41 protein-coding genes are annotated in these 46,804 nt (G+C 72.6%); 13 read left to right on the top strand and 28 right to left on the bottom strand.

All coding sequences use genetic code 11. The features are described from left to right. Positions 1-140 precede the first annotated feature (140 nt). From ACIO9K_RS36675 to ACIO9K_RS36665, 3 genes are all read right to left on the bottom strand, one after another. A complete protein-coding gene (locus ACIO9K_RS36675; protein ID WP_363584459.1) occupies positions 141-944 on the bottom strand; it encodes a DUF3710 domain-containing protein in 804 nt (267 codons plus the stop codon). A 69-nt stretch (positions 945-1,013) separates the two neighbouring features. Continuing rightward, positions 1,014-1,481: a dUTP diphosphatase gene (gene dut / locus ACIO9K_RS36670; protein WP_363584461.1), complete on the bottom strand. Its 468-nt coding sequence runs from the start codon at positions 1,479-1,481 to the stop codon at positions 1,014-1,016. Next, positions 1,478-2,056 carry a PaaI family thioesterase gene (locus tag ACIO9K_RS36665; RefSeq protein WP_400336215.1) on the bottom strand — a complete coding sequence of 193 codons (579 nt, stop codon included), beginning with the start codon at positions 2,054-2,056 and terminating at the stop codon, positions 1,478-1,480. The genes dut and ACIO9K_RS36665 overlap by 4 nt, the downstream gene beginning before the upstream one ends. A 135-nt stretch (positions 2,057-2,191) precedes the next feature. Here ACIO9K_RS36665 and ACIO9K_RS36660 point away from each other — a divergent pair, with 135 nt between their 5' ends. After that, positions 2,192-2,641 carry a DUF3093 domain-containing protein gene (locus ACIO9K_RS36660; RefSeq protein ID WP_350880051.1) on the top strand — a complete coding sequence of 150 codons (450 nt, stop codon included), beginning with the start codon at positions 2,192-2,194 and terminating at the stop codon, positions 2,639-2,641. 294 nt (positions 2,642-2,935) lie between these two features. Here ACIO9K_RS36660 and ACIO9K_RS36655 read toward each other — a convergent pair whose 3' ends face one another. From ACIO9K_RS36655 to ACIO9K_RS36640, 4 genes are all read right to left on the bottom strand, one after another. Then, the gene (locus ACIO9K_RS36655) at positions 2,936-3,235 is read right to left on the bottom strand and encodes a DUF4193 domain-containing protein (protein ID WP_030057692.1); all 300 of its coding nucleotides are present in this window, start codon (positions 3,233-3,235) and stop codon (positions 2,936-2,938) included. A 473-nt stretch (positions 3,236-3,708) separates the two neighbouring features. Then, positions 3,709-4,692, bottom strand: a complete 984-nt coding sequence (locus tag ACIO9K_RS36650; RefSeq protein ID WP_363630308.1) for an acyl-ACP desaturase — start codon at positions 4,690-4,692, stop codon at positions 3,709-3,711. A 239-nt stretch (positions 4,693-4,931) separates the two neighbouring features. Beyond that, positions 4,932-6,215 carry a HAMP domain-containing sensor histidine kinase gene (locus ACIO9K_RS36645; protein ID WP_363630309.1) on the bottom strand — a complete coding sequence of 428 codons (1,284 nt, stop codon included), beginning with the start codon at positions 6,213-6,215 and terminating at the stop codon, positions 4,932-4,934. A gap of 123 nt (positions 6,216-6,338) precedes the next feature. Beyond that, positions 6,339-6,992 carry a response regulator transcription factor gene (locus tag ACIO9K_RS36640; RefSeq protein ID WP_188296105.1) on the bottom strand — a complete coding sequence of 218 codons (654 nt, stop codon included), beginning with the start codon at positions 6,990-6,992 and terminating at the stop codon, positions 6,339-6,341. A 442-nt stretch (positions 6,993-7,434) separates the two neighbouring features. Between ACIO9K_RS36640 and ACIO9K_RS36635 the strand changes: the two genes are divergently transcribed. Continuing rightward, entirely contained in the window at positions 7,435-7,620 is a 186-nt protein-coding gene (locus tag ACIO9K_RS36635) for a hypothetical protein (RefSeq protein ID WP_030057688.1), read from the top strand. A gap of 141 nt (positions 7,621-7,761) precedes the next feature. On the opposite strand, the gene ACIO9K_RS36630 is transcribed toward ACIO9K_RS36635, so the two are convergent. Both ACIO9K_RS36630 and ACIO9K_RS36625 read right to left on the bottom strand, forming a co-directional pair. Beyond that, the gene (locus ACIO9K_RS36630) at positions 7,762-8,580 is read right to left on the bottom strand and encodes an inositol monophosphatase family protein (RefSeq protein ID WP_363623268.1); all 819 of its coding nucleotides are present in this window, start codon (positions 8,578-8,580) and stop codon (positions 7,762-7,764) included. A 32-nt stretch (positions 8,581-8,612) separates the two neighbouring features. After that, a complete protein-coding gene (locus ACIO9K_RS36625) occupies positions 8,613-9,770 on the bottom strand; it encodes a ferrochelatase (protein WP_363584469.1) in 1,158 nt (385 codons plus the stop codon). A gap of 127 nt (positions 9,771-9,897) precedes the next feature. Here ACIO9K_RS36625 and ACIO9K_RS36620 point away from each other — a divergent pair, with 127 nt between their 5' ends. Together ACIO9K_RS36620 and ACIO9K_RS36615 are read left to right on the top strand one after the other, a co-directional pair. Then, complete coding sequence (locus ACIO9K_RS36620) at positions 9,898-11,166, top strand: MFS transporter (protein ID WP_363584471.1); 1,269 nt, start codon at positions 9,898-9,900, stop codon at positions 11,164-11,166. A gap of 104 nt (positions 11,167-11,270) precedes the next feature. Next, positions 11,271-12,593, top strand: a complete 1,323-nt coding sequence (locus tag ACIO9K_RS36615; protein WP_400336201.1) for a D-arabinono-1,4-lactone oxidase — start codon at positions 11,271-11,273, stop codon at positions 12,591-12,593. Here ACIO9K_RS36615 and ACIO9K_RS36610 read toward each other — a convergent pair whose 3' ends face one another. Beyond that, the gene (locus tag ACIO9K_RS36610; protein ID WP_400336199.1) at positions 12,594-13,478 is read right to left on the bottom strand and encodes a hypothetical protein; all 885 of its coding nucleotides are present in this window, start codon (positions 13,476-13,478) and stop codon (positions 12,594-12,596) included. It lies immediately after the preceding gene. A 517-nt stretch (positions 13,479-13,995) separates the two neighbouring features. Here ACIO9K_RS36610 and sepH point away from each other — a divergent pair. Beyond that, complete coding sequence (gene sepH, locus ACIO9K_RS36605; RefSeq protein WP_400336197.1) at positions 13,996-15,072, top strand: septation protein SepH; 1,077 nt, start codon at positions 13,996-13,998, stop codon at positions 15,070-15,072. A 90-nt stretch (positions 15,073-15,162) separates the two neighbouring features. Here the strand turns inward: sepH and ACIO9K_RS36600 are convergent, their stop codons facing one another. Continuing rightward, positions 15,163-16,038: a sulfurtransferase gene (locus ACIO9K_RS36600; protein ID WP_400336195.1), complete on the bottom strand. Its 876-nt coding sequence runs from the start codon at positions 16,036-16,038 to the stop codon at positions 15,163-15,165. A 182-nt stretch (positions 16,039-16,220) separates the two neighbouring features. On the opposite strand from ACIO9K_RS36600, the gene ACIO9K_RS36595 reads away from it, so the two are divergent. Continuing rightward, positions 16,221-16,961, top strand: coding sequence for a VOC family protein (locus ACIO9K_RS36595; protein WP_363623256.1), 741 nt, complete (start codon positions 16,221-16,223; stop codon positions 16,959-16,961). Between the two features lie 18 nt (positions 16,962-16,979). Here the strand turns inward: ACIO9K_RS36595 and ACIO9K_RS36590 are convergent, their stop codons facing one another. The 4 genes from ACIO9K_RS36590 to ACIO9K_RS36575 all read right to left on the bottom strand — a co-directional run bounded on the left by ACIO9K_RS36590 (position 16,980) and on the right by ACIO9K_RS36575 (position 22,435). Beyond that, entirely contained in the window at positions 16,980-17,633 is a 654-nt protein-coding gene (locus ACIO9K_RS36590; RefSeq protein ID WP_063349376.1) for a thymidine kinase, read from the bottom strand. A gap of 61 nt (positions 17,634-17,694) precedes the next feature. Beyond that, entirely contained in the window at positions 17,695-18,882 is a 1,188-nt protein-coding gene (locus ACIO9K_RS36585) for a nucleotide pyrophosphatase/phosphodiesterase family protein (RefSeq protein ID WP_363623254.1), read from the bottom strand. A 35-nt stretch (positions 18,883-18,917) separates the two neighbouring features. Continuing rightward, positions 18,918-19,517, bottom strand: coding sequence for a DUF5998 family protein (locus ACIO9K_RS36580; protein ID WP_063349374.1), 600 nt, complete (start codon positions 19,515-19,517; stop codon positions 18,918-18,920). 92 nt (positions 19,518-19,609) lie between these two features. Further along, complete coding sequence (locus ACIO9K_RS36575) at positions 19,610-22,435, bottom strand: GNAT family N-acetyltransferase (RefSeq protein ID WP_400336213.1); 2,826 nt, start codon at positions 22,433-22,435, stop codon at positions 19,610-19,612. Between the two features lie 233 nt (positions 22,436-22,668). Here ACIO9K_RS36575 and ACIO9K_RS36570 point away from each other — a divergent pair, with 233 nt between their 5' ends. After that, positions 22,669-22,950, top strand: a complete 282-nt coding sequence (locus ACIO9K_RS36570) for an HPr family phosphocarrier protein (RefSeq protein WP_360258304.1) — start codon at positions 22,669-22,671, stop codon at positions 22,948-22,950. A gap of 141 nt (positions 22,951-23,091) precedes the next feature. Then, positions 23,092-23,904 carry an LAGLIDADG family homing endonuclease gene (locus tag ACIO9K_RS36565; RefSeq protein ID WP_400336191.1) on the top strand — a complete coding sequence of 271 codons (813 nt, stop codon included), beginning with the start codon at positions 23,092-23,094 and terminating at the stop codon, positions 23,902-23,904. Between the two features lie 38 nt (positions 23,905-23,942). Here ACIO9K_RS36565 and ACIO9K_RS36560 read toward each other — a convergent pair whose 3' ends face one another. The 3 genes from ACIO9K_RS36560 to ACIO9K_RS36550 all read right to left on the bottom strand — a co-directional run bounded on the left by ACIO9K_RS36560 (position 23,943) and on the right by ACIO9K_RS36550 (position 28,198). Next, the gene (locus ACIO9K_RS36560; protein ID WP_400336189.1) at positions 23,943-25,136 is read right to left on the bottom strand and encodes an RtcB family protein; all 1,194 of its coding nucleotides are present in this window, start codon (positions 25,134-25,136) and stop codon (positions 23,943-23,945) included. Positions 25,137-25,451: 315 nt separating this feature from the next. Further along, complete coding sequence (locus ACIO9K_RS36555; RefSeq protein WP_400336211.1) at positions 25,452-26,816, bottom strand: M16 family metallopeptidase; 1,365 nt, start codon at positions 26,814-26,816, stop codon at positions 25,452-25,454. Between the two features lie 20 nt (positions 26,817-26,836). Then, on the bottom strand, positions 26,837-28,198 hold the full coding sequence (locus tag ACIO9K_RS36550; RefSeq protein WP_400336188.1) for a M16 family metallopeptidase: 1,362 nt from the start codon (positions 28,196-28,198) through the stop codon (positions 26,837-26,839). 250 nt (positions 28,199-28,448) lie between these two features. Between ACIO9K_RS36550 and ACIO9K_RS36545 the strand changes: the two genes are divergently transcribed. Beyond that, complete coding sequence (locus ACIO9K_RS36545) at positions 28,449-30,899, top strand: DNA topoisomerase (ATP-hydrolyzing) subunit A (RefSeq protein WP_400336186.1); 2,451 nt, start codon at positions 28,449-28,451, stop codon at positions 30,897-30,899. Between the two features lie 95 nt (positions 30,900-30,994). Next, complete coding sequence (locus tag ACIO9K_RS36540; RefSeq protein WP_363584493.1) at positions 30,995-31,897, top strand: sucrase ferredoxin; 903 nt, start codon at positions 30,995-30,997, stop codon at positions 31,895-31,897. Positions 31,898-32,048: 151 nt separating this feature from the next. On the opposite strand, the gene ACIO9K_RS36535 is transcribed toward ACIO9K_RS36540, so the two are convergent. From ACIO9K_RS36535 to ACIO9K_RS36525, 3 genes are all read right to left on the bottom strand, one after another. Next, the gene (locus ACIO9K_RS36535) at positions 32,049-33,125 is read right to left on the bottom strand and encodes an ABC transporter substrate-binding protein (RefSeq protein ID WP_350880086.1); all 1,077 of its coding nucleotides are present in this window, start codon (positions 33,123-33,125) and stop codon (positions 32,049-32,051) included. A 121-nt stretch (positions 33,126-33,246) separates the two neighbouring features. Further along, positions 33,247-34,122 (bottom strand): ABC transporter permease, encoded by an 876-nt coding sequence (locus ACIO9K_RS36530; protein ID WP_363584495.1) that lies wholly within the window; start codon positions 34,120-34,122, stop codon positions 33,247-33,249. After that, on the bottom strand, positions 34,112-34,936 hold the full coding sequence (locus tag ACIO9K_RS36525; RefSeq protein WP_063349366.1) for an ABC transporter ATP-binding protein: 825 nt from the start codon (positions 34,934-34,936) through the stop codon (positions 34,112-34,114). Before ACIO9K_RS36525 ends, ACIO9K_RS36530 begins: the two co-directional genes overlap by 11 nt. Positions 34,937-35,155: 219 nt before the next feature. On the opposite strand from ACIO9K_RS36525, the gene ACIO9K_RS36520 reads away from it, so the two are divergent. Together ACIO9K_RS36520 and ACIO9K_RS36515 are read left to right on the top strand one after the other, a co-directional pair. After that, on the top strand, positions 35,156-36,751 hold the full coding sequence (locus tag ACIO9K_RS36520; RefSeq protein ID WP_400336184.1) for an ATP-binding protein: 1,596 nt from the start codon (positions 35,156-35,158) through the stop codon (positions 36,749-36,751). Beyond that, the gene (locus ACIO9K_RS36515) at positions 36,751-37,440 is read left to right on the top strand and encodes a response regulator (RefSeq protein ID WP_063349364.1); all 690 of its coding nucleotides are present in this window, start codon (positions 36,751-36,753) and stop codon (positions 37,438-37,440) included. Before ACIO9K_RS36520 ends, ACIO9K_RS36515 begins: the two co-directional genes overlap by 1 nt. Positions 37,441-37,507: 67 nt before the next feature. On the opposite strand, the gene ACIO9K_RS36510 is transcribed toward ACIO9K_RS36515, so the two are convergent. The 6 genes from ACIO9K_RS36510 to ACIO9K_RS36485 form a co-directional block, all read right to left on the bottom strand. Next, positions 37,508-39,220 carry a cation acetate symporter gene (locus ACIO9K_RS36510; RefSeq protein ID WP_400336209.1) on the bottom strand — a complete coding sequence of 571 codons (1,713 nt, stop codon included), beginning with the start codon at positions 39,218-39,220 and terminating at the stop codon, positions 37,508-37,510. A 32-nt stretch (positions 39,221-39,252) separates the two neighbouring features. Next, positions 39,253-39,816, bottom strand: a complete 564-nt coding sequence (locus ACIO9K_RS36505) for a DUF485 domain-containing protein (RefSeq protein ID WP_363623248.1) — start codon at positions 39,814-39,816, stop codon at positions 39,253-39,255. Positions 39,817-39,941: 125 nt separating this feature from the next. After that, the gene (locus tag ACIO9K_RS36500; protein ID WP_363623246.1) at positions 39,942-40,637 is read right to left on the bottom strand and encodes a response regulator transcription factor; all 696 of its coding nucleotides are present in this window, start codon (positions 40,635-40,637) and stop codon (positions 39,942-39,944) included. 73 nt (positions 40,638-40,710) lie between these two features. Continuing rightward, complete coding sequence (locus ACIO9K_RS36495) at positions 40,711-41,871, bottom strand: histidine kinase (protein WP_363623244.1); 1,161 nt, start codon at positions 41,869-41,871, stop codon at positions 40,711-40,713. A gap of 54 nt (positions 41,872-41,925) precedes the next feature. Next, positions 41,926-42,411, bottom strand: coding sequence for a CcdC protein domain-containing protein (locus tag ACIO9K_RS36490; RefSeq protein ID WP_363623242.1), 486 nt, complete (start codon positions 42,409-42,411; stop codon positions 41,926-41,928). 163 nt (positions 42,412-42,574) lie between these two features. After that, the gene (locus tag ACIO9K_RS36485) at positions 42,575-44,686 is read right to left on the bottom strand and encodes a DNA topoisomerase IV subunit B (protein WP_363623240.1); all 2,112 of its coding nucleotides are present in this window, start codon (positions 44,684-44,686) and stop codon (positions 42,575-42,577) included. 537 nt (positions 44,687-45,223) lie between these two features. Here ACIO9K_RS36485 and ACIO9K_RS36480 point away from each other — a divergent pair. Continuing rightward, entirely contained in the window at positions 45,224-45,457 is a 234-nt protein-coding gene (locus tag ACIO9K_RS36480) for a hypothetical protein (RefSeq protein WP_363623238.1), read from the top strand. A gap of 193 nt (positions 45,458-45,650) precedes the next feature. On the opposite strand, the gene ACIO9K_RS36475 is transcribed toward ACIO9K_RS36480, so the two are convergent. Next, positions 45,651-46,454 carry a S1 family peptidase gene (locus ACIO9K_RS36475; RefSeq protein WP_400336207.1) on the bottom strand — a complete coding sequence of 268 codons (804 nt, stop codon included), beginning with the start codon at positions 46,452-46,454 and terminating at the stop codon, positions 45,651-45,653. Positions 46,455-46,804: the final 350 nt, after the last annotated feature.

The following is a 46,804-nucleotide window of genomic DNA, read 5'->3' as shown; positions in this document are numbered from 1 at the left end:
TTTCATTCATCGGAATTCGCTTTCCGCTTGCCCCCGCTCTCTCGCGGCGACTCCGGAACTGTACGGGGACAGGACCGCCACATGCAAATCGCCCCCGCCCGGGGTCCCGGGCAGGGGCGATCAGTGCGACGCGGACCAGGTCAGCGGACCTCGGTGATCTCCGGACCGCGGGCGAACGGGTCGAGGGCCGCGCTGCCGAAACGGTTGTCGCCCTCGCCGGCCGCCGCAGCCGTACCGCCGCCGTCGGCGACCATCTGGGCGTCCTCGGGGAGCTTCAGCACGATCGGGTCGCGGGGCGCCATCGGGCTCTCGCCCCGGACGACGACCGTCTGCTGGAAGACCTGTTCCAGGATCCCGGCCATTTCCGGCTGCACGGCGGCCTGGCCCGAGATCACACCCCGCAGGAACCAGCGCGGGCCGTCGCAACCGACGAAGCGCACCAGCTGTACGCCCTGGGTGCCGTCCGGCAGCTGCACCGGGACCTGCGCGCGGAGGTGCCAGCCGAGCGGGCCCTCCTCCTCCTCGATGAGGCCGCCCTGCGCGGTGATGCCGTTGGCGATCTCCTCCCGGACCTCCCCCCAGATGCCCTCCGACTTGGGAGCGGCGAAGGCCTGCAGCTGGATGGCGCTGTTGCCGAGGACGAGGGTCGCGGCGACGATCGCGTCACCGGCGACCTCCACCCGCAGCTCCATGCCCTCGACGCCGGGGACCAGCAGACCCCCGAGGTCCACTCGCCCCTCCTCGGGGTTCTCCAGCTCGGAGTGGTCCCACGGACCGTCCGGCCGCGGGGCCGGCGGCAGGCCGACCTTGTCGGACGGGTCCAGCTCGGTCACGTTCTCGCTCTCGGCGGAACCTTCGACGTCATCGGCCGTCTCGTCGGCGCTGATGGCGTCGTCGGCGAGCTGCTCGACAGCGTCCTCGCTCTTCTGGCGACGACGGAACACGGTCACTGTCCTTCCCGGTCCAAGACCGATGCGAATACCTGCTCGGCTTCCTGCGAGGCCGCGGGAATGCTAGACCGCGGCGTGGCCGCCGGTCGACCCGAACCCGCCCTCGGCACGTGCCGACCCAGGCAGCTCGGCCACCTCGTGGAAGCGGGCCTTCTCGACCTGCTGGATCACCAGCTGGGCGATCCGGTCCCCTCGGCGGAAGCTGACCCCCTCGCGCGGGTCCAGATTGACGACGATCACCTTGATCTCTCCACGGTACCCGGCATCGACCGTCCCCGGGGCGTTCACGAGAGCAACTCCGCAACGAGCTGCCAGCCCGGACCGGGGGTGGACGAAGGCCGCGTAGCCGTCCGGGAGGGCGATCGCGATGCCGGTGGGCAGGACGGCCCGCTCACCGGGGGCCAGCTCGGCGTCCACGGTGGTGCGCAGATCGGCTCCCGCGTCGCCGGGCTGCGCGTAGGCGGGCAGCGGCAACTCGGGGTCGGTGCGCCTGATCAGGACGTCCAGCGGCGGGCGGGGGGTGTTGCTCAAGGGTTCACCTCAAAGGCTCGTACGCGCTTCATCAGATCCGGGTCGTCGAGGACCTTCTCGATGTCCTCGGGACGACCGTGCGTGGTGAAGTGTTCCAGCTTCACCTGGATGAAGAGCGCCTGCGCACGCACCGCGACCGGTCCGTCGGGGCCGCCGATGCGCGCCTCGGCGGCGCTGTAGATCTTGCGGCCGTGGACGCCGGTGACCCAGGCGCGCAGGTGCAGCACCGAGTCGACCGGGACGGGGCAGAGGAAGTCGGTCTCCAGCCGGCCGGTGACGGCGGGGGCGTGCAGCAGCCAGTTGAGCGTGCCGAGGGTCTCGTCCATGGCGGTGGTCAGCACTCCGCCGTGGGCCAGGCCCGGACCGCCCTGGTGGACGTCCCGGACGGCGAACTCGGCGGTGACGTCGAGTCCCTCGCCGGCGACCGCGTCGATCCGCAGCCCGCCGGGGTGTTGCGGTCCGCAGCCGAAGCAGTGCTCGTAGTGGGAGCCGAGCCGGGTGCCGGGGGCGGGCGCCTCGGGGGCGCGCGGCGGCAGTACGGCGTCCGGCGGCGGGGTGGTCGGGGACGGCGGCAGCGCGGGCGCCGGCCGGTCGGCGGGGGCGGTGGGGGTGGTCGAACCGGTCACGGGGCCCCAGCCTACCCAGGGGTAGGCGCGCGGCCGGTGGGGGTGGCGTCCCGCTACCGGCGTCAGGGCGCCCACAATGGGGGCATGTACGACGAACGCCTCACGGTGCCGCGCTCCTGGTGGCTGCTCCCGGTCGCGACCGGGCTCACGCTCGCCCTGATCCTGCTGCGGGTCAGTGGTCTGGCCGCGCTGGTCGGGCTGGTGGTCGGCATCGCCGCCGGCGCGGTCGCGATCAGCAGCTACGGCTCGGTCCGGATCCGCGTGGTGCAGGGCTCGCTGGTGGCCGGGCCGGCCCGGATCCCGGTGGACGCCCTGGGCACCGCGCACCCGCTGAGCCCCGCCGAGGCGGTGGCCTGGCGCGGGCCGAAGGCCAACCCGCGCGCCTTCATGCTGCTGCGCAGCTACGTCCCGACGGCGCTGCGGATCGAGGTGACCGACCCGTCCGACCCGACGCCCTACCTCTACCTGTCGACCCGCTCGCCGATGAAGCTGGCGGAGGCGCTGGAGGAGGCCCGTCGCGGCGCCCGCACCTAGGGCCTGTCCGGCCGACCCTGCCGGGACAGCACCTGGCGGAGGGACCCGCGCACGCCCGGGGCAGCCCCGGAACGCGCACAGGCCCGAAAAAACGGAGAGGGACGGTTCCGCTGATGCGGGACCGTCCCTACGACTTTATGCCGGCCGACGTGCTCATGGCCGACCCCGTCCTCCCGGTGCCGTCCGTCAGGACGGCGACCGGACCTGCCGTCCGGCCCCGCTGCCCGGGGCCGGAAGGGGCGCTGTGCCGGCCCCGCGGAAGCCGCGGGTGCCGGGCCCTGTCCGCCGCGGTGCTCAGGCGCCGCAGTCCCGGCAGATCGGGTTGCCGTTCTTCTCGCTGTACAGCTGACTGCGGTGGTGCACCAGGAAGCAGCTCATGCAGGTGAACTCGTCGGCCTGCTTCGGCAGCACCCGGACCGCGAGCTCCTCGTTCGAGAGGTCCGCGCCCGGGAGCTCCATGCCCTCGGCCGCATCGAACTCGTCGACGTCGACAGAGCCGCCGCCCTTGTCGTTCCGCCGAGCCTTGAGTTCCTCGATGCTGTCTTCGTTGAGCTCGTCGTCGGTCTTGCGTGGGGTGTCGTAGTCCGTTGCCATTGTTCGCTCTCCCCCTCCGGGTTTGTGCGGTGTGTGCGGTATCTCCAGCGCACGTAACGCATGGGGGGTCGGTCTTGTGCCCGACCCGAGGCGGAGATTTTGCCTTACTTCAAGCCCTGTTACTCAATCGACACTCAGCCAGGGGTCCGTTGGGGTGATCCACCAGGCTGCGGGAGGCCTCACGCTGGGCCATCGCCAGCCTCCTCCAGCATCCGCTCAGCGGCCACTCACAGTGAGCACGGGCCGCACTGATGCTCGTCCGTTCCCTTGCCCACCTGGGGTGCCGGCCAATCATCCGGCCGGGTGCGGACCTGAAATCCGGTCACGGACTGCGATCGGCACCCCAGTTCGGGTGATCACTCTCCGAGGTCGGGTGAAGTCACGGAGCGACACGATGTGAGCTTGGTCACGTTCAGAATCTTCCAGGGCAAACCACGGAAAATCCACCCACTTCGGCTGCTCCGTCGAACACCCTAGTCGGTGCTCCGGCGCGCGGCCCGACGGGCCAGGATCGCGGCCTGGCGCTCCTCGAACTTGCGCGCCTGGCCGTCCAGCTCGTCCAGGAAGACGCCGAGCTCGTTCTGCGCCAGCAGGCCCTCCGGGCCGAGGCCGCCGATCTCCATCACGCGCAGGTGGCGCAGCACCGGCTGCAGCACGTCGTCGTGGTGGATGCGCAGGTTGTAGACCCCGCCGAGGGCGATCTGCGCGGCGGCCCGCTCGAAGCCGGGGATGCCGTGGCCGGGCATCCGGAAGTCGGTGACCACGTCGGCCACGGCCCGCATGGCCTGGTCGGGGGCGATCTCCAGGGCGGCCTTCAGCAGGTTCCGGTAGAAGACCATGTGGAGGTTCTCGTCGTTGGCGATCTTCGCCAGCAGTTGGTCGCAGAGCGGGTCGCCGGCGTACTTGCCGGTGTTGCGGTGCGAGATGCGGGTGGCGAGCTCCTGGAAGGCCACGTACGCGACCGACTGCAGCATGCTGTGCGCGTTGTCGGACTCGAAGCCCTCGGACATGTGGCTCATCCGGGCCCGCTCCAGCTCCACCGGGTCGACGGCCCGGGTGGCGAGCAGGAAGTCGCGAATCGCTATCCCGTGCCGGCCCTCCTCGGCGGTCCAGCGGTGCACCCAGGTGCCCCAGGCGCCCTCGCGGCCGAACATGCTGGCGATCTCGTGGTGGTAGCTGGGGAGGTTGTCCTCGGTCAGCAGGTTCACCACCAGCGACACCCGGCCGAGCGGCGTCACCTGGGACTGCTCGACGGCCCAGGCGTCGCCGCCCAGCACGCCGTCGAAGTCACGGCCCTGGCTCCACGGCACGAACTCGTGCGGCATCCACTCCTTGGCCACGGCGAGGTGGCGGTTGAGCTCCTTCTCCACGACCTCTTCGAGGGCCAGGATCAGCCGGGCGTCGGTCCAGCCGGTCGATCCGAGGGAGGCGCTGCTCTGCACAGGGGCGATGGTCACGGTCTTGCTCCTGGGGGACGGCACGCGCGGGACGGGCGCGTTGGGCGGGCACGTCTGCGACGCACTTACGGTTCCGTAGGTTACGACACCGTAAGTTGCCCGGGCGGGAAATGACAAGCCGCCCCCGCCAGGCCTTATGTCGTCTTGACGGGCCTGACGGGGGCGGCGGTGAACGGTCGCTTACGGAGCGCGGCGGCGGGGAGGGCGCGGCGGGCCCGGGAGGGGCCCGGCGGGCGGGGTCAGGGGTTGGGGATCCGGACCCGCATGGTGAGGCCGCCACCGGAGCGCGCAGTGGCCTCGATGGTGCCACCGTGGGCGCGCACCACCGAGCGGACGATGGACAGGCCGAGCCCGACCCCCTTGTCGCTGCGGGTGCGGTCGGCGCCCTTGACCCGGCGGAACGGCTCGAAGATGTGCTCCAGCTCGTAGCCGGGCACCACCGGGCCGGTGTTGGACACCACCAGCTCGCCGCCGCCGGGCACCTCGGCGGTGGCCAGCTCGACCCAGCCGCCGGGGGTGTTGTACCGGACGGCGTTCTGCAGCAGGTTGAGCGCCAGTCGCTCCAGCAGCACGCCGTTGCCCGCGACCACGGCCGGAGCGAGCTTGGAGCGCAGCTCGACCTCGCGCCGGTCCGCCTCGGCCCTGGTCTGCTCCAGGGCTCGGGTGGCCACCTCGGAGAGCTCCACCGGGCGGCGGTCGGTCAGCTCGTTCTCGCTGCGGGCGAGCAGCAGCAGGCCCTCCACCAGCTGTTCGCTGCGCTCGTTGGTGGCCAGCAGGGTCTTGCCGAGCTGCTGGAGGTCGGGCGAGGCGGCCGGGTCGGAGAGCTGGACCTCCAGCAGGGTGCGGTTGATCGCCAGCGGGGTGCGCAGTTCGTGCGAGGCGTTGGCGACGAAGCGGCGCTGGGAGTCGAAGGACCGGTCCAACCGGTCCAACATGTCGTCGAAGGTGTCGGCGAGTTCCTTGAGCTCGTCGTCCGGCCCGTCCAGCTCGATCCGCCGGTGCAGGTCGGAGGAGGCGACGTCGCGGGCGGTGCGGGTGATCCGGCCGAGCGGGCGCAGCACCCGGCCGGCCAGCGCGTAGCCGGCCGCGAAGGCGATCACGGCGAGGCAGACCAGCATCGTGAGCGACTTGCGCAGCAGGGTGTTGAGCGCCGAGTTGGAGCGCAGCAGGTAGTCGCCGGCCTGCTCCTGGTTGAACTGCGCGCTGTTCATCGGGACACCGTTGACCCGCAGGCTGCCGTCGAACTGGAACGTGCGCGGCGCCAGGTTGTTCACGGCGTCCTGGAAGAACACGTACATCAGCAGCAGCAGGACCACGCCGGCCATCAGGAACATGCCGCCGTAGAGCAGGGTGAGCCGCATCCGGATGGTCGGCCGGAAGGGCAGCCAGGCGAGCATGCCGTCGCCGGGTGCGTAGCGTCCGGACTGGGGCGCGCGCGGGGGGTGCTGGGGCTTGGGCGGTACGGCGCGCGGGCCGCCGGCAGGCGCGCCGGAGGGCCCGCCGGCCGGGGGCGGGGTGGTCATGATGGTCCTCTCGGGGCGTCCGCCGGGGCGGGCGCGGGGTGGGGGGAGCCCGACCGGGTCCGGCGAACGGATCCGGTCCGCTCGGATCCGGTCAGGTGGTCCGGCGCGTCCGGTCAGATCCGGTCAGATCCGGTAGCCGGAGCCCGGGACGGTGATGATCACCGGCGGGTCACCGAGCTTGCGGCGCAGCGTCATCACGGTGACGCGCACGACGTTGGTGAACGGGTCGGTGTGCTCGTCCCAGGCCTTCTCCAGCAGCTGCTCGGCGGAGACGACGGCGCCGCCGGCCCGCATCAGCACCTCCAGGACGGCGAACTCCTTGGGGGCGAGCTGGACGGTGCGGCCCTCGCGGATCACCTCGCGGCGGCCCGGGTCGAGCGAGATGCCGGCCCGCTCCAGCACCGGGGGCAGCGGAACGGTCGCGCGGCGGCCCAGCGCCCTTACCCGGGCGACGAGTTCGCTGAAGGCGAACGGCTTCGGAAGGTAGTCGTCCGCGCCGATCTCCAGGCCCTCGACCCGGTCGCTGATGTCGCCGGAGGCGGTCAGCATGATCACCCGGGTGGCCAGGCCCTGTTCGACCACCTTGCGGCAGACGTCGTCGCCGTGGACCAGCGGGAGGTCGCGGTCCAGGACCACGACGTCGTAGTCGTTGACCGCGATGCGCTGGAGCGCGGCCTCCCCGTCGTACACCACGTCGACGGCCATCGCCTCGCGGCGCAGGCCGGTGGCGACAGCCTCGGCGAGCAGCTGCTCGTCCTCGACGACGAGAACCCGCACGATCGTTGTCCCTTCTCCAGGCCGGCCCCGGAAGCGGACGCGCGGCTCCGACGGTGCCCCCATCCTGCCTGGTCCGCCGGTAAAGCAGCGATAAGCTGCCGCTCAGGCACGGAGCGTTGGCAGCGGGTGATGACCGTTCGTGTCGGGACCAGTCCGGTTGGACTGTGACACAGGCAACTTTCTCGGGCCGGAAGGTTTCCCCATCTCCCCGGCGGGGAGGACAGCTTCACACCCGCGATCTGGCTGTTGGCCGATCGCACCCACCCGCCGTGCGTTCATCCGCGCCGGCCCTGGGGCTGGGACGTCACCGGGAGCGGCCGAAGGCCGTCTCCGCGCTCGACCGGAGATTCACGATCTGCCGGACGGGGCGCTGCCGCTGGCCACACCTCCTCGGGGCGGAGAACGTACGACCGTGCACGTCCGACACAGTAAGGGGGCCCGTATGGACGCCTTCAAGGCCGGAATCCTGCAGCGCATAGCCAACGCCGAGCAGGATCTGCACCGCGCGATCGAGGCCGGGGACGAGTTCCTCGCCGAGGTGGAGCAGTCCGAGCTGGACGACCTCCGCCGGCTCGCCGCCGAGCACGGCGTGGACACCGTGCTGGAGCGCCACCGCACCGCCGCCTGATCCACCCGACCTTCCGACCCGACGCCGGACCTCCGGCACCAGCGGCCCTGCGGGGGTCGTGCGAAAATCCCAGGCCCTGGCATCCCCCGTATGCCAGGGCTCTTCGCTGTCCAGGACCGTCCAAGGGCCCAGGGCGTGTCCTCAGTCCGCCCAGGCGCGCAGTGCGGCCAGTCGCTCCTGCAACGGCTGGTACACGCCCGGCGCGGCGGCCACGGTCAGCTCGCCGTCCGGGCCGTGCCCGGGACGGCCGCCGACCAGGGCCCCGGCCTCGGCGGCGATCAGGCAGCCGGCCGCGCGGTCCCAGGGGGCGAGGCCGCGCTCGTAGTAGCCGTCCAGCCGCCCGGCGGCGACGTCGCACAGGTCCACCGCGGCGGCCCCGCCCCGGCGGATGTCCCGCACCTCGGGCATCAGGGACAGCAGCACCTCGGCCTGTCGGGTCCGCACCGACTGGACGTAGTTGAAGCCGGTGCCGATCAGCGCCTGGCCCCACGGCGGGGCCGGGCGGGTGGAGAGCGGCCGGCCGTCGAGCCGGGCGCCGCGCCCGAGGACGGCGTGGAACAGCTCGCCGCGGGCCGGCGCGAACACCACGCCGACGACCGCCCGGCCGTCCAGCTCGGCGGCCACGCTGACCGCCCAGGAGGGCAGCCCGTACAGGTAGTTGACCGTGCCGTCGAGCGGGTCGACGACCCAGCGCACCCCGCTGGTGCCGGGCCGCTCGGCGCCCTCCTCGCCGAGGTAGCCGTCCTCGGGGCGGCGCTCGGTGATCAGTTCCAGGACGAGTTTCTCGGAGGCGAGGTCCATCTCGGTCACCACGTCGACCGGGCTGCTCTTGGTGCCGGCCACGCCGAGGTCGGCGGGCCGGCCGTCACGCAGCAGGGCGCCGGCCTGCCGGGCCGCGTCCAGGGCGACCTCCAGCAGGTCGTCGAGGAGCCGGTCGTCGGGCAGGGCGGGAGTGGGCACGGGTCTCTCCTCCGGGAAAGCGGGACGGACGGTCAGCGCTCGGCGGCGGCCGGGCGGGGGGCTCGCGGGTTGGGGCAGCAGGCCACGGCGCACACGTCGTGGCTGGGGCCGAGCGCGCCGAGGGCGCAGCGGTTCACCGGCTCGCCGCGCTCGGCGGCGGCCCGTTCCAGGACCAGTTCGCGCACCGCGGCGGTGAACCGCGGGTCGGCGCCGACGGTGGCGGCGCGGGCCACCGGCAGGCCGAGTTCGGCGGCCTTGGCGACGGCCTCGGTGTCGAGGTCGTACTTGACCTCCATGTGGTCGGAGACGAAGCCGATCGGGACCATCACCACGGCGGGCGCGCCGTCGGCGTGCTGGGCCTCCAGGTGGTCGCAGATGTCCGGTTCCAGCCACGGCGTGTGCGGGGCGCCGCTGCGGCTCTGGAACACCAGCTCCCAGGGCCGGTCCGCGACGCCGGTGCGTTCGGCGACGGCCCCGGCGATCAGCCGGGCGACGTCCAGGTGCTGGGCGACGTACGCGCCGCCGGGGCGGCCGCGGGCCGGGTCGTCCGGGGCACCGGAGGTCTCGGCCATGGTGTCCGGGATGGAGTGGGTGGTGAACGCCAGCCGGGCGCCGGCCCGGACGTCCTCGGGCAGCCGCGCCAGGGCTGCCAGGGTGGCGTCGATCATCGGCTGGACGAAGCCGGGGTGGTTGTAGAAGTGCCGCAACTTGTCGACCCGCAGCTCGGGCAGGCCCTCGGCGGCGAGGGCGGCCAGCGCGTCGGCCAGGTTCTCCCGGTACTGGCGGCAGCCCGAGAAGCCGGCGTAGGCGCTGGTGGCGAGGACGGCGACGCGGCGGTGGCCGTCGGCGGCCAGTTCGCGCAGAGTGTCCACCAGGTAGGGCGCCCAGTTCCGGTTGCCCCAGTAGACCGGCAGGTCCAGGCCGTGCTCGGCGAAGTCCTTGCGCAGCGCGGCGAGCAGTTCGCGGTTCTGCTCGTTGATCGGGCTGACCCCGCCGAACAGGAAGTAGTGCTTGCCGACCTCCTTCAGCCGCTCCTTGGGGATGCCGCGGCCCCGGGTCACGTTCTCCAGGAACGGGACGACGTCCTCGGGGGCCTCGGGCCCGCCGAAGGAGAGCAGCAGCAGGGCGTCGTACGGCTGCGGCGCTGCCGGGGCGGCGCCGGACGGTGAGGGTTTGCGCGCGTCGGACATGGCACCGATCCTGCCATTGAGGGGCCGGAGACCCCCGTCGGGGCTGCGAGGGTGTCCGGAAAATACTGTTTGCCAAGGTACGTAAGCTGTGTTGACCAGCCTCGTTCCTTACCCCCGCGGAGCTCCCGTGCTGTCCAGCTACCGCCAGATATTCGCCTCCCCCGGCAGTCTGGCCTTCTCCACCACCGGCTTCGTCTCCCGGCTGCCGATCTCCATGACCGGCATCGGCATCGTGACCATGCTCTCCCAGCTCAGAGGCTCCTACGGGGTGGCGGGCCTGGTGTCGGCGACCCTGGCGATCTCCGCCGCGCTGCTCGGCCCGCAGGTCTCCCGGCTGGTGGACCGGCACGGGCAGCGCCGAATAATCGTCCCGGCCATGGCGCTCACCATCGTCGCCGTGGTCGGCCTGCTGCTGTGCGCCCGGTTCAAGGCGCCGGACTGGACGCTCTTCGTCTTCGCGGCCGGGATGGGCGTCATGCCGAGCACCGGCGCGATGGTCCGCGCCCGCTGGGCCCACCTGTACCGCGACGACGCCCCCAAGCTGCACACCGCGTACTCCTTCGAGGCCGTCGTCGACGAGGTCTGCTTCATCGTCGGCCCGATCCTCTCGATCGGCCTGGCCACCTCCGTCTTCCCCGAGGCCGGCGTCCTGCTCGCCGGGGTCTTCCTCGCCGTCGGCGTCCTGCTGTTCGCCGGGCAGCGCGCCACCGAACCGCCGGTCCACCCGGGCGCCCGGCACGTCGGCGGCTCGGTGATCCTCAACCGCGGCCTCCAGGTGCTGATCCTCACTTTCGTCGCCACCGGCGCGATCTTCGGCTCCGTCGAGGTCGTCACCGTCGCCTACTCCGAGACCCAGGGGCACAAGTCCATCGCCAGCGTGATCCTCGCGCTGTGGGCGCTCGGCTCCTGCCTGGCCGGCGTGGTCTTCGGCACCCTCAAGCTCACCGGCTCGATGGCCGGCCGCTTCTTCGCCGGTGTCCTGTTCATGGCGCTCAGCATGGCGCCACTGCTGCTGGTCGCCGAGTCGGTGCACGGAGTCGGCGGCCTGATCGCGGTCGGCGGCGCGCTGCTGATCGCGGGCATCGCCATCTCCCCCACCCTGATCACCGCGATGGCCCTGGTCGAACGGCTCGTCCCGGCCGCCCAGCTGACCGAGGGCATGACCTGGACGACCACCGGGCTCGCCCTCGGCGTCGCCGTCGGCTCCTCCGCCGGCGGCTGGGTGGTGGACGCCGCCGGCTCCGCCGCGGGCTACTGGGTGCCGCTGACCGCCGGGGTCTTCGGCGTGGTCACCGCGCTCGCCGGGCTCGGCCGCCTGCGCGCCGGGCTCGCCTCCGAGCAGACCGCCGACGAGCCCGCCGAAGCAGCCGAACAGACCGTAGACCTCGAACGGTGAACTGACTAATCTCTCCCTACCCGCGGGCCTACCCGTGGGTAGGGCGGCCCCCACCGCCCCGGACCGCGCCGACCCCGGTCGGCCACGGAGCAGGAGGCGGCGCCATGCCCCAGGCCAGTACCGCGACCCCCACCCGGTGGACCAACTGGGCCGGGAACCAGAGCGCCCGGCCCACCCGGGCCGCCACCCCCGGCACCGCGGAGGAACTGGCCAAGGAGATCCTGCGCGCCGCCGAACAGGGCCGCACCGTCAAGGCCGTCGGCTCCGGCCACTCCTTCACCTCGATCGCCTCCGCCGGCGACGGCGTCCTGCTCCGCCCGCACGCGCTCACCGCCGTCCGCGAGATCGACCGTGAGGCCGGCACCATCACCGTCGAGTCCGGCCTCCCGCTCGCCCGGCTCAACCGGATCCTCGCCGCCGAGGGCCTCTCCCTCACCAACATGGGCGACATCGAGGTGCAGACCGTGGCCGGCGCCACCAGCACCGGCACCCACGGCACCGGCCGCGACTCCGGCTCGCTCGCCGCCCAGATCCGCGCCCTGGAGATCGTCCTCGCCGACGGCAGCGTCCGGCGCTGCTCCCCCACCGAGCACCCCCGGCTCTTCCAGGGCGCCCGGCTCGGCCTCGGCGCCCTCGGCGTGATCACCGCGCTGACCTTCGCCGTCGAACCGGCCTTCCTGCTCACCGCGCACGAACAGCCGATGGCCTTCGACGAGGTGCTGGAACGGCTGGACGACCTCACCGCGGTCAACGAGCACTTCGAGTTCTACTGGTTCCCGCACACCGACCGCTGCGCCACCAAGCGCAACAACCGCAGCCAGGGCCCGGCCGCCCCGCTGCCCCGGTTCAAGGAGTGGCTGGAGGACGACTTCCTCTCCAACACCGTCTGGGAGGGCGCCTGCCGGGTCGGCCGGCGCTTCCCCGCCAGCATCCCCGCCATCGCCTCGCTGGCCAGCCGCGCCTGGTCCGACCGCAGCTACACCGACACGGCGCACCGGGTGTTCACCAGCCCGCGCAAGGTGCGCTTCGTGGAGATGGAGTACGCGGTGCCGCGCGCGGCCGTCGCCGGAGTGCTGCGCGAGCTGAAGGCCCTGGTCGAGCGCTCCGACTGGAAGGTCGGCTTCCCGGTGGAGGTGCGCTTCGCCCCCGCCGACGACCTCTGGTTCTCCACCGCCTCCGGCCGGGACAGCGCCTACATCGCCGTCCACCTCTACCGGGGCACCGCCGACCAGGGCTACTTCACCGGCGTCGAGCAGCTGATGTGCGCCCACCAGGGCCGCCCGCACTGGGGCAAGCTGCACACCCGGGACGCCGAGTACCTGTCCGGCGCCTACCCGCACTTCGGCGACTTCACCGCCCTGCGCGACGAGGTCGACCCGCAGCGCGTGTTCGGCAACGACTACCTGCGCCGGGTCCTCGGCGCCTGATCACGGGGTGGCGCCCTGGGTCGGCGCCGCGGGCTGCGGCGGGGCCACGGAGGCGGGGGCGTTGCTCGGCACCGGCGGCTGCGGGCTCGCCCCGCCGGAGGTGCCGGAGGGCTTCCCGCCGTCCGCGGTCGGTGACGAACCGGCCGACGGCGTCATGCTCGGGCCCGCCGAGGGCGAGGCCGTACCTCCGCCGTGCTCACCGGCCCCACCGCTCGGGCCCGCGCTCGGGCCGGTGCTCGGCTCCCGGCTCGGCCGCGTCGTCGGCGGGGCCGAGGCACCGCCGGACGGCGAGGGCTCCGAGCCTCGCCCGCCGCCGGTGGAGGGCCGCTCCGTCGGCGGCGTCTCCCGCGGGGTGGAGGACTTCGGGCTCACCGCGCCGCCGAAGGAGGTGCCGTTGCCCGACTCGCCCTTCACCGTCGCCGACACCGGCTGCCCGGTGGCCAGTTCGAACGCCAGGATCGGCGTCATCGCCACCACGAACACCAGCCCCGACACCGCCGCGTAGGTCTTCCAGGTCCACCGCCGACGCGCCCGGACCACCTGCGGCTCGTTCCACTCCGAGGAGATCGCCGACGGCGCCGGCTCCACCGGACGCTCCGGCACCTGGCGCAGCCCGTTCGCGGCGTGGCCGGGCCCCCGCTCCACCACCGCCTCGCGCAGCTGCTCGCCGGTGCGCCGGAAGACGTGCTGGAACACCGCGCCGCCGGTGGTGGCCCCGACACTGACCACCGCCGCACCCAGGATCGTTCCGTACACGCCGAGTTCGGAGGCGAGCAGCGCCCCCACCACCGTGGCCAGCGCACTCGCAGCGACCTGAGCCACGCTCAGATCGATCCGCTTGCGCTCCTTCTTGCCGCCCTCCTCGGCGGGGCTCCGCTCCGGCATCAACATCCCTCGGTCCGTACGACTGTTCCTCGAACAAGTCACTCCATCTTGCCCAAAGAAGGACACAAGGGACGAAAATGCGGTTCTCCGGCCCCGATATATGTGAAGATGATCACCGTTCACCCGCCGGTGGTCCGCCGTTGGGGGCATGCGCTCTTGAGATTCCCGTGAATCGCGGGAGACTTGAGCGGCGAGCCGCCCCTTCGGATGCCACGAATGGAGTACTGTTCGTAAAGCCTGAGCCTTGGGTCGACTTGTCGACTGCGCCCACACCGGCAGCTTGACGAAGAGCCACGGAACAGGCACGCACGGCGACGCCCGTCCCGGACCGTCGCGAACACTCCGCGTGCGAGGACGGCCGGGGCACCCAGGCGCGACGTCGACGGATGGCGTGGCAAAAAGGCAACCGTGCCACAGCGGCGTGACCGGGCGTACGCCCGACACGCCGGGGAACTCAGCAAGGTTGTGGCCAGTCGCGAGCGGGCAGGCCACACTCAGTACGGGAGCAGCGACGCAGGTGACGTCGGCAGGCACCACCCGGGAGGTAACCGTGCCCGAACTGCGGGTTGTGGCCGTCAGCAACGACGGCACACGGCTGGTGCTCAAGGCTGCCGACAGCACGGAGTACACCCTTCCCATCGACGAGCGGCTGCGCGCCGCCATCCGTGGGGATCGTCCGCGCCTCGGCCAGATCGAGATCGAGGTCGAGAGCCATCTGCGGCCCCGGGACATCCAGGCCCGGATACGAGCCGGTGCCTCCGCCGAGGAGGTCGCCCAGGCCGCCGGCATCTCCGTCGACCGGGTCCGCCGCTTCGAGGGTCCGGTCCTCGCCGAGCGCGCCTTCATGGCCGAACGCGCCCGAAAGACCGCCATCCGCCGCAACGGCGAATCCACCGGGCCCCAGCTCGGCGAGGCCGTCGCCGAGCGGCTCGCGCTGCGCGGCGCCGAGAAGGACACCGAACGCTGGGACTCCTGGCGGCGCGACGACGGCACCTGGGAGGTCATCCTCGCCTACCGTGCCGACGACGAGGGCCGCAGCGCCTCCTGGACGTACGACCCGCCCCGGCGCCTGGTCCAGCCCAACGACGACGAGGCCCGCGCGCTGATCGGCGAGAACGTCGAGCGCGAGGAGGACTCGGTCTTCCCGTTCATCCCGCGGATCGCCCGGCTCCCCCAGGACCGGCCGCCCCGCCCGATGATCGACCGGCCCTCCGCCGACCGCATCATGTCCGCCCGCGAAGTCCGCGATTCCCGCGAGGCCACCGCCGAGTCCAGGGACTCCCTGACCAGCCTGCTCGACGTGGTCCCCGCCTTCCGCGGCGACCTCGCCGTCGGCCCCGCCCCGATCGAACCGGTGCCCGCAGAGGTCGCCGAGGAGAACGAGGAGGCTGCCGCGGCCGCCGCACCGGCGGTCGGCGCGGGCTCGGCCTACGCCGACATCCTGATGCCGCGGGCCGTCGCCCCGCACCGCGAACGACTGGTCGGCACCACCGACCGCCAGGCCGAGGCGGACGGCGTCCGGCCCGGCCGCCGGGCCACCGTGCCCAGCTGGGACGAGATCGTCTTCGGCAGCCGGCGCAAGAAGCAGGAGTAGCAGAAGCAGAGTGATACGGGGCGCCGGCTGAGCCGGCGCCCCGTATCACTTTGTGCGCGTCAGGAAATCCTGTCTCAGACCGCCCCCGGCTCAGCCTGGCTGGTCGGTCACCGCCACCGGGCGGGCCTCGTCGCTCGACCACTCGCTCCACGACCCCGGGTACAGCGTGGCCGGCAGGCCCGCCACCTCCAGCGCCAGGATCTGGTGCGCCGCCGTCACCCCCGATCCGCAGTACACCGCCGTCTCCCGCTCACCCGCGCCCAGCGCGCGGAACCGCTCCGCCAGTTCCGCGGCCGACCTGAACCGCCCGTCGGCCGCCACGTTCTCGGCCGTCGGCGCCGACACCGCACCCGGGATGTGCCCGGCGCGCGGGTCCACCGGCTCGCTCTCGCCCCGGTAGCGGTCCCCCGCCCGGGCGTCCAGCAGCAGCGCACCGCGCGCCCAGGCCGCCGCACCGTCCGCGTCCACCACGGGCAACTGCCCCGGGACCGGCTTGAAATGACCCTCCGCCGGCACCGGGACCTCCGCCGTCACCGGCAGTCCGGCCGCCGACCAGGCCGCGTACCCGCCGTCCAGCACCCGGACGTCCCGGTGCCCGGCCCAGCGCAGCAGCCACCAGGCGCGGGCCGCCGCCAGCGAGGCCGCGCCGTCGTACACCACCACCGGGCGGTCGGAGTCCACCCCCAGGCGGCGCATCGCCGCGCCGAACTCCTCCGGGTCCGGCAGCGGGTGGCGGCCGCCCCGGCCTGGGGCGCCCGGCGGGGCCGCGAGGTCCCGGTCCAGGTCGACGAAGCGGGCGCCGGGCAGGTGCCCGGCCCGGTACTCCTCGACGGCGGTCGGGCCGGACTGCGCGGCACCGACCAGCCGGTAGCGCACGTCCAACAGCACCGGCGGGAGCGCGGAGGCGAGCGCCTGCGCCAGCCCGGCCGCGGAGATCAGCGGGGAACCGTCGTTGTAGGTGGTCATGGCGGCCATTGTCGCGCAGCGCCGCCACCCCGCCGCTCTTTGTGCGGTCTTTGCCGGAATTTCCGCGCGGCCCGAGGGTTCGACGCGCGCCAGAGTGGAAGCATCACCCTCGCGCGCGAGGATTTCCGTGCGCCAACCACCCGTTGCGCCAACCACCCATGAGGGGGCCCGCATTGCCTGCGGTGGAACTCCGACTGGCCCAGGGCACCCCCTGCTGGGTCAGTCTGCTGACCGACGACCTGGCCGGCGCCCGCGCGTTCTACGCCGACCTGCTCGGCTGGACCTACACCCCGGGCCCCGGCCAGCTCGGCGCCTACGTCCGCGCCGAACTCGACGGGGCGCCGGTCGCCGGCCTCGGCGTCTCCACCGCCACCGGCTTCCCGGTGCAGTGGACCAGCTACTTCGCCGTCGACGACGCCGACCACACCGCCCAACTGGTGCGCGCCTGCGGCGGAACCGTGGCCGTCGGGCCGCTCCAGGCCGAACGCGCCGGGCGGATGGCCATCGCCGCCGACGTCTCCGGCGCCGTCTTCGGCCTCTGGCAGGGCGAGGAGCACACCGGCCGGGAGACCGGACCCGAACCCGGCGGACCGGCCTGGACCGAACTGCTCACCCCCGACACCGACGGCGCCGTCGCCTTCTACACCGCGGTACTCGACCGCCCCGTCCGGCACGCCGACGACGAGTCCACGCTACTCGTGCACGGGCGACCGGTCGCCGGCATCCGGCACCGCGCCGAACTGCGCGGCCATCCGCCCCGCTGGCGGGTCCACTTCGCCGTCCGCGACGCCGACGCCACCGCCCGGCACGCCGTCGGACTCGGCGGCCGCGTCCTGGTCGAACCGCACGACACCGCCCGCGGCCGCGCCGCCCGGCTGTCCGACCCGCAGGGCGGGCACTTCTCGGTGCTGGAACTCCGTTAGCGCGCCCGGCAGCAGGACTCAGACCTGCTGCTCGAAGGGCAGCACGTCCGGAGAGAGCACCGAGGCCCGGGCCGTCGCGGCGGTCAGCCGGCGGCGGTGGTGCCGGCGGCAGAGCACCTCGTACCCGACCTCGTCCTCGTTCACCGAGATGTCGCCGACCACCACCTGGGCGCCCTCGACCACCATCACCCCGCCCACCGTCCGGGCGTTGTGCGTCGCCCGCGCACCGCACCAGCACAGCGCCTCGACCTGGAGCACCTCCACCCGGTCCGCCAGCTCGATCAGCCGCTGGGAGCCGGGGAACAGCCGGGTGCGGAAATCCGTGGTGATCCCGAACGTGTAGGCGTCGATGTCGAGTTCGTCCACCACCCGGGCCAACTGGTCGACCTGCTCGGCGGCGAAGAACTGCGCCTCGTCGCAGATCAGGTAGTCCACCCGGCCGCCCGCCGAGAGCCGGTGCACCACGTACGCGTGGAAGTCGAAGTCGTCCGTCACCTCGACCGCGTCCGCCCGCAGGCCCAGCCGGCTGGAGATGGTCGCCGCACCGGCGCGGTCGTGGCGGGTCAGGATGAGGCCCTGCCGGCCGCGGGCGGAGTGGTTGTGGTCCATCTGCAGCGCCAGCGTCGACTTGCCGCAGTCCATCGTGCCCGAGAAGAACACCAGTTCAGCCATGGGTGGAGCAAAGGCCTTTCACATCAGGGGAGTTCGGGCACAGAAGAGTCAAGGACCCGGCTCAGCCGCGAACTTCGAGCAGCGGCACGAACTGCTCGACCGGGGTCATCGAACCGTGCAGACCGATCATCGCGGACTCGCCCGGCTCGTTGCGGGAGGCCGTGATCGCGATGTCGTCCCGCGCCGCGGCCACCACGTCGCCGATCCGCCCGTACACCCGCTCGTCCACGGCCGGACCGAACCAGCCCGCCGCGATCGCCTGGTCCCGGGTGGCCACCCACATCCGGTCACCCAGCACCTCGCTCCAGACCGCGAACACGTCGGCCGCCGCACCGGGCACCGCGTACACGTGCCGGGCCCGGCCCTCGCCGCCCAGCAGGGCCACGCCGGCGCCCAGCTCCCAGTCCTCGTCGAAGTCGATCCGGTCCTCCGGCGCGATGTCGATCATGCCGTGGTCAGCGGTCACGTACATCGCCGAACGCGGCGGCAGCCGCTCGGCCAGCCGGCGGGCCAGCCGGTCCACCGCGTCCAGGGTCATCCGCCACTCGTCCGAGTCCACCCCGAAGCGGTGGCCCGCACCGTCCAGCTCGCTGACGTACGTGTAGACCAGCGCCCGGTCGTGCTCGGCCAGCCAGGAGGCCGCCAGGTCCATCCGCTCCTCGCCCGTGGTCCGGCCCAGGAAGGTGCCGCCGGACAGCGCCACCCTGGTCAGCGGCGTCTGCGAGAACAGCGGGGAGGACACCTGCGCGGTCGCCACCCCGGCGGCGTCCGTCCGCTCGAAGACCGTCGGGTACGGCTGCCAGACGTGCGGGTCGGTGTGCGGCTGCCAGCGCAGCTGGTTCATCAGATAACCGGCGCCCGGCACCGCGACCGTGTACCCGGCCAGGCCGTGCAGCCCCGGCGGCGTGCCGGTGCCGACCGAGGCCAGCGAAGTCGCCGTGGTCGACGGGAAACCAGCGGTCAGCGGGCGGCCCGAACCACCCATCGAACTCCCGGCCAGCGAGGACAGGAACGGCGCGTACTCCGGGTGCCGCAGCAGCAGCTCCCAGCCCAGGCCGTCCACCAGGAACACCACCACCCGGTCCGCCGGAGCGATCGGCAGGGTCGCGGTGAAGCCCGGGACGCCCAGGCCCGCCGCCACCGAGGGCAACAGGTCGCAGAGCGAACCACTGCCGTACGGGGGCGCGGGAGCCGCGGCCGGGTCGAGGATCTCGAAGGCGTCGAAGCCGCCGGAGGGTGCGAAGGACATGAAACCGGATTCGTAGCAGTCGAAGGCGGCGGCGCTCAGACCCGCGGGCCGTTGCTGATCGTCGCGTCGGAGAGGGCGCGGGCGAACACCAGCGCCTGGGCCACCGTCTCCGGGCCGTCACCGGCCTCGCTCACCCGCAGTGAGAGATCGTCAGCCGTCGCCGAACCGGTGTAGCCGTGGTCAGCCTCGCAGTTCGGGTCCGAACAGCCCGCGGGCTCCAGGTCCAGCCGTTGCACCGCACCCCAGCCGATCGTCAGCACCACCTCGCGCGGCAGCGTCCCCGGCGTGTACGTCTCCGGGTTCGCGACCATCCGGCTCAGCACGACCGAGCCGATCCGGTCCAGCCGGACACTCTCCGTCGACGTCGTCGCGAACGGCACCGCCGGGCTGCCCGCGTCCCCCGACTGCTCATCGGTGTGGCTCACCACGAACCGCGTCGGAGTCAGCACCAGCACCGTCACGTGCCGACGCACCTCGTTGGCGTCGAAGGTCGTCTCCTGGTGCACCAGGTAGGAGCTGATCGGCTCCGGGCCCACCGCGGCCTCGACCGCCTCGGACACCAGGGCCGGGTAGTAACCGCTGCGCTCGATCGCCGAGCGCAGGTCCTGAGTGCTGGTGGTACCGGTCTTCGCCATAACTCCATCCTGGCATGGTCCGCCGACGAAGCGGGCGGCACGGCGCCGAGCTTCGGACAACAGCGCCCACAGGCAGGCGCAACCAAGGAAGGTTACAGGGTGCTCATCGCGCGCGGGCCCAGATCGCTGCGGACGGGCAGCGGCGCGATCCGCACCCGCGCCCCCAGGATCGCCAGCCCGTACGGGGCCACGACCACCGGTTCGAGATCCACCGAGGCGATCTCCGGCACGTCGTCCACCAACTGCGACACCCGCAGCAGCAACTCCTCCAGCGCGTCGGTGTCCACCGCCTCCGCGCCCCGCCAACCGAACAGCAGGGGCGCCGCGCGCACCTCCCGGACCAGCCCGGCCACCTCCTGGTCGGTCGCCGGGACCAACCGGTGCGCCACATCGCCCAGCAGCTCGGCGGGCGCCCCGGCCAGGCCGAACGACAGGATCGCGCCGACCGCCGGATCCACCGTGGCACCGATCACGGTGTCCACCCCGCGCGGCGCCATCCGCTGCACCACCAGCTCCGCCTGCGCCGCACCGCCCAGCAGCGCGTCCAGCTCGCGGTGCGCCCGGCGCAGCCCGGGCTCGCCGGTCAGATCCAGCCGCACGCTGCCCAGGTCCGGGCGGTGGCGCAGATGCGGGGCGGTGGCCTTCAACGCCACCGGGTAGCCGAGCGTCGCCGCGGCCCGCACGGCCGCGTCCTCGTCCGGGGCCGGCAGCGCGGGGAATACGTCGATGCCGTAGCGGGCCAGCAGCTCGCGGGCCCCGGCGTCCGGCAGGGTGATCCGGGCGCCGCCCGGCTGCGTCCGCGCGGCAATCGCCGTCCGGGTGCTCAACGCCGCCTCGACCAGCGCGCGGGCGCCCGGCTCGTCGATCCGGTCCAGCTCGGGCACCCGGGCCGTCTCCTCCGCCTCGGCCGTCCGGCGCCGCCACTGCGCGTAGTGCACCGCGTGCGCCAGCGCCCGCACCGCCCGCTCCGGCGCCGCGAACGCCGGCACGCCCCCCGGGCGCAGCCGGACCGGCAGATCAGTCAACGCCAGATGGGCGAGCACCAGCGGCTTGCCCAACTCCCTTGCCCTTCGGCTGGCTTCGAGCAGTGCGCCGGCGATCTCCGGATCGTCCGAACCCATCTCCGGATCGTCCGGGCCGGTCAGCCGGCCGCCCATGAAGGCGTGCGCGAACGTGCCGATCGGCGGGATCGCCACCGCGATCACCGCGTCCACCGCCGGATCGGCCAGCGCCACGTCCAGCGCGATCCGGAAGTTCTCGCCCGTCGCGGCCGTGGTCAGGTCCACCGGGGTGCGCGGCCGCAGGCCCGCGCTCAGGCAGGCGTCGTAGGTCAGCAGGCCCAGCGAGTCCGAGTTGCCGACCACCGCGACCCGGTCCCCCGGCGGCAGCGGCTGCAGGGCCAGCAGCTCCCCGGTGTCGTACAGCTCGGTGATCGTCTCCACCCTGATCACGCCCGCCTGCTCGAACAGCGCGTCCACCGTCGCGTCGCGCAGCCCCGTCGCGGTCGCCGGCACCGCGTGGCCCGGCGGCAGGCTGCCGGTGTGCCGGGCGCCCTTCACCACCACGACCGGCTTCACCGCGGCCAGCCGGCGCGCGATCCGGGTGAACTTGCGCGGGTTGCCGAAGGACTCCAGGTAGAGCAGCACCACCTCGGTGGCCTCGTCCTCCGCCCAGTACTGCAGGAAGTCGTTCCCGGAGACGTCCGACCGGTTGCCCACCGAGGCGAAGGAGGACACCCCCAGGCCCCTGCGGTGCGCCGACTCCAGCAGGGCCACCCCGATCGCACCGGACTGGCAGAAGATCCCGAACCCGCCCCGGCCCGGCAGCTGCGGAGCCAGCGAGGCGTTCAACGGGCGGTCCGGATCGGTGTTGATCAGGCCGAAGGCGTTCGGGCCGATCACCCGCATCCCCGCCGCCCGCGCCTGGCGCACCAGCGCGCGCTGGCGGTCCCGGCCCTCCGGACCGGTCTCCGCGTACCCGGCGGTCACCACCACCAGGCCCTGCACCCCGTGCGCACCGCACTCGGCGACCGCCGCCGGGACGGCCCCCTCCGGGACGGCGATCACCGCGAGATCCACCGGCCCCGGAATGTCCAGAACCGAACGGTGCACCGGGACGCCGTCCAGCTCGGTGCCCGGCGGGGCGTTGCGGTTCACCGCGTACACCGGGCGCGTGTCGTCGGCACTGCCCAGCAGGTCCCGCAGGATCGCCCGGCCCACCGTCTGCGGGTTGCGCGACACCCCGATCACCGCCACCGACCGCGGGGTCAGCAGCCGCTGCACCGACTTCGCCTCCGCCCGGTGTTCGCGCGCCCGCATCACCGCCAGCGAACGATCCGTCTGCTCAAGATCGAACTCCAGGTGCACCACACCGTCGGTGAAACTGCGGCGCTGCGTGTAGCCGGCATCGGTGAAGACCTTCACCATCTTCCGGTTCTCCGGCAGCACCTCCGCCTGGAACCGGCGGATCCCGCGCTCCTGAGCCACCGCCGCGATGTGCTCCAGCAGCGCCGACGCCACCCCGCGGCCCTGATGGGCGTCCTGCACCAGGAACGCCACCTCGGCGTCCGTCCCGGCCTCGGACGGACGGCCCTGCGCGTCGATCCGGTCGTAGCGGACGGTCGCGATGAAACGGTCCCGGACCACCACCGCCAGCGCCACCCGGTCCACGAAGTCGTGGTGGGTGAAACGGCGGACGTCCTTCTCCGACAACCGGGGGTAGGGGGCGAAGAAACGGAAGTACTTGGACTGGTCCGACACCTGTGCGTAGAACTCCACCAGACGCTCCGCGTCCTCCGGCGTGATCGGCCGGATGCGGGCCGTGCCGCCGTCCCGCAGCAGGATGTCGGCCTCCCAGTGCTGGGGGTAATCCGGTCCGGATTCCCGCCGGTCACCGGGGTCCTGCTCGGGCTGCGCCACTGCGGAGTCGTCCACATTCGTCAGGTTATCCGGCAGTGAGCCGAATGGCGCCGGGTGCACACTGGCTGCAGGGTGGGCAGGGCCGCCGGCCGGGCCTTATGCCCCGAAAAGAAACAATCACAAGTCCCGAACGCAGCGGCTCGCAGGGACCGCCTGCGTGCAACACTGGTCTAGACAACATGGCCGCTTCCCCGAGCACGGCCGTAACCAGCTTCACCGGAAAGGCACGTCTCATGGCTGAGCGCCGCGTCACCATCGGTTGGGCCGAGGGCCTGCACGCCCGTCCCGCCTCCGTCTTCGTCCGGGCCGTCACGGCCACCGGCGTGCCGATCACCATCGCCAAGCCCGGCGGCAACCCCGTCAACGCCGCCTCCATGCTCGGCCTGCTCGCCCTCGGCGCCCAGGGCGGCGACGAGGTCGTCCTCGCCTCCGACGCCGAGAACGCCGACGACGCCCTCGACCGCCTCGCCAAGCTCGTCCAGGAAGGCCTCGACGAGCTCCCGGCCGCGGCCTGAGCCGACTCGACCAACGGAAGCGCCCGGCAGCCATAGCGCTGCCGGGCGCTTCTGTTCGCGGAATCGATCGCATCCACACCATCGAGCGAACTGGTGAGCGATCACGCTCCTTCGACGATTGATCGCACAGATGCTCGCCGCATGACGTTCTTCGACCTCGAACGACCCGAGCACGCCTACATGTTCGCCTTCCTCCAGGCAGACGGACACCTCACCGAACAGTCCCGCAACCGTGGTCGGCTCTCCGTGGAACTCTCCGCGCGCGACGCACCCATCCTGGAGGAGTTCCAGCGGCTCTGCCCGCACAACAGCAGCATCCGGTACCGGACGCGCAGCACCAATTTCAAGACGGAGCACACCTCGGTGATGTGGACCGTCTGTGCCCGGGAGTTCCGCGAGGAGTTGCAGGGCCTCGGCCTGCCGGTGGGGCGGAAGTCCGAGATCGTCGCGCCGCCGAGCGTGCCGTTCTCCGAGCGCGACTACCTGCGCGGCCTCATCGACGCCGACGGCTCGGTCGGCCTCACGTCCAAGGATCTGCCCTTCGTCAGCCTGGCCACCAAGAGCGACGCAACGGCCGTCTTCACCGCCACCTATGCAGAACGCCTCTGCGGAGCCCGACGCAAGCTCAACCGCAACAAGCGCGACAACATCTACAACATCCTCTTCCTCGCGGAAGCTGCTGTGGCCTTGACTACCGATCTCTACTACCCGGGCAGTCTGGCACTACCCCGCAAGCAGGCCGGTGCCGATCGAGTCAGCGCGTGGGTTCGCCCACCGACCATGGGGTTCGCTCCCCCTCGGCGCGGTTGGACTCCAGAGGAGGACGAAGTGATCCTCACCGCACCAAACATGGAAGCGGCCTCCGAGTACCTGGGCCGAACGCTCAAGAGCTGCAAGGTCCGTCACTGGCGACTTGCCGGCCCGAAACGTCCGAGAGTCTTTCCGCAGCGGTGAGGACGGCCCCTGGCGATGCCGGGGGCCATCTCGTCCGACTACCCCTTGACGCAGACGACCTGCTTGAGGTGGGCGACCACCTCGACGAGGTCCTTCTGCTGCTCGATGACCTTTTCGATGGACTTGTAGGCGCCCGGGATCTCGTCCACGACACCGCTGTCCTTGCGGCACTCCACACCCTTGGTCTGCTCCACCAGGTCCTGCGTGGAGAACCGCTTCTTCGCGGCGCTACGGCTCATCTTGCGGCCGGCGCCGTGCGAGGCCGAGTTGAACGCCGCCTCGTTGCCGAGACCGCGGACGATGTAGGAGCCGGTGCCCATGGACCCCGGGATGATCCCGTAGTCGCCCGTGCCGGCCCTGATCGCGCCCTTGCGGGTCACGAGCAGGTCGACACCGTCGTACGTCTCCTCCGCCACGTAGTTGTGGTGGCAGCTGATGACCTCGTCGAAGGCGACCTTCGCCTTGGTGAACTCGCGACGGACAACGTCCTGGAACAGCGCCATCATCACCGCGCGATTGTTCTTGGCGTACTCCTGGGCCCAGAAGAGGTCCTGCCGGTAAGCAGCCATCTGCGGGGTCTCCGCGATGAAGACCGCGAGGTCCCGGTCGATCAGGCCCTGGTTGTGAGGAAGAGACCGTGCCACCTCCATGTGGTGCTCGGCTAGTTCCTTGCCGATATTGCGCGATCCGGAATGCAACATCAACCAAACAAAACCGGTCCCATCTAGGCACACTTCCGAAAAGTGGTTGCCGCGCCCGAGCGTTCCTATCTGCTGCATGGCCCGCTCACGCCGCCAATGCACCGCCGGAGCGACCCTCTCAAAGCGCTGCCAGAAGTCGTCCCAGCCCGCCGTCCGGAGGCCGTGCAGCTTGGTCGGGTCGACGGGGTCGGTGTGGAGGCCGCGGCCGACCGGGATGGCCTGCTCGATCTTGGAGCGGAGGCGGGACAGGTCATCGGGGAGGTCCTCGGCGGTGAGGGAGGTCTTCACCGCGCTCATTCCGCAGCCGATGTCGACACCGACCGCCGCCGGGCAGACGGCGCCCTTCATGGCGATGACGGAGCCGACGGTCGCGCCCTTGCCCAGGTGGACGTCGGGCATCACGGCGAGGCCGTGCAGCCAGGGCAGGGAGCTGATGTTGCGCAGCTGCTGCAGGGCCTGGCCCTCGACGGTGGCCGGGTCGGTCCACATCCGGATCGGGACCCGGATTCCGGGCACCTCGGTGTACGTCATGGTCGAACGACCTCCAGCGGTCGGGTGGTTCGGGGAAGGGGGTGCCGCGCGAAGAAGCCCGGTGCGGCTCGGGGAAGTTCGGGGGTGGGGCTCAGGCGCCCTGGGCACAGGGGGAGGACGGCCTCGGGGAGCGTCGGCGTATGGCTCGCTCGACCCGCATGGTGACCGCCTCCCTTCGTTCGCCGTCGTTCGTCGTCGTTCGTCCGTGTGTGCCGGGGATATCTATCCACGGAACGCCGCTGGCCCGCAACGGATTTAACAACGCGACGGCCCGGCGGAGCGGGTGCTCCACCGGGCCGTACGGGAAACGCCGGGTCAGCTGACGACGGTGACCTCGCCGATGCCGAGGGCCCGCACGTCGTCGGCGATGACGGCGGCGTCGCCGACCAGCACGGTGACCAGGCGGTCCGGCGGGAAGGCGGCGACGACGGCCTCGGTGGCGGCGGCGGTGGGCAGTTCGGCGAGCTGCCGGTAGACCTCGGCCTGGTAGTCGTCCGCGAGGTACTGCTCGACCTGGTCGGCCAGGGTGCCGGCGACCGAGCCCGCGGTCTCGTACTTCAGCGGTGCGACGCCGACCAGGAACTGCACGGCCTCGTCGCGCTCGGCGTCGGTGAGGCCCTCGGCGGCGAGGGTGCGCAGGATGGTCCAGGTGTCGGCGAGCGCCGGGGCGGTGGAGGCGGTGTCCACCGAGCCGCTGATGGCGAGCAGCGAGCGGCCGCTGCCGTCGGCGGCGGAGCGCAGCGGCTGGGCGAAGGAGCGGACGCCGTAGGTGTAGCCCTTCTCCTCGCGCAGGACGCGGTCGAGGCGGGAGGTGAGGGTGCCGCCGAGGCAGTAGGTGCCGAGGATCTGGGCGGCCCAGACGGGGTCGTGGCGGTCGGGGCCGATGCGGCCGATGAGGAGTTGGGTCTGGACGGAGCCGGGGCGGTCGACGATGACGACGCGGCCGCGGTCGTCGGCGGTGACGGGGGCGTGGGCGGAGGGTTCGGCGGTGTTGCCGGTCCAGGTGCCGAGGGTGCTCTCCAGGAGGGCGGGCAGGTCGGTGCCGGTGAGGTCGCCGACCACGACGACGGTGGCGGTGGCGGGGCGCACGTGGGCGTCGTAGAAGGCCTTGACGGCGGCCCGGTCGATGGCCTTGACCGTGTCGGCGGTGCCGCTGCGGGGCCGGGAGAGGCGGTCGGCGCCGTCGAAGAGCTCGGCGTAGAGGGCCTTGGCGGCGCGCCGGGCGGGGTTGGCCTGCTCGTGGACGATCTCGTCGAGGCGGTTGGCGACGAGGCGCTCGATCTCGTCCTCGGGGAGGGCGGGGGCGCGCAGGGCGTCGGCGAGCAACGAGAGGCCGCGCTGCAGGCGGGAGGCGGGGACCTCCAGGGAGACGCGGATGCAGGGGTGGTCGGCGTGGGCGTCGAGGGTGGCGCCGGCGCGTTCGAGTTCGGCAGCGTACTCCTCGGCGGTGAGGGTGTCGGTGCCTTCGCTGAGGGCGCGGGCGAGGATGGCGGCGATGCCGTCGAGGCCGTCGGGTTCGGCGGCGAGCGGGGCGTCGAGGAGGACCTCGACGGCGACGAGCTGCTGGCCGGGCCGGTGGCAGTGCAGGACGGTGATGCCGTTGCCGAGGGCGGCGCGCTCGGGGGCGGGGAAGGCCCAGGGGCCGGGGGTGCCGGGCTCGGGCTGGGGGTGGAACGTCATGGCGGGGACGTAGTCGGTGCTCATGCGGCGGCACCCTCCTCATCGGTGGCGGCGGGGGCGTCGGTGTCGTCGGCCGTGGTGGGCTCGTAGACGAGGACGGCCCGGTTGTCGGGGTGGAGCCGGGCCTTGGCGACGGCCTGGACCTCCTCGGCGGTGATGTCGAGGACCTTGGGGAGGGCGTCGTTGAGGAGCTTGGGGTCACCGAACAGGACGGCGTAGCGGCAGAGTTCGTCGGCGCGGCCGGCGACGGTGGTGAGCCGGTCGAGCCATTCGCGCTCGATCTGGGCCTGGGCCCGTTCGAGTTCCTCGGGGGTGGGGCCTTCGGCGGCGAAGCGGGCGAGTTCGTCGTCGACGGCGGCGTCGATCTGCTCGATGGTGGCGTCGCCGGAGGTCTTGACGTCGAGCCAGCCGAGACTGGGGGCGCCGGCGAGGCGGAGCAGGCCGAAGCCGGCGGCGACGGCGGTGCGGTCGCGGCGGACGAGCCGGTTGTAGAGGCGGCTGGACTCGCCGCTGCCGAGGATGGTGAGGGCGAGGTCGGCGGCGTCGGCGTCGCGGGTGCCGTCGTGCGGGAGGCGGTAGGCGGCCATCAGGGCGCGGGAGGGGACGTCCTCGCGGACGTGCTCGCGCAGTTCGCTGCCGATGGTGTCGGGGAGTTCGCCGGAGCGCGGCGGCTGCTTGCCGTCGTGGGCGGGGATGCTGCCGAAGTACTTCTCGACCCAGGCGATGGTCTGCTCGGGGTCGATGTCGCCGACGACGGTGAGAACGGCGTTGTTGGGCGCGTAGTAGGTGCGGAAGAACGCGCGGGCGTCGTCGAGGGTGGCGGCGTCGAGGTCGGCCATGGAGCCGATCGGGGTGTGGTGGTACGGGTGGCCGTCGGGGAACGAGAGCGCGGTGAGCTTCTCGAAGGCGGTGCCGTAGGGGACGTTGTCGTAGCGCTGGCGGCGCTCGTTCTTGACGACGTCGCGCTGGTTCTCCATGGACGTCTCGTCGAGGGCGGCGAGCAGCGAGCCCATGCGGTCGGCCTCCAGCCAGAGGGCGAGCTCCAGCTGGTGGGCGGGCATGGTCTCGAAGTAGTTGGTGCGCTCGAAGCTGGTGGTGCCGTTGAGCGAGCCGCCGGCGCCCTGGACGAGCTCGAAGTGCCCGTTGTTGGAGACGTTGGCGGAGCCCTGGAACATGAGGTGCTCGAAGAGGTGGGCGAGGCCGGTGCGGCCCTTGACCTCGTGGCGGGAGCCCACGTCGTACCAGAGGCAGACCGCGGCGACCGGGGTGAGGTGGTCCTCGGAGAGGACGACGCGCAGGCCGTTGGCCAGGCGGTGCTCGGTGATGGCGATGGCGGCGCCATGTCCTCCGGTGGAGGCGGATGCGGGGGCCGGGTTGGCCATGCGCTCGGGTCCTTCCCGTCGTCGATGTCGGGGTTCGTGTGGCGTCCCCCATTGTGGTGCAACGCGCGGGGGGCGTGTTCGTGTCCCGCGCAGACAGGGCGTTCGCCAGGGGCGGAAGAGGGGCGCTGGCCGGGAGTGTCGGCGCGAGGGTCCACAATGGGGGCGCCGAGCCCTGTTGACGAGGGTCGGCGGATGGACGTCAGAGACTGACCGAGACACAGCAAGCGAGACGTAAGGGAGCCCCGCCGCGATGGCCCGCCGCAGTTCGCAGACCCCGCCGCCCGGAGACTTCGAGGAGCGGATCCTCGATGTCGACGTCGTGGACGAGATGCAGGGCTCCTTCCTGGAGTACGCCTACTCGGTGATCTACTCGCGTGCGCTTCCGGACGCGCGGGACGGTCTGAAGCCGGTGCACCGCCGGATCCTGTACCAGGCCAACGAGATGGGCCTGCGGCCGGACCGCGCGCACGTGAAGTGCGCCCGTGTGGTGGGCGAGGTGATGGGCCGGCTGCACCCGCACGGTGACGCGTCGATCTACGACTCGGTCGTCCGGATGGCGCAGCCGTTCTCGATGCGGCTGCCGCTGATCGACGGGCACGGGAACTTCGGTTCGCTGGGCAACGACGACCCGCCGGCGGCGATGCGCTACACGGAGTCGCGGCTGACGGCGGCGTCGATGGCGATGGTGGAGTCGATCCACGAGGACACCGTCGACTTCGGTCCGAACTACGACGGCAGCGAGCAGGAGCCGTTGGCGCTGCCGGCGGCGTTCCCGAACCTGCTGGTGAACGGCGCGACGGGCATCGCGGTCGGCATGGCGACGAACATGCCGCCGCACAACCTGTCCGAGGTGGTGGCGGCGGCCCGGCACCTGATCAAGCACCCGACCGCGGACCTGGACACGCTGATGCGGTTCGTGCCCGGTCCGGACCTGCCGACGGGCGGGCGGATCGTGGGCCTGTCGGGGATCCGGGACGCGTACGAGTCGGGCCGCGGCACGTTCAAGATCCGGGCGACCACGACGGTGGAGGCGGTGACGGCGCGCCGCAAGGGCATCGTGGTGACCGAGCTGCCGTACAACGTCGGCCCGGAGAAGGTCATTTCGAAGATCAAGGACCTGGTCAACGCGAAGAAGCTGCAGGGCATCGCGGACGTCAAGGACCTGACCGACCGCGAGCACGGGCTGCGGCTGGTGATCGAGGTGAAGAACGGCTTCGTGCCGGAGGCGCTGCTGGAGCAGCTGTACAAGCTGACGCCGATGGAGGAGACCTTCGGCATCAACAACGTGGCGCTGGTGGACGGCCAGCCGCTGACGCTGGGACTGAAGGAGCTGCTGGAGGTCTACGTCGACCACCGGTTCACCGTGGTGCGGCGGCGCAGCGACTTCCGCCGGCGCAAGCGGGAGGAGCGGCTGCACCTGGTCGACGGCCTGCTGGTCGCGCTGCTCGACATCGACGAGGTCATCGCGATCATCCGGTCGAGTGACAACGCGGGGCAGGCGAAGGAGCGCCTGATGGAGCGCTTCTCGCTGTCGGAGACGCAGACGGCGTACATCCTGGACACTCCGCTGCGGCGGCTGACCCGGTTCGACCGGGTGGAGCTGGAGCAGGAGAAGGCGAAGCTGAACGCGGAGATCGCGGAGCTGACCGAGATCCTGGACTCGGACTCCCGGCTGCGCCGCGTGGTGTCGTCCGAACTCGGCGCGGTGGCGAAGCAGTTCGGGACGGAGCGGCGGACGGTGCTGCTGGAGGCGGGGGCGGCGCCGTCGGCGGCGCTGTCGGTGCCGCTGGAGGTGGCGGACGACCCGTGCCGGGTGCTGCTGTCGTCGACGGGCCTGCTGGCGCGGACGGCGGACGGGGAGCCGTTCGAGCTGTCGGAGAAGCGGTCGAAGCACGATGTGATCGTGTCGGCGGTGCCGGCGACGGCGCGGGCGGACGTGGGTGTGGTGACGTCGGCGGGCCGGGTGCTGCGGCTGCCGGTGATCGATCTGCCGGCGCTGCCGCCGACGCCGTCGCCGACGCTGGCCGGCGGGGCGGCGGTGGGCGAGTTCCTGCGGTTGGAGGCCGGGGAACGGGCGCTGGCGTTGACCACGCTGGACGAGTCCTCGCCGGGGCTGGCGCTGGGCACGGCGCAGGGCGTGGTGAAGCGGGTGGTGCCGGAGTGGCCGGCGAACAAGGACGAGTTCGAGGTGATCGCCCTCAAGGAGGGTGACGAGCTGGTGGGCGCGGTCGAACTGCGCACCGGCGAGGAGGACTTGGTCTTCATCGCTTCGGACGCGCAGCTGCTGCGCTACCCGGCGGGGCAGGTGCGCCCGCAGGGCCGTCCGGCGGGCGGCATGGCGGGGATCAAGCTTTCCGACGGGGCGCGGGTGCTGTCGTTCACGGCGGTGGATCCGGCGTCGGACGCGGTGGTGGTCTCGGTGGCGGGGGCGTCGGGGACGCTGAGCGGCGAGGAGCAGACGTCGTGGAAGGTGACGCCGTTCGAGCAGTACCCGCGCAAGGGCCGGGCGACGGGCGGTGTGCGCTGCCAGCGGTTCCTGCGCGGCGAGGACGGTCTGACGTTCGCCTGGGCGGGCGTGGCCCCGGCCCGGGCGGCGTCCGACAAGGGCGCGCCGGTGGACCTGCCGGAGCGCGACCCGCGCCGTGACGGTTCGGGCACGCCGGTGACGGCTCCGATCGCGGTGGTGGCCGGCCCGGCGTAGGGCGCGGGCGTGGTGGAGGAGGGGTGCCGGAGCCGTCCGGCGCCCCTCCTTCGTCGTTCCGGGGCGCGGCGGGTGCCGAGGGTAGCCTTACCCGGGTGAGCACCTGTGCGACGCTGTCGCGTGAACTGTCGGAGCCGCTGACCGCCACCGCCGCGGTGGCGACCACCTGGCTGCTGGTGGAGCAGAACGGGCCGTGGGGCGCGAAGGCGCTCGGGGAGAGCCACCTGGACCCGGCGACGGGGCGGGCGCTGGACGCGGCCGCGGCGGGCACCGGGGTGCGGGTGGCGCTGATCCGGCGGCCGGGGCGGCACGCGGACTGCCTGCCGACGGCGCGGCACGAGGTGGTCGTGGCGCACACGGTGCCGGGTCGCGGCTGGGTGCGCCGGGCGGAGGTGGCCGATCCGGCGGAGTTGCTGGAGCTGGACTTCGCGGCGCTGGGCGTCGGTGACCACGGCGGTTTCGGGGTGGAGCACGTCGGCGGCCCGTTGGCGCTGGTGTGCACCAACGGGCGGCGGGACCGCTGTTGCGCGCTGCTGGGCCGCCCGTTGGCGGCGGAGCTGGCGGCGGCCGGGCACAGCGAGGTGTGGGAGGTGACGCACCTGGGCGGGCACCGCTTCTCCCCCACGATGCTGGTGCTGCCGTACGGCTACGCGTACGGGCGGCTGACGGCGGAGGCGGCCAAGGAGGTGCTGGCGGCGACGGCGGCCGGGCACATGGTGCCGGCCTGGTCGCGGGGCTGTTCGGGCTGGGAGCGTCCGGGTCAGGCGGCCGAGCACGCGGTGCGGTTGGCGACCGGGGAGACCGGGGTGGACGCGCTGACACTGGCCCAGCGGCCGGACGGCGCGGGCCGTTGGCTGGTCTCGGTGCTGCACCAGGACGGCCGGGCCTGGGAGGTGGACGTGATCGAGGCGGTGAGCGAGCCGGCGCGTCCGGAGAGCTGCGGCAAGGCGGCGGGGACGCCGTCGCGGATGGACGTGCTCTCGGTGCGGGGTCGGTAGCGGGGCGGAAGCGCGCCGGCAGGGCCTTCAGCAGGTCGGGAGCGCGCGGGCGGCCCCGCGCCCGTGGGGGTGAGCGCGGGACCGGAGCGCGTGGGCGGCCCCGCGCCCGCTGTCCACGGAGGTGCGCGGGGCCGTCACGTCGGGTGTCGGCTCAGCCGGTGACGGCCTTGCCGACGAACTCGGTGGTGTAGGTGCGGGAGAGGTCGATGGTGCCCTCCTTGCCCTTGACGTCCGGGTGGAAGGCGGCGAGCACGGCGAGGACGGTCTTGGGGCCGTCGGCCGGCATCACGCCGTCGGTGGTGAACATCGGCAGGGTCGCCTTGATCGCGGCCGCGTACTGCTCGGCGCCGCCCTGCGCGTAGTCGGCGGGCATCTTCGCGGCGATCTCCTCGGGGCTGTGCGTGGACATCCACTTGAGGGTCTTGACGAAGGCGTTGGCGAGCTTCTGGGTGGTGTCCTTGTTCTTCTCCACCCAGTCGGTGTTCATGTAGAGCGAGGACGACGGGTAGAGGCCGCCGAGGGCCTCGCGGGAGCCCTCGGGTGTGCGCATGTCGTAGAGGATCTTGCCGAGGCCCTTGTCGAGGACGTTGGCGACGGTCGGGTCGGTGGTCATCCCGCCGTCGATGCTGCCCTGTTGGAGCGCGGCGATGAAGGTCTGGCCGGCTCCGACCGCGATCGGGCTGAACTCGCTGACGGCGGTGCCGTTCTTGACGGCGAGGTACTTGGTGAGGAAGTCGGTGGAGGAACCGATGCTGGTGACGCCGAGCTTCTTGCCCTTGAAGTCGGCGCCGGACCTGATGGCGTCGGCCTGCTTGGTGGAGACGAGTTCGACCTCGCCGGGGGCCTGGGAGAACTGCACCACGGACTCGACGATCTTGCCCTTGGCCTGGAGGTCGATGGTGTGGTCGTAGAAGCCGACGGCGCCCTGGACGTCGCCGGCGAGCAGCGCGGTGGTGGCGTTGACGCCGGCGGGCTCGCTCATCAGCTCGACGTTGACGCCCGCGTCGGCGAAGAAGCCGAGCCGCTGGGTGAGCATCGCGGGCAGGTAGATGACCTTGTCCAGGCCACCGACCATGATCTTGACCTTCGGCCCGTCGACCTGCCGGCCGGCCGGGGCGGCGGCGCCGTGGGTGGTCGTGGCGGCGTCGTTGGCGCAGGCGGAGAGCGGGAGGAGCAGGACGGCGGCGAGGGCGGCCGCGGCGGGTCTGCCGATCGGGTTCGGGCGCATGGGTGGGGGTGCCTCTCTCTGCGAGGGGGGTTCAGCGGCACAGGTGGTTCAGCGAAGCGGGGGGTTCGCGACGCAGGGGGTGGGGTTCAGCGGCGCAGGTGGTTCAGCGACGCAGAGGGGTTCAGCGGCCGTCGCCCGTGTCTGCGGGCTTCCAGCGGAACAGCTTCGTCTCGGCGAAGGTCAGCAGCCCCTCGGTGAGCAGCGCCACGACGGCGAGGATGGTCATGGCGGCGTACACGCCGGCCGCGTTGAAGGTGCCCTGGGCGGCGGCGACGAGCAGGCCGAGGCCCTTGGTGGCGCCGATGTACTCGCCGACGATGGCCCCGATCAGGGCGAAGCCGAAGCTGACGTGCAGGCTGGTGAAGATCCAGGTGGTGGCGGCGGGGATGACCACCTGGAGGGTGACCTTGCGGCCGTCGGCGCCGAGGATGCGGGCGTTGGAGACGAGGTTGCGGTCCACCTCGCGGGCGCCCTGGAAGGCGTTGAAGAACACCGGGAAGAACACCAGGACGACGGCGGAGGCGACCTTGGAGGCCGGGCCGAGGCCGAACCAGATCAGGAAGATCGGGGCGAGCACGATCCGCGGGATGGCGTTGAGCACCTTGATGTAGGGCCCGAACACGTCGGCCAGGAAGCGGACCCGGCCGAGCGCGATGCCGAGCAGCACACCGCAGATGACGCCGATCACCCAGCCGGTGAGGGCCTCGTAGAGGGTGTAGCCGATCTGTTCGCCGAGCGAGCCCTGCGCGGTGCCGTGGGTGATCCACTGCCAGATCTGGTCCCAGATCCTCGACGGCTGCGAGAAGTTGAACGGGTCGATGACGTCGGTGCGGGCGCAGACCTCCCACAGTCCGAGGAAGGCGACCAGGACCGCGACCCGGGCCCCGTAGACGGTCAACCTCCGGTTGCGGGCGGCCCGTTCGCGGGCCTCGGTACGGCTGGCGGGGGTGGCCGCCGGGGGCTTGTCGGCGACGGCCGACGCGGTCTCAAGCGGCACGACCCGCTCCTCTCTCCCGGGTGATGCGCACCTCTTCGCCGAGCGAGGCCCAGATCTCGCGGTACAGCTCGACGAACCTCGGTTCCAGCCGGACGGCCTCCACGGTGCGCGGTCGCGGCAGGTCGACGGTGAAGATCTCCTTGACGGTGGCCGGTCCGGCCGTCATGACGACGACCCGGTCGGCGAGCGCGATGGCCTCGTCCAGGTCGTGGGTGACGAAGACGACCGACGCGGCGTTCCCGGAGGACCTGGTCCCGGCCCACAGCTCCAGCAGCTGGTCGGACATCAGGGCGCGGGTCTGCACGTCCAGCGCCGAGAACGGCTCGTCCATCAGCAGGATGTCCGGGTCGTTGACGAAGGTCTGGGCGAGCGCGACGCGCTTGCGCATGCCGCCGGACAGCTGGTGCGGGTAGCGGTCCTCGAAGGCGGCGAGGCCGACGCGGCCCAGCCAGTCCCGGGCCCGTTCCCTGGCCTCGGCGGTGGGCACGCCGCGGAAGCGCGGCCCGGCCATCACGTTGGACAGGACGGTGCGCCAGGGGAATACGGCGTCCTGCTGGAAGACGAAACCGACCTTGGGGTGGATCCCGCGGACCGGCTCGCCGTCCACCCGGACCTCGCCCTCGGTGGGCTCCTCCAGGCCGCTGACCAGGGTCAGCGTGGTGGACTTGCCGCAGCCGGTGGGCCCGACGACGGCGACGAACTCGCCTTGGGCGACGGTCAGATCGAGATCACGGACGGCGGTGTGCAGGGCCCCGGACGGGGTGCGGAACCGTTTCGTCGCGCCAGTCAGCTCGATCGCCGGGGTTGTGCTCATTCGATCCTCCCGGGTCTGTGCTTGCCCCGGAAAGGTAGGAGCGGGCCGGGCCCGGGCGGGAGCCTTCTCGGCGTACTGCGGTTTCTCCGCATTGAGGGGTGTTCTGCTCCTTTTGCTTCCGCTACAACTGCGGGGACGCGGCTGACAGAAACACGCCGGAAACGTAGGGTGTCCCGACCCTGACGTACCCGCCCCCACAGCCGCCGAGAGGAGGCCCGGATGAAGCTGCCCCGCTGGCCCCGCCGGGTCTTCGCGCAACTGCTGCTGAGCCAGACCGTCGTCACCGTCGGTGTCACCACCGTGACCGTCGGCCTGTTCCTGGCCCCGGTCAGCAGCGAGCTGGACCACGACGCGATGCAGCGGGCGCTGTCGATCGCCCAGGCCACCGCCACCGACGAGGCGATCGCCCGCGCCGCCGACGCCCGGGACTCGGCGACCGCGCAGCGCAACGCCGAGCAGATCCGGCTGGCCACCGGCGCGAGCTTCGTGGTGGTCACCGACCTGGACGGGATCCGGCTCTCGCACACCGACCCGGAGCGGATCGGCCACCGGGTCAGCACCGATCCGGAGCCGGCGCTCAGCGGGCTCAGCGTCACCGCGATGCAGCAGGGCACGCTGGGCCGCACCGCGCGCGGCAAGGTGCCGCTGCGGGTCGCGGACGGCCGGATCGTCGGCGAGGTGTCGGTCGGCATCAGCGACGACTCGATCCGCCGCCGGCTGCTGAAGATGCTCACCGGGATCCTGCTGTGCGCGGGCGCGGGCCTGGCCGCGGGGACGGTCGCCACGCTGGCGCTGGCCCGGCGGCTGAAGCGCCGCACCCACAACATCGCGCTGGCCGACATCTCGGCGCTGCTGGTGGAGCGGGAGGCGATGCTGCACGGCATCCGCGAGGGCATGGTGGCGCTGGACGAGCGCGGCCGGATCCGGCTGGCCAACGACGAGGCGGTGCGGCTGCTCGGCCTGCCGGAGGACTGCACCGGGCGGCCGATCCACGCGGTGCTGCCGCCGGGCCGGCTGGCGGACGTGCTGACCGGGCGGATCACCGGCGCCGACCTGCCGGCGGTCCGGGACGACCGGGTGCTGGTGGTCAACCGGATGGGCACGGCCGAGGGCGGCGCGGTCGTGACGCTCCGCGACCGGACCGAACTGGAGTCGCTGGTCCGCGAGTTGGACACCACGCGCAGCCTGACCGAGGCACTGCGCGCCCAGGACCACGAGCACGCCAACCGGATGCACACCCTGCTGGGCCTGCTGGAGCTGGGCCGCCACGAGCAGGCGGTGGCGTTCATCTCGGAGCAGTCCGGTTCGCACGCGGTGGTCGCGGCGCGGATCGCCGAGCAGGTGCAGGATCCGCACGTCGCGGCGCTGCTGGCGGGCAAGACGGCGGTGGCGGGCGAGCGCGGGGTGCGGCTGGCGCTGGCCCCGGCGGCGCACCTGCCGGACGCGGTGGTGGACGCGCGGGCGCTGGTGACGGTGCTCGGCAATCTGATCGACAACGCGGTGGACGCGCTCGCGGCGGGTGGGGGCGGCCGGCTGGAGGTGACGCTGGCGGCGGCCGGCTCCACGCTGCTGCTCCAGGTCGCGGACAGCGGCCCGGGCGTGCCGGAGGAGCTGCGCGAGCAGGTCTTCGAGGAGGGGTGGACCAGCAAGGACGCGCCCGCGCACCGTCCGCGCGGGCTGGGGCTGGCGATGGTGCGGCGGCTGGTCGAACGGACCGGCGGCCGGATCGTGCTCGACGCGGGACCGCTCGGCGGCGCCCGGTTCACGGTCGAGCTGCCCGAGGCCCTGCTCACCCCTCAGCTCGTGGAGGCCTGATGATCGACGTACTCGTGGTGGACGACGACTTCCGGGTCGCGGACGTGCACGCCGCGTACGTGGCCAAGGTGCCGGGCTTCCGGGTGACCGGCACCGCGCACTCGGCCGGGGAGGCGCTGGCCGCGCTGGAGCGCCGCCCGGTGGACCTGCTGCTGCTCGACCACCACCTGCCGGACGAGACCGGCCTGGCGCTGGTGCGCCGGTTGCGGGAGCGGCAGGTGGCCTGCGACGTGATGATGGTGACGGCCGCCCGGGACGTGTCGACGGTGCACGCCGCGATGCAGCACGGCGCGCTGCAGTACCTGGTCAAGCCGTTCACCTTCGCCGGCCTGCGGGACAAGCTGGTCGCGTACGCGCAGCTGCGGCACGCGCTGGCCGGCCCGGCGGCCCGGGAGGCCGGCCAGGACGAGGTGGACCGGCTGTTCGCCACCCTGCGCAGCGCCGCCGCCCCGGCCGGCCCGCTGCCGAAAGGGCACTCGGCGCCCACCACCGACCTGGTGCTGGGGGTGCTGCGCCAGGCGGGCCGCCCGCTGTCCGCGCAGGAGGTCGCGGACGCCACCGGGCTCAGCCGCTCGACGGCGCAGCGCTACCTCAAGCAGCTGGAGCGGGACAGCCGGCTGCGGCTGACCCTGCGCTACGGCGACACCGGCCGCCCCGAGCACCGCTACGGCCTGGCGGTCCGGGCCTGACACCGCGCCCGGACGTGGGGGAACCCCGGCGGCCCCAGGCCCGCCGGGGTTCCCCGGGGCGCGGCGCTCAGGCCGCGCCCGCACCGGTGAGGGCGCGCACCTCCAGCTCGGCGAAGCGGTCCGCGTCGGCCGGCTCGGGCGAGGTGATCGTCCCGATCCAGCCGGCCAGGAAGCCGAGCGGGATGGAGATGATGCCGGGGTTCTCCAGCGGGAACCAGTGGAAGTCGACGCCGGGGAAGAGCGCCACCTTGGTGCCGGAGACCACCGGGGAGAAGACGACCAGCACGATCGCCGGGACCAGCCCGCCGTACACCGACCAGACCGCGCCGCGGGTGGTGAACCGCGACCAGAACAGGCTGTACAGCAGGACGGGCAGGTTGCTGGAGGCCGCCACCGCGAAGGCCAGGCCGACCAGGAAGGCGACGTTCAGCTGCTGGGCGTAGAGGCTGATCGCGATCGCGGCCGCGCCGATCCCGACGGCCGCGAACCGTGCCACCCAGACCTCCTGGCGCTCGCTGGCCTCGCCCGTCGGCTCGGCCTCCGCCGCGTCCCCCGCCTCCCCCGGCCGGGAGGCCGGGACGGCGGCACGCCGCCGGAAGGGGCGCTGGCGCGGCCGGCCGCGCCAGGCACCGGCCCAGATGTCGTGGGCGAAGGCCGCCGAGGAGGCCAGGGTGAGCCCGGCGACCACGGCGAGGATGGTGGCGAAGGCGATCGCCGAGATCAGGGCGAACAGCACCACCCCGCCGGTGCTGCCGTTGCCGCCGCCGAGCACCAGGGCGAGCAGCGGGACGGCGGTGTTCCCGGCCGAGTTGGCGTGCCGCACCTCCGCCGAGCCGACCAGCGCGGTCGCGCCCAGGCCGAGCGCGATGGCCATCAGGTAGAAGCCGCCGACCAGGCCGATCGCCCACATCGTGGAGCGGCGGGCGGCCCGCGCGGTGGGCACGGTGTAGAAGCGGGACAGGATGTGCGGCAGTCCGGCGGTGCCGAGCACCAGGGCGAGGCCCAGGCTGAAGAAGTCGAGCCGGCTGGTGAAGGTGGCGCCGTACTTGAGGCCGGGTTCGAGGTAGCGCCGCCCGGCGCCGCTGTGCTGGGCGGCCTGGCGCATCAGCTCGCCGACGTCGCCGTGGAAGCGGACCATCAGCAGCACGGTGAGCAGCACCGAGCCGGCGATCAGCAGGAAGGCCTTGACGATCTGGATCCAGGTGGTGGCCCGCATCCCGCCGATCGTGACGTAGACGATCATCAGTCCGCCGACGGCGACGATGGTCCAGGTCCGGGCCTGGGCGCTGTTGGTGCCGAGCAGCAGGGCGACCAGCGAGCCCGCGCCGACCATCTGGGCGACCAGGTAGAGCAGGGTGACGACGACGCTGGCGCCACCGGCCGCGGCCCGGACCTTGCGGCGGCGCAGCCGCAGGGCGAGCACGTCGGCGAGGGTGTACCGGCCGGCGTTGCGGACCAGTTCGGCGACCAGCATCAGCACCACCAGCCAGGCGACCAGGAAGCCGATGCTGTAGAGCACGCCGTCGTAGCCGTACAGCGCGATCAGCCCGGCGACGCCGAGGAAGGAGGCGGCGGAGAGGTAGTCGCCGGAGAGCGCGAAGCCGTTCTGGAGCGGGGTGAAGTCGCGTCCGCCGGCGTAGAAGTCCTCGGTGGCGCTGCCCCGGCGGCCGACCCAGAGGGTGATCGCCAGGGTGACCAGGACGACGACGGCGAACAGCGCGATCGCGAGGTCGTGGTGGTCGCCGGTGGGGGCGACGGGGGGCGGGGTGGCGGTCGTCATCGTGGTCGTCACCGCGGTCGTGATCGTGGTCGTCATCGCAGCTGGTCCTGGGTGTCCCAGCGCAGGCCCAGGGCGGCGCGGTCGCGCTTGGTCCGGGCGTTGCGGGCGTAGAGCCAGGTGAGCAGGAAGGTGGAGGCGAACTGCAGCAGGCCGAGCAGCCAAGCCACGTTGAGCGGGCCGGCCACCTGGCTGCGCATCAGGCCGGGGGCGGCGGCCTGCGCGGCGACGTACATCAGGAACCAGCCGAGGAAGGCTCCGCTGACCGGGAAGACGAACGACCGGTAGCTGCGGCGGATGTCCTGGAAGGCGTCGCTGCGCTGGACGGCCCGGTACACCTCGGTGCTGTCGGTGGCGGGCACCAGGGCCCGGGGGGCGGTCGCCGGTTCGACGGCGGGCTGGGCGGCGGGGGCAGCGGCGGCCCGGCCGGGCGCCCGCCCGGCCGGTACCGGCTGGACCGCGCGGGTGGGGGCCGACTGGGCCGGTACCGCCGGTTGGCCGGGCACGTCCGGCCGGTCGGCGGCGGTGGCGGCGGCCGGAGCGGCCCACCAGTCAAATCGCTGCCCCTGTCCGGGACTGCTCGTCTGCTGCTGTGGCACAACTGCTCCTGGACCGGCGGGCACTCTGACCCCAACCATGATGGTGGCCGCCGGACAGCCCCTCTGACCATTGCCGATACCTTCACTCGATGAGGTGATCGATCATCCGACAGACACTCATCCGACTACTGCTGCGTACCGGTGATCCCGTGTCGAAAGGCGTACGAGACCGCCTGCGCCCGGTCCCGTACCGCGGTCTTGGCGAACAGGTTGTTGATGTGCGTCTTCACGGTGGCCTGGCTGACGAACAGCCGCTGGGCGATCTCGGCGTTGGAGAGCCCCTCCGCGATCAGCGCCAGCACCTCCGCCTCCCGGGCGGTCAGCCCGTCCGGGAGCTCCCCCGGCCGCCCGGCCGGCTTCCCGGCCCCCGGCGCGGATCCGACCTCAGGCCCTGAAAGCCTTTCCAACAGACGGAGTTGGATCTGCGGCGAGAGCCCGGCCGCCCCCGCGCGGACGTCCGCGATCGCCCGGGCGATCTCCTCGCCGCCGGCGTCCTTGGTGAGGTAGCCGCGCGCCCCGGCCTGCAGGGCGGGGAACAGCGAGTCGTCGTCGGCGTAGGTGGTGAGCACCACGACCTCGGTCTGCGGGTGCGCGGCCCGGATCCGCCGGGTCGCCTCGACGCCGTCGACGCGCGGCATCCGCAGATCCATCAGCACCACGTCCGGGTGACACCGCTCCACCAGGGCGACGGCCTCCTCCCCGTCCGCCGCCGCGCCGACCACCTCGATGCCGGGCAGCAGCCCCAGCAGCATCACGATGCCCTCGCGCACCACCGTCTGGTCGTCCACCACCAGCACCCTGGTGACTTCCGCCTCGCTCATGCGCCCGCCCCGCTTCGCTCGGCAGTCGCTTCGCGAAATCCGCACCTGCTGATGATGAGCTCGCCGCGCTCGCTCATGCCGGCACCTGCAGCAGCACGCGCCACCCTCCGTCCTCGGGGCCCGCCAGCAGGGTGCCGCCGAGCAGTTCCGCGCGTTCGCGCATCCCCAGCAGACCGTACCCGCTGCCGCTGGCTGCCAGCTCCCCGGACGGTTCGCCGCGCGGGGGGCGGGAGTTGCGCACCTCCAGCTCCACCGCCTCCGTCAGGTAGCGCAGTTCGACGGTGCACCGGGCGCCGGGCGCGTGCTTGCGGACGTTGGTCACCGCCTCCTGCGCGGTGCGCCGCACCGCGAGGGCGGCCTCGGCGGCGAGCGGTCGGGGCGTGCCGGTGACGGCGAGCGCGGCCCGCTCCCGCCCGGTCAGCTCCACCAGGAACTCGCCGACCGGGGTGAGCTCGCCGCGCAGCGCGGACAGCGCCTGCCGGGTCTCGACCAGCCCGTCCTGGGCCATCCGCCGGGCGGCGACGACCCGCTCGCGGATCTGCCCGCGGTCGGTGCCGGCGTCCAGCATCAGCCGGGCCGCCTCCAGGTGGACGAGCTGCGCGGAGAGGCTGTGCGCGAGCACGTCGTGGATCTCCCGGGCGATCCTGGCCCGTTCGGCGAGCGCCGCGCTCTCCGCCTCGGCGGCCCGGGCGGCGCGCTCCTGGGTGAGCAGCTGGCGGGCGGTGCCGCGGGCCTCGACGTCCAGCCGCAGCAGGTAGCCGAGCAGGCCGAGCCCGCCGATGGTGGCGAAGATGCTCACCCAGCTCGCCCAGCTGGCGGCGGTGTACGAGCCCAGCGCGGTCGCCGCGGCGAGCAGGCCGGGCGCGGGCGGCAGCCGGACCACCCCCACCACGGCCAGCCCGCACCAGACGAAGTCGGCCAGCAGGTAGGCCTGCCCCCAGTTGGCCAGCCAGGCGCTGCCGAGCAGGGCGACGGCCAGGCCCAGCGAGAGCGCCAGGCGCTGTTCCCGGGTGGCGTAGAGGTAGCCGGTGGCCAGGGCGGCGACCCCGAGCAGTCCGGCCGCCACGACCACCACCGCCCAGCCCGTGTACTTGCCGCCGGAGAACGTCCCCCAGCAGACGACGACCAGCAGGACGGTGCGGCCGAGCAGGGAGAGGGCCCGCCGCGGCCATCTCCCGACCTCGCGCTCCAGCCCCTCGCGGGACGGCCAGCGGGTCCAGTACCACTCGGCCACAGATGCCTCCTCGACGTTCTCGGACAGCGGGCCCGGCAGGCCCCGGCAGGGCGGTCAGCGCGGTACGGCGGCCTGTTGCGGCAGGTCCAGGGCCCGTGCCCGCCAGTTCACCACGAAGGAGCGGGTCAGCAGCAGGACCGCCAGCCCCAGCAGCAGCGCGCTGCCCGCCTGGTGGACGTGCAGTGCCGCGCCGATGCCGTACAGGGCGAGCCGGATGGCGAGCATGCCGACCCAGGCGGCCACCGTGGCCTTGGTGCCCTTGGCCCAGACCGAACCGTCCCCGGCCCGCCACAGCCGCACGGTCCAGCCCCAGACGGAGCCCATCGCGACCACCGCCACCAGGCCGCACCCGACCAGGGTGGCGGACAGCGCGGTGTGCTGGTGGTCGATGAGCTGCGGGTCGCGCAGTGCGAGCACGCCGAGGATCAGCGGCAGCAGCCAGAAGCGGCGCTCGGTGTCCAGGCGCTGGGCTCGCATCTGGCGCTGGACCACGAGGACCATCACCGCGATGATCACGACGATGTTGACGAGGGCGGTCATCGGACTTCTCCGTCCCGACAGGAGGCTTGTACTGACCTCTCCGACGCTACGGATCCGGCGCCCCCGGTTGATCGGCGCCGGGGTGGACCACAGGTGGAACCGGCAGCACGAGGGCCCTCCACCCGTGGGTGGAGGGCCCTCGTGCCGGAAGAATCCGAAGGCCTCAGGCGTCGATGCGGGAGCGGTCCAGGGTGGCCGCCGAGTCCACGATGAACTCCTTGCGCGGGGCGACGTCGTTGCCCATCAGCAGGTCGAAGATCCGCTCGGCCTGCTCAAGGTCGCCCAGGTTGATCCGGCGCAGCGTGCGGTGGCGCGGGTCCATGGTGGTCTCGGCCAGCTGGTCGGCGTCCATCTCGCCCAGGCCCTTGTACCGCTGCACCGGCTCCTTCCAGCGCTGCCCCTTGCGCTGGAACTCCAGCAGCGTGGAGCGCAGTTCGGCGTCGGAGTAGGTGTAGTGGTACTTCTCCTGGCCGCGCTTGGGATTGGTGAGCTCGATCCGGTGCAGCGGCGGCACGGCGGCGAAGACCCGGCCCTGCTCGACCATCGGCCGCATGTAGCGGTGGAACAGCGTCAGCAGCAGGGTGCGGATGTGCGAGCCGTCGACGTCGGCGTCGGCCATGAAGATGACCCGGCCGTAGCGGGCCTGGTCGATGTCGAAGGTGCGGCCCGAACCGGCCCCTATCACCTGGATGATCGCGGCGCACTCGGTGTTCTTGAGCATGTCGCTCACCGAGGCCTTCTGCACGTTGAGGATCTTGCCGCGGATCGGTAGCAGCGCCTGGAACTCGGAGTTGCGGGCGAGCTTGGCGGTGCCGAGCGCGGAGTCGCCCTCGACGATGAAGAGCTCGCTGCGGTCGACGTCGTCACTGCGGCAGTCGGCCAGCTTGGCCGGCAGCGAGCTGGTCTCCAGCGCGGTCTTGCGGCGCTGGGCCTCCTTGTGCTGGCGGGCCGCGACCCGGGTGCGGGCGGCCGCGACGACCTTGTCCAGCACGGCCCGGGCCTGGAGCTTCTGGTCCTTCTTGGCCGAGGTGAGGAAGGCCTTGAGCTCCTTGGCGACGACGGCGGCGACGATCCGGTTGGCCGCCGAGGTGCCGAGCACCTCCTTGGTCTGGCCCTCGAACTGCGGCTCGGCGAGCCGGACGGTGACCACCGCGGTGAGGCCCTCGGTGGCGTCGTCCTTGGTGATGTCGTCCTCGGCGACGCGCAGCAGCTTGGCCGCGCGCAGCGCCTCGTTGACGGTCTTGGCCAGCGAGCGCTCGAAGCCGGTCATGTGGGTGCCGCCCTTGGGGGTGGCGATGATGTTGACGAAGGAGCGCAGGGTGGTGTCGTAACCGGCGCCCCAGCGCAGCGCGATGTCCACGCCGAGCTGCCGGGTGACCTCGGTGGGGGTCATGTGGCCGAGCTCGTCCAGGACGGGCACCGTCTCCTTGAAGGTGCCCTCTCCGCGCAGCCGCAGCACGTCGCAGACCGGCTTGTCGGGCGCCAGGAACTCGCAGAACTCGGCGATGCCGCCGTCGAAGCGGAAGACCGACTCCTCGACCTGCTCGCTCTCGGTGAGCCGCTCGTCACGCACGACGATGGTCAGGCCGGGCACGAGGAAGGCGGTCTGTCGGGCGCGGCTGTGCAGGTGCTCCAGGGAGAGCCGGGCGTCCTTGAGGAAGATCTGCCGGTCGGCCCAGTAGCGGATCCTGGTGCCGGTGCGGGCCTTGGGCACCTTGCGGGCCCTGGTCAGGCCGTTGGCGGGCTCGAAGGGCGCGTCGGGGCTGGCCTCGGTGAAGATGCCGGGGGTGCCGCGGCGGAAGCTGATCGCGTGGGTGTGTCCGCTGCGGTCGACCTCGACGTCCAGCCGGGCGGAGAGGGCGTTGACCACGGAGGCGCCGACGCCGTGCAGGCCGCCGGAGGCCGCGTAGGAGCCGCCGCCGAACTTGCCGCCGGCGTGCAGCTTGGTCATCACGACCTCGACGCCGGACAGCCCGGTCTTGGGCTCGACGTCGACCGGGATGCCGCGCCCGTTGTCGCGGACCTCGACCGAGGAGTCCGGGTGCAGCAGGACCTCGATGCGGTCGCAGTAGCCGCCCAGCGCCTCGTCGACGGAGTTGTCGATGATCTCCCAGAGGCAGTGCATCAGGCCGCGGCTGTCCGTCGAGCCGATGTACATGCCGGGGCGCTTGCGGACCGCCTCCAGGCCCTCCAGGACGAGCAGGTGCCGAGCGGTGTAGTTGGAACCGTCGTCGCCGGCCAGCAGTGCGGACGGCACGGTCGTTTCGGCACTCACGCGGCACTCTCCTCGGTGAAGTTCTGTCTCATCGGTCACATCCGGACGCATCCGGACCATCCGCCAGTGCAGCACGCCGCACCGACAGCCGTCGCCCGGTGTGCTCGCACCCCTCCGCTGGGTGCACAGCACGGCGGGCCGCTCCCGCGCAGCTTGTACGCGCTGCGCGAACAAGGACCGCTCCGGTGTCCGGACCCCGGGGCGCCATCTCCTCCCGGTACCACCGGTCCTGGCGGATCGTGGGGCCTGGCACAGGCTCCGGAACTGCCGTTATGCAGGCTACCGGGGCCCGGGGCGGGGCTTATGCTCCAACCCGGCAGAGGATTATGCTACGCGGACCTCGCACCCGGTCCCGATCGGGCGTTCGAGGGACGGGCGGATCCTGGGATTCGGTACGCATGAACCACCGGCCCCCGGGGCACGTCCTCATCAACACAGCAGAATCCTCAGAGAAGAAAAGCCACGAGCGGGAACGTTTTCGGCCTGGTTGGATGTTGACCCTGGTACGACAGCTCGTCGAGCTAGAGAAGAGGCGACGTGACTACTGTTCTGACACCTGCGAGCCCGCTCACCGCGGCTGACCGCTGCGACCGCTGCGGCGCCCAGGCCTACCTGCGCGTCGTACTCGCCAGCGGCGGAGAGCTGCTCTTCTGCGCCCACCACGGCCGGAAGTTCGAGCCCGAGCTCAAGAAGATCGCCGTGGAGATACAGGACGAGAGCGGCCGTCTCAGCGGCACCGCCAACGCCGCGGCCGCCGAAGAAGAGCGCTGATCCAAGGCGCCACACCAGCAGTCGGCGTCGAGCTGTGTATCCGGTCGCGCACTCCGCGCGACCGGTGAGCCGGGCGACAGGTCCCCTCGGGGGCCGGTCGCCCGGCTCTGCTGTTCCCGGAGGCCGGCACGCTCCGCAGCGATGTGACGTCAGAACGTGACCAGTTGGCCACCGGCAACGGCCCGGGCGGCCCTCACAGCACCGAGCGCACCGCGTCCGCGACGGACGCCACCCTGGTGTAGACGCCCGGGTGGGCCGCCTCGGCGCAACCCGTCCCCCAGGAGACCAGGCCGACCAGTCGGCCGCCGACGACCAGCGGGCCGCCGCTGTCGCCCTGGCAGGCGTCCTTGCCGCCCTTCTCCTCACCCGCGCACACCATGCCCCGGGCGTCGAACTTGCCGTCCGGCCCGCCCGGGTAGGCCTGCGCACAGGTCTGGTCCGCGATGATCGGCACCTCCACCCCGCGCAGCGTGGGCGAGTAGTCACCGCGCCCGGTGGTGTCGCCCCAGCCGAAGACCCGCGCGGCGGTCCCGGCCGCGTACGGCTCGGTCTCGCCCTGGCCGACCAGGTCGATCACCGGCCGGGAGTCCTGGGGGTCGGCGAGGGTGAGCACGGCGACGTCGTTCAGGTTGGCGGTGAAGGAGTAGTCGGGGTGGATCCACACCGACCGGACGGGCACCTCGCGGCCGGCCGAGCTGCGCATGTCGTCCCGGCCGATGACGGCCTTGAGGCCCGGCCGGTCCACCTTGGCGCCCATGGACTCGTCGTAGAAGCAGTGCGCGGCCGTCACCACCTTGGTCGGTGTGACCAGCGCTCCCCCGCAGAACTGGCCGGAGCGGCCGCTGCCGAACTGCTGGCGGCTGGACAGCGCCACCACCCACGGGTGGTCGACGGTGGTCTCGGCGGTGCCGCCGACCACCCGGCGCTGCGCCCCGGCCGGACCGGCCGCGCCGAGCGCGACCAGCGGGACGGGGACGGCGGCCAGCAGCGCCAGCACGGCGGCCCGTCGGCGGCGGCCCGCACGGGCGGCCGCCGGGCTCGCCGGGGGCGGGGCGGGGGTCGGCAGGGCAGCGCGGTCCGGGTTGGGCAGCACCGTGACTCCAGTCGGCTCGGCAGCAGGCAACCGCCACAGCCTAGGTGATCGACTACGCGGTGCGACCGATTCCCGTCGCACCGCCACCCGGACGAGGGACAACGGCCACCCGGACGCTGACCCGCCCGGGCCCGGACAGCGGCGAAGGCCCGGAGCCGTGCTTAGGTTCTAACGGTCCTCGCAACACCCGCGATCTGTGGGAGTTGCGAGGACCGTGGGCGTTAGGCGTAGTGATCTTGCTGGGTTGCGGGAGC

This window comes from Kitasatospora sp. NPDC087271, from assembly GCF_044744605.1.
Lineage (GTDB): Bacteria > Actinomycetota > Actinomycetes > Streptomycetales > Streptomycetaceae > Kitasatospora.
This window is presented reverse-complemented; position numbering and strand designations above follow the sequence as displayed.

Coding starts and splice junctions, on each gene's coding strand:
- ACIO9K_RS36660 (WP_350880051.1), top strand. CDS start 2,192: ATGTACGACGAACGCCTCACGGTGCCGCGCTCCTGGTGGCTGCTCCCG.
- ACIO9K_RS36655 (WP_030057692.1), bottom strand. CDS start 3,235: ATGGCAACGGACTACGACACCCCACGCAAGACCGACGACGAGCTCAAC.
- ACIO9K_RS36645 (WP_363630309.1), bottom strand. CDS start 6,215: ATGACCACCCCGCCCCCGGCCGGCGGGCCCTCCGGCGCGCCTGCCGGC.
- ACIO9K_RS36635 (WP_030057688.1), top strand. CDS start 7,435: ATGGACGCCTTCAAGGCCGGAATCCTGCAGCGCATAGCCAACGCCGAG.
- ACIO9K_RS36625 (WP_363584469.1), bottom strand. CDS start 9,770: ATGTCCGACGCGCGCAAACCCTCACCGTCCGGCGCCGCCCCGGCAGCG.
- ACIO9K_RS36615 (WP_400336201.1), top strand. CDS start 11,271: ATGCCCCAGGCCAGTACCGCGACCCCCACCCGGTGGACCAACTGGGCC.
- ACIO9K_RS36610 (WP_400336199.1), bottom strand. CDS start 13,478: ATGCCGGAGCGGAGCCCCGCCGAGGAGGGCGGCAAGAAGGAGCGCAAG.
- ACIO9K_RS36600 (WP_400336195.1), bottom strand. CDS start 16,038: ATGACCACCTACAACGACGGTTCCCCGCTGATCTCCGCGGCCGGGCTG.
- ACIO9K_RS36590 (WP_063349376.1), bottom strand. CDS start 17,633: ATGGCTGAACTGGTGTTCTTCTCGGGCACGATGGACTGCGGCAAGTCG.
- ACIO9K_RS36585 (WP_363623254.1), bottom strand. CDS start 18,882: ATGTCCTTCGCACCCTCCGGCGGCTTCGACGCCTTCGAGATCCTCGAC.
- ACIO9K_RS36580 (WP_063349374.1), bottom strand. CDS start 19,517: ATGGCGAAGACCGGTACCACCAGCACTCAGGACCTGCGCTCGGCGATC.
- ACIO9K_RS36570 (WP_360258304.1), top strand. CDS start 22,669: ATGGCTGAGCGCCGCGTCACCATCGGTTGGGCCGAGGGCCTGCACGCC.
- ACIO9K_RS36565 (WP_400336191.1), top strand. CDS start 23,092: ATGACGTTCTTCGACCTCGAACGACCCGAGCACGCCTACATGTTCGCC.
- ACIO9K_RS36560 (WP_400336189.1), bottom strand. CDS start 25,136: ATGACGTACACCGAGGTGCCCGGAATCCGGGTCCCGATCCGGATGTGG.
- ACIO9K_RS36555 (WP_400336211.1), bottom strand. CDS start 26,816: ATGACGTTCCACCCCCAGCCCGAGCCCGGCACCCCCGGCCCCTGGGCC.
- ACIO9K_RS36550 (WP_400336188.1), bottom strand. CDS start 28,198: ATGGCCAACCCGGCCCCCGCATCCGCCTCCACCGGAGGACATGGCGCC.
- ACIO9K_RS36545 (WP_400336186.1), top strand. CDS start 28,449: ATGGCCCGCCGCAGTTCGCAGACCCCGCCGCCCGGAGACTTCGAGGAG.
- ACIO9K_RS36535 (WP_350880086.1), bottom strand. CDS start 33,125: ATGCGCCCGAACCCGATCGGCAGACCCGCCGCGGCCGCCCTCGCCGCC.
- ACIO9K_RS36525 (WP_063349366.1), bottom strand. CDS start 34,936: ATGAGCACAACCCCGGCGATCGAGCTGACTGGCGCGACGAAACGGTTC.
- ACIO9K_RS36520 (WP_400336184.1), top strand. CDS start 35,156: ATGAAGCTGCCCCGCTGGCCCCGCCGGGTCTTCGCGCAACTGCTGCTG.
- ACIO9K_RS36515 (WP_063349364.1), top strand. CDS start 36,751: ATGATCGACGTACTCGTGGTGGACGACGACTTCCGGGTCGCGGACGTG.
- ACIO9K_RS36510 (WP_400336209.1), bottom strand. CDS start 39,220: ATGACGACCGCCACCCCGCCCCCCGTCGCCCCCACCGGCGACCACCAC.
- ACIO9K_RS36500 (WP_363623246.1), bottom strand. CDS start 40,637: ATGAGCGAGGCGGAAGTCACCAGGGTGCTGGTGGTGGACGACCAGACG.
- ACIO9K_RS36490 (WP_363623242.1), bottom strand. CDS start 42,411: ATGACCGCCCTCGTCAACATCGTCGTGATCATCGCGGTGATGGTCCTC.